The organism is Streptomyces sp. NPDC050564, assembly GCF_044457265.1.
Classification (GTDB): Bacteria; Actinomycetota; Actinomycetes; order Streptomycetales; family Streptomycetaceae; genus Streptomyces.
Genome location: NZ_JBITGS010000044.1, coordinates 1 through 56,738 on the forward strand (window position 1 = coordinate 1; position 56,738 = coordinate 56,738).

A 56,738-nucleotide genomic window follows, 5' to 3' on the forward strand; every position below is an offset into this window, starting at 1 on the left:
CAACGGTTCCAGCTTCGGGCCCCGACGAGGAACTGACGCACCAGCAGCAGAAGTCACACAACTACTAACGATCAACTACTGGCGCAGGACACTAGTACTACAGCGTCAGATCTTGTGACTGCTGATCGGTGATGTCGTTGTCTGGTCATGCTTGTCGATGTGGCGCCGGAGCACGTGGAGGGGTGGGCGGAGGAACTGGCCTCGCTCACCGCAGGGTTCGGGCGCTTGTTCGCGCGGCCGGAGTCGTGGGAGGTGTTCGCGGACCTGATTGAGGGTCTGCTGTCGGACTTGGGCCGTCGAGCCGCTGATCCCTGAAGCCATGGAGCCGGCCGCGGTCTCCGGCGACTTCCCTGGTCCGACACGGAGGTGGTCGGCGGCTGGTGGCACCGCCGGTTCTCGCCCGAGATCGATCTCGTCGGTGCAGACCGTGGCCCCGTAGCCGGGACGAGCCACTTCGCCGGATCGGTGAAGTGGCTCGGTACACCCTTCGACCGGCACGACCTGACCGCTCTCGCTCAAGGGGCCGCCAAGGTGCCGAGCTTCACGCCCGGCACCAGCGGTCTGGCGGTTGTGTCCCTGTCCGGTACGCCCCTGCCCGAGGGCGAGATCGAGCTGGTGTGGGGGCCGCGGGACGTCGTCGCAGCCTGGCGGCCCTGAGACCTCGCTCATGGTCGGTCTCAGAGCCGTCGGCCGTCCGGTCGGTTGAGGCCGCTACCGGTGAGGGTGGCTCAGGTCGTAGTACCAGCCAGGGCGCGGGTGCCAAGGGCCGCCCCCGCCACCGCCGCCACCCCGGGGAGTCACGGTGAAGCACTCGCCGCTGCCGTCCGCCGACGTCGGGGCGTAGCTAGGGTTGCCCGAGTACTCGGCGCGGAAGCAATAGGTCCCGGTGACGGTCGGCGTGAACGGCCCGGACGTGGCCGTGGCGCTGGTCGCCGATGTGGCCGTCAGAGGTCGCGGACCGTCCACCGGGGTGCCGCCACTGTTGCAGCTCGACGCCGGCGGCCCGCAGACGAAGAAGCTCACCGTCGCACCGGAGTCCGCCGGATTGCCGGACTGGGCGTTCCCTGTCACCGTCGCACGGTCGATGACCGGGGTGCCCACCCGGACCGTGGTCCTGTTGGGGGTCGTGACCAGGGTCGGCACCGGCGTCACGGGCGTGAAGCTGATGGTCACCTGCGGCGTGGTGTTGGGGTTGGCGACCGTGGAGACGTTGGTCGCGCTCGCGGCGGCGAAGCTGGAACCGCCGCCCCCGCCCGCACCGGTGTTGTTCCCCGTGCCACCACCGCCACCGCCCCAGAAGCCGGCGCCGCCTCCGCCGCCACCGGACGGGGATCCGAAGTTGCCGCCGTTGCCCCCGAGACCCGGTGATCCGTTCGTGCCGACGGTTCCACCGCCGCTGCTTCCGCCGCCCGTCCCGCCGGAGGTGCACGTTCCGCCGGTGCCCTGTCCGGCGCCGCTGACGCCCGTGCCGTCAGACCCGGGATTGCAGTAGGCGGGCCCCACACCACCGGGGCCGCCGGGCCTTGGGTCGTGGGTGCCGCCGCCCCCTCCGCCACCGCCGGCGCCCACCAGCAGGCGCGGGTCCGACGATGGAACACCGGTCAGCGCGCAGGAGGACGCCTGGCAATTGCGGAAGTCGGACTCGCCGCCGCCCGCCCCGCCATTGGCGCTGCCGCCTGCGCCTCCGCCCACCCCGACGTCGACATACCAGGTGCTGCCGGGCGTGACCGTCAGGTCCGCGGTCACCCGCGCGCCAGCGCCTCCGGGGCTGACCGTGGCGCCGAAGCCGCCTGCGGCGCCGTCGACGACCACGTGAATGCTGGTCACCCCGGCGGGAACGGTGAACGTGTCCTCCCCGGTCGTGGTGTACGTACAGGTGGAACCGCTGAAGGTCCCGTTCGTGCCGCACGGACCTTGTGCGTACGCTTCCTGGGCCGACATCCCCACGACGCCGAGCGCCAGGCTCGCGACGAGCGCCGCGGCGCTTGACCACCGACGTCTTGCGAACGACGGCCGGCCTGACAAGCCGAACATCCCTCCCCCTGCACCAGACTCCCGACGCATCGAACCTCCCGGTATCGCGGCATCCCTCAGCCGCAGTAGTTGACGTACCGTCAGTTAAGGCAAAAGAGGCGCCGCCACTCTCCAGACGCTCCACGCGCGGGTGTCGACTGTGCACGAAGACCACCCGACCGGCGGTGCGCAGCCCGAAGGGCCCGGAACCGCGCAGCCGGTTCCGGGCCCTTCGTACACCTGGGAGGAGTGCGACACCAAGCGCCAGGAACTAGTGCGGCGCGACCGCCAGGGCATCCCGACGCCCACCCGCTCCGCCAAGCTCTCCGAGTGGCTCCCGTACTGGCTGGAGCACTGCATCGAGCCACGCCGCAAGCTCAGCACGTACGACAAGTACGAGGCGCATGTGCGGCTCTACCTGGTCCCGATCCTGGGCTCCAAGCGGCTGGAATCGCTGAGCGTTGCCGACGTACGCCGCTTCATCACTCGGGTGCAAGGCGCCCACACGGCCGCGACCGCGAAGGAAGCACACCGGGTGCTCCGCACTGCGCTCACGGCAGCCGTCCGAGAGGAACTGATCACGCGGAATGTTGCGGCGCTGGTAGAGCCGCCGCGCGTCAAGCAGCGGGAGATCCGCCCATGGACGCTGGAGGAGACGCTGTCGTTCCTGGAGGCTGCACGCAGTGATCCGCTCTACGCCGCGTTCGTGCTCGCTGTCGCCATGGGGCTGCGGCGCGGTGAACTGGTGGGCCTGCGCTGGTCGGACCTGGACTTGGACAACCGGGTGCTGCACGTCCGTCAGCAGACCCAGCGCCGCCGGGGCACTCTCTACGACGACGACCCCAAGAGCCGTCGCAGTCGGGTGGTCCCGATGCCCGCTCTGTGCCTCGCACCGCTGCGGTGGCACCGGCTCCGGCAGCGGGAGGCGTTCGCGCGTACCGGCGTGGCCTGGTCCGAGAACGGCCACGTCTTCGCGACGAAGAACGGCCGGCCGGTGGAGCCGCGGAACGTCTACCGGTCCTTCACGCGGGTCGCCGCCGACGCCGGACTGCGGGTGGTCCGGCTGCACGATGCACGGCACGGCTGCGCGACCATGCTGACTGCGGCCGGCGTCGCCCCGCGGGTCATCATGGAGATCCTCGGACACAGTGGACCGCCTGCTCAAGCGCCGTCTACCTGCTACCTGAGAGGCGACTGCCGTCAAATGCTGCCGTCAAAGGCCCCGGACCATGATCGGTCCGAGGCCTTTGCCCTTGTGCCCCCGGCAGGATTCGAACCTGCGACACCCGCTTTAGGAGAGCGGTGCTCTATCCCCTGAGCTACGAAGGCGTGCGGAACCCGGTGGGATCCGGTGGCTAGCCTAGCGGATGGCGGGCGGCGGCTGGGAGGGTTCCGGTTTGCGCAGGTGGGGGAGGGGAGGCGAGGGTCAGGGAGGGGGGAGGACGCGGGTTCGGAGGCCGTCGAGGACTCTGGCCAAGCCATGGGCGAAGGTGGCCTCGCGGGTGGTGCGGGGGTCCTTGTTGCGTTTGTCGGCGTAGGTCTCGCGAAGGTGGGGGTGGGCTGGGCCGCCTGTTCGGCGGTGGGCCAGAGGGCGGTGACCCAGTCCTGCCGCGCGGAGTCCGCCGCAACGGCCCGGAAGCAATAGCCGGGAGCATCGGCCCGGAAGCAACAGCCGGAAGCAACAGCCAGGAGCCACAGTCCGGGAGCAACAGCCCGGACCTGCCCCGGACTTGGCCCCTGAGATCCAGGTCGGCGGCGAGGCCGGACGCCCCGCCTTGGCCTGGGACTCCGGCCCGCTTGGCGCTTGGGCGTGCCGTCAGCTGACGGGTACGCGCCTGAAGCGGCCCGCGACCCGCAGGTCCGCCTCGATGCGGCCGGCCGTGGCACGGAGTTCGGGCAGCACGTCGCGGACGCACTCCTCGGGGGTGCGGCGGCTGCTGTGCATGGCGACGTTCACCGCGGCGACGACGCGCCCGTGGCGCTCGCGCACCGGTACGGCGACGGACCGCAGTCCCTCTTCCAACTCCTCGTCGACCAGGGCATATCCGGTTTCCCGTACGCGGTTCAGTTCGGCCCTGAGCCGCTCCGGGTCGGTGAGGGTGCGGGTGGTCCGCGGGAGCAGTTCGGGCAGCCGGGCCTCCGGCAGGCCGGCCAGCAGCACACGGCCCAGGGAGGTCGCGTACGCGGGCAGCCGGGTGCCGACGGCGATGTTGACGCTCATGATGCGGCTGGTGGAGACACGGGCCGTGTACTGGATCTCGTCGCCGGCCAGGATCGCGAGCGACACCGAGTCGTGCAGCCGCTGCGAGAGTTCGGTGAGGTGCGGGGCCGCGATGTCGGAGAGCGAGGTCCGTGACAGCGGAGGGAAGCCGAGGCCCAGGACGCGCGGCGTGAGCCGGAAGACGCGGTCGTGCGCGGTGACGTATCCGAGGTGTTCCAGGGTGATCAGGGCGCGGCGGGCTGTCGCGCGGGCGAGCCCCGTGGCCTGGGCGACCTCCGTCAGGGTCAGTTCGGCGCGGCCCTCGCCGAAGGCGGTGACGACGGTGAGTCCGCGGGCCAGCGACTCGACGAACTCCCGCCCCAGCTCCTGCTTGGAGGCACCGGTCCAGGTGGCGAGCCCGGACGCGGCCCCCGGTTCGGCGGGCGGCGCCTGTCGCAACTCCCGCTCCATCGCCGCCACGGCCGTCCGCAGCCGTGGCAGCAGGGTGTCCCGCAGGTCGGCCGCGGTGTGCCGGCTGGTGTGACTCACCACGCTCACCACACACGCGACCCGCCCCGCCTCCCGGACGGGCATGGCCACGGCGACGAGCCCCGGCTCGATCAACTGGTCGTCCAGCGCCCACCCGGCCTCCCGGGCCTCGGCCGCACGCTGCTCGAAGCCGTCCCCGACGATGGGGAGGCGGGCGAGTGCGGACGCCGCGGAGTCCGCCGCGTCCTCGGCTTCGTAGGGTCGGCTGCGAGCCGGTACGGCGGGGAAACCGCGGTCCTCCGGATCGGCCGCCCGGCGTTCGCGCCAGCGCGTCCACTCCTCCTCGCCCCACTCGGCGGCGAACAGCGGTCCCGGCGCGGTGCGTTCGGCGGGCAGCAGGTCGCCTATGCGGAAGCTCAGGGACATGGCGCGGCGCCGGGTCGCCTGGTGGATGAAGCGGATCCCGTCCCGGTCGCCGACGGCCAGGGACACCGACTCGTCCAGTTCGTCGGCGAGCGCGTCGGCGTGCGCGTCCAGAAGGTGGGGGAGCCGCAGGGCCGCCAGGTAGGCGTTGCCGAGTTCCATCAGACGGGGGGCCAGTACGGCGTCCCGGCCGTCGAGGCGTACGTACCCCATGCGCGCGAGTGTCGCGGTGATCCGGTCGACGGTGGAACGTGCGAGCCCGGTGGCCCGTTCGAGCCCGCTCAGGCTGGACGCCCCGTCGGCCTCGGTCAGCCGCCGCAGCACGGCGATACCGCGGATGAGGGGAGTGACGGCCTCGGCGGGCACCGCGGTCCCGGGTCCGGGCCCAGCCCCGGGGGCCGGCACGACATTCGATGGCATGGGCTCTCCGTTGCGGCTCTCAGGAGAGACACCGTGGTGCGGATCTCGGAAGAGACACCGTGGTGCGGCTCTCGGAAGAGACACCGTAATGCTTGCCCGGCACACGTGCCCGGCCACTCCAGCAGGTCAGCGGGGGTCGGCAGCGGTAGGTGGCGGTCGGTGGACGCAGTCGCGGGCCTCAGCGCCGCGTCACGGTCACCCGGTAGTTGCCCGCGGCGTCCACTCCGGTGACATGGACCGTGACGCCCGTCTTGGGGTCCTTGAAGGTCTCGTCAGGCTCGAAGGGCGCGTCGGAGAGTTCCGCGTGCACGTTGGGGGAGCGGGTGCAGCCGCCGCTGTCCTTCTGGGAGTCGTACACGGTGATGGGCCCGTTCCCGGTGTCGACGTCCGCGTCGACCCGGTAGATGAGGATGCCGGGGCGGCAGACCGCCGCGTCGTTGCCCTCCCGGGTGCGCAGTTCGAGGGCGTACCCGGTCTTGGTGCTGGTGGGCACGAAGACGAGCTTGATGCCGCCGGGGCGGGCCAGCGGGGTGATCGTGTACTCGGTGGTGCCGGGGGCGGCAGCGCAGCGGACCTGGGAGTCGTCGAGCCAGCCGAGCTTCCACTTGTGCCAGCCGAGCAGATCGTTGTCGGCTCCCCAGTCCTCGCTCATGATGTCCCAGTGGCCGACCGCGCCCCCGCCGTCCTGGGTGTAGAGGTCGGGCAGGCCGAAGGTGTGGCTGTTCTCGTGCGGGAGCACCCGGTAGCCGGTGTCGGCGTAGGAGCCGGAGCCGTCGTCCTGGCGGCTGTAGACGAAGGACGCGTTGGAGACCGGGACGCCGTCGGCGACCGGTGCCTCCGTATTGCCGGCGAAGGTCACGGACAGCACGGTGTCCAGTGCGGAGGGCCCGGCGTTCGGCGTCACCAGGATGTTCAGGATGTCGTACGAGTCGAAGTCCACGGTGGGGTCGGCCGCGGCCACGATGTCCTGGACCAGCTCCCGGTACCCGGGGTCGAAGGGTGCGCCGCGCTCTATGCCGTACGCCTTGAAGGGCTTGGGCATCCGCAGCCAGTGCTTGATGGGCGTCGAGGGGCGGTAGTCGAGGCGGGCGTACGACGCGGTGCGAAACCATCGCTGGGTCTGCGGGAAGAACTCGCCGTAGCGGTCGAGCGCGCTGCCCTTTCCGGGCGCGTCGGAGAAGTCGACCATCAGCGTGAGGGCACGGACGATGCCGGTGGAACGGGCGTAGGCGGGCGAGGTGGGGATGCCTTCCCCCATCTGTACGCCCATGGAGCCATTGATCATGCAAGGACCGAGCGCCGTGGAATGGGCCAGCGCGATGGAGCCCGCCGCCGTGGAGCCGGCCGTGAGGTGCCCGGTGCCGGCGGAGGTGCTGACCGTCAGCGTCAGGAGGGTCACCGTGGCCAGCGCTGCCACGCGGCGTCGGCGTATCCGACGGCGGCTGGTCGGCTGCATGCGGGGGCCCTTCGCTCCACGGCAGCCACCGATCTCCGGCTGCACCCTTGCGATCACCCTGTGTCGACGACGGGGCGGGCGCGCGCTGGAGGAGCCCGATCGTGGGTTTCTCCCCCGAAAGGCCCGCGGGAGGCCCTCCGGAGGCCTCCGGCGGTCAAGACGGGCGTGTGACGCGGGTCACAGAAAAGAATCCGGCGGGCGGGAAATAACCGGGGATCGTTTCCCCGTTTAGCCATACGTCCGCGCGAAGCGGGGAGCGAATCCCCGGATCGCATCACAGCCTTCGAGCACCGGCCTCACCGCCGTCACGCATCGCAAGGAAGAGGAGGAGTACGCCGTGGAAACCGCCACCCCCGTGCAGCGTCGAGTGGTCCGGCCGCGCGCCGATGCCCTGCGCAACCGGGAGCGGATCGTCGCCGCGGCCCGCGAGATGTTCGTCGAGTTCGGCCCCGAGGTGCCGTTCGACGAGATCGCCCGCCGGGCCGGGGTCGGCAATGCCACGGTGTACCGCAACTTCCCCGACCGCGACGCGTTGGCGCGGGACGTCGTCTGCTCGGTCATGGACCGCACGTCGGAGTGGGTCGAGGAGGCGATCGCCGGGGGTGGCGACGCCTTCGAGGCGCTGAGCGGCTTCGTGCACTTCGCCGCCGACGAGCGGATCGGCGCCCTGTGCCCCATGCTCTCCGAGGCCTTCGACCAGAACCACCCCGATCTGGTGGCCGCGCGCGACCGGATCACCGACCTGATCGAGCAGCTGATGGCCCGCGCCCGCGAGGCCGGACAGCTGCGCCCCGACGTCGAGTTCGGCGACCTGATGATCGCCGTCAGCCAGCTCACCCGGCCGCTGCCCGGCACCGCATGCCAGGGCATCGACCGCTTCGTACACCGTCATCTGCAGCTGTTCCTGGACGGTTTGCGGGCTCCGGCCCGTTCCGAACTGCCCGGAGTGGCCGCCACCGTGGAGGACATGCGACGAGCGTGACCGACACGTCCTCCACCTGACCGATTAGTTCAGCGCGCAGCACCAGTCAGAACTGGCACAACGCTTCCGGCCGTCACCGGCGACGAGCCGTCCCTTTTCCTGATCCTTTTCGCTACGAAGTACCGAAGTGGGTACCCCCATGTCTGAAACGTCCAAGGCCACCGCGAAAGCGGCAGAGGCCGACGCCCATTCCAACCGCTGGAAAGCGCTCACCTTCATCGCGCTCGCCCAGCTGATGGTCGTCCTCGACGCGACCATCGTGAACATCGCGCTCCCCTCCGCCCAGCAGGACCTGGGGATCTCGGACGGCAACCGCCAGTGGGTCGTCACGGCCTACGCCCTGGCCTTCGGTGGTCTGCTGCTCTTCGGCGGCCGGATCGCCGACCTGTGGGGCCGCAAGCGCACCTTCGTCGCCGGTCTGATCGGCTTCGCCGGTGCGTCCGCGATCGGCGGCGCGGCCACGAACGAGGCGATGATGTTCGGCGCCCGCGCGCTTCAGGGCGCGTTCGGCGCGCTGCTCGCGCCCGCCGCGCTCTCGCTGCTCGCCGTGATGTTCACGGAGCCCAAGGAGCGCGCCAAGGCGTTCGGCATCTATGGCGCGATCGCGGGTGGCGGCGGCGCCGTGGGCTTCATCCTCGGCGGTGTCCTCACCGAGTACCTCGACTGGCGCTGGACGTTCTTCGTGAACATCCCGTTCGCGATCATCGCGGCCGCGGGCGCGTACTTCGTCATCCGTGAGCCGGCCGGCGGCCGCAACCGCTCGCCGCTCGACATCCCGGGCGTCGTCCTGTCCACCCTCGGTCTGGTCTCTCTCGTCTACGGCTTCACCCGCGCCGAGTCCGACGGCTGGGGCGACTCCGTGACGGTCGGCCTGTTCGTCGCCTCGGCCGTGCTGCTCGCGGCGTTCATCCTCACCGAGTCCAGGGTCAAGGCCCCGCTGCTGCCGCTGCGCGTCATCACCGAGCGCAACCGCGGAGGCGTCTACCTCTCCCTCGGCCTCGCGATCATCGCGATGTTCGGCCTGTTCCTCTTCCTGACCTACTACCTGCAGATCGTGAAGGGCTACTCGCCGGTCAAGACGGGCTTCGCCTTCCTGCCGATGATCGGCGGCATGATGGTGGGCTCCACGCAGATCGGCACCCGCCTGATGACCCGGGTCGCTCCGCGCCTGCTGATGGCTCCGGGCTTCGTGGTCGCCGCGGTCGGCATGCTGCTCCTCACCCAGCTGGAGATCGGCTCCTCGTACGCCGGTGTGATCCTGCCGTCGATGGTGCTGCTCGGCCTCGGTATGGGTACGGCGTTCATGCCCGCCATGTCGCTGGCCACGCTGGGCGTCGAGCCGCGTGACGCGGGTGTCGCCTCCGCGATGGTGAACACCTCGCAGCAGGTGGGCGGTGCGATCGGCACGGCCCTGCTGAACACGATCGCCGCCTCGGCGACCACCTCGTACATCAAGGACCACATCGCCGGTGCCGCCTCCAAGCCCCAGCAGCAGCTGGTCCAGCTGGAAGGCCAGGTGCACGGCTACACCAACGCGATCTGGTTCGCCGTGGGCATCCTCGTGGTCGCCGCGACGGTCGCCGCGACCTTCATCAACACCGGCCGCCCGGACGTCACCTCGCCCTCCGGCGCGGGTGCGGGCGACGGTATCGAGGACGACGTGAAGGTGCCGGTGATCGCCCACTGATCACCCGTACCGCCGACACTTCGGGCACTTCGCGTACGGACGCGGGGTGGGGACGCCTCGTCCGTACGAATCCCAGGGTCCGCCCCGGCTCCGAACTTCACGGAGCCGGGGCGGACCCGTGTCCGGACTCCCGAGTGCCAGGCGTGCCGGAGCTCCCCACGAGTGAGCTCTCGACGACAGGGCCTAGCGCAGCCAGGGCAGGTCGGCGCCCGCGTCCTTCGGCTGGAGCCCCTCGGCGATGACGCGCATGGCCTCGCCGAAGGCCTTCTGCTGGTCCGCGCTGAGCCGGTCGAACAGGACCTGGCGTACGGCGGCCACATGGCCCGGCGCGGCACGGCTCAGCACCTCGTAGCCGTCGTCGGTGAGGATCGCGAACTGTCCCCGCTTGTCGGAGGGACAATCCTCGCGCCGCACCCAGCCGTTCTTCTCCAGACGCGCGATCGCGTGGGAGAGCCGGGACCGGGTGATCTTCGCGTTCATGGCCAGCTCGGTCATCCGCAGCCGTCTGCGCGGTGCTTCGGCGAGCTGGACGAGCAGGCCGTAGTAGATGTGCGGCATGCCCGCGTCACGCTGGAGCTGGCGGTCGAGGTGGTCCTCAAGGAGGGTGGTGGCGTGCATGTACGCACGCCAGATGCGCTGTTCCTCGTCGGTGAGCCAGCGCGGCTCTTCAGCGGGTGCCGTGTTCATGTACTCCACTGTACGAGCCCCTTCTTGAATGTTAAACAAAAGCGCGCTAAGCTCATCGTAGAGCTTTAAAGTTCAAATATAAGCGCCAGGTGATTGAACCCACCGGAGGGAGCCGTCATGTCCGCCGCCATCGAGGAGCGTGCCTCGCGGGAGCGCATGCCCGCCCTCTACCTGAGCCATGGTGCCCCGCCGCTCGCCGACGACCCGATCTGGCCCGGCCAGCTCGCCGCCTGGTCCGCGGATCTGCCGCGCCCCAAGGCGATCCTCATGGTCTCCGCGCACTGGGAAGAGGCCCCGCTCGCCCTCGGCGCGGTGGAGACCGTGCCGCTCGTGTACGACTTCTGGGGCTTCCCCGAGCACTACTACCGGGTGCGGTACGCGGCCCCCGGCGCCCCCGAACTCGCGGAGTCCGTACGGAAGTTGCTGCGTGCGCCCGGTACGCCGGTGCAGGACATCCCGGACCGCGGGCTCGACCACGGCGCCTACGTCCCGCTGGTGGAGATGTTCCCCGAGGCCGACATCCCGGTCCTGCAGATCTCCATGCCGACCCTCGACCCGGTCCGCCTCTTCGAGATCGGACGCAAGCTGGCGCCGCTGCGCGACGAGGGCGTGCTGATCGTCGGCTCCGGTTTCTTCACCCACAATCTCGCGGCCCTGCGGCACACCGGCGGGGGAGTGCCGTCCTGGTCGAGCGAGTTCGACGACTGGGGCCACCGCGCCCTGGACGCCGGTGACGTGGATGCGCTGCTCGACTTCGAGCGCAAATCCCCGGCGGGCCGTCTCGCCCACCCGCGCACCGAGCACTTCGCCCCCCTCTTCGTGACCATGGGCGCGGCGGACGCGGCCGATGGGCCGGCCGGGCAGAAGTCCGTGATCGACGGATTCTGGATGGGGATGGCGAAGCGGTCGGTGCAGTTCGGCTGACCCGCGCCCGACGGGGGCTACGAGAGTTCCTTCTCGTACCAGGCCACATCCCAGTAGCGGCCGAACTTGCGGCCCACCTCGCGGTACGTGCCCACGTGCCGGAACCCGAAGCGTTCGTGCAGCCGCACGGACGCCTCGTTCCTCTCGGGCTGGGCGATGCCGGCGTAGGCGCGGTGCAGGTCCTCGTCGGCGAGGGCTTCGAAGAGGGCCTTGTAGAGGCGGGTGCCGACGCCGCGGCCGCCGGCATCCGGGGCGAGATAGATGGTGACCTCCACGGAGGTGTCGTACGCGGGCTTCACCCGGAAGGCGCTGGATGTGGCGTACCCCAGAATCCCCTGTGAGTCCGCGTCCGTGGCAACCATCAGACGGTGCGGTCCGTCTTCAGGGTGGGAGAGCAGCCACGAGCGACGCTCTTCCGGCGTGAAGACGCCGGTATCGAACGTGATGGGCGTCTCGCGTACGTAGTGGTTGTAGATGTCCGTGAGGGCGTCGAGATCGCTCTCGACTCCTGGCCTGACCTGCACCTCTGTACGTTCCGACGGCATCCGTCCTCCTCTGTGGCCGGACAGGGTACTGCATGATCAGAAAAATCGAGGGGCGGCTTGGGAATTCTGTCCGGATTCCAGTCGTTGTTTCCTTCGGATGCCGGGCACCCGGGAGGGTGAGCCCGAAGTCCAGGACCACCCGCAAGCCACCATCGCAAGGGAGCACGCATGGCAACCCGTGCCGTCGCCCGTCGTAAGTCCGCCACCGGCGAGACCACCGACGCGGCACGCAGTGTTCGCGCCGTAGGCGGCGAGATCGCCGACCGCGACCTGGTCGGCATGTACCTCGACGAGATCGCGCGTACGCCACTGCTCGACGCCGCCAAGGAAGTCGAGCTGTCCCAGATGATCGAGGCGGGTGTTTTCGCGCGGCAGATCCTCGACGGTGAGGAAGAGGCCCGGGCGGACGCGTCCCGCGAGGAGCTCGAGGCGCTGGTCGCCGAGAGCGAGCGTGCGAAGGACATCTTCATCCGCTCGAACCTCCGGCTGGTCGTCGCCGTCGCCCGCCGCTATCCGCGCAGCGGCCTGCCGCTGCTCGACCTCATCCAGGAGGGCAACGCGGGCCTGGTCCGCGCGGTCGAGAAGTTCGACTACCGCAAGGGCTTCAAGTTCTCGACGTACGCGACGTGGTGGATCCGTCAGGCCATCACCCGCTCCATCGCCGACCAGTCGCGCACGATCCGCCTCCCCGTCCACCTGGTCGAGGAACTGGGCCGGATCCGGCGCGTGCAGCGCGAGTTCAACCGTGAGCACGGGCGTGAGCCTGAGCACGCGGAGATCGCCGCCGAGCTCGGTTCGACGCCGGAGCGCGTGGGTGACGTCCTGGACTGGGCCCGCGACCCGGTCTCGCTGAACATGGCGGTGGACGACGAGGGCGAGACCCAGTTCGGCGACCTGCTGGAGGACACCTCCGCGGTATCGCCCGAGCAGTCCGTCATGACCCTGCTGCGCAGCGAGGAATTGGACGACCTGATCGGCCGCCTCGACCAGCGCACGGCCTCCATCATCAAGATGCGGTACGGCATCGAGGACGGCCGGGAGCGCACGCTCACAGAGGTCGGCAAGGAGCACGGTCTCACCCGCGAGCGGATCCGTCAGATCGAGAAGCACGCGCTTCTGGAGCTGAAGAAGCTGGCCCGCGACACGGGGTTCGACGCGGCCGCGTAAGGCTCGTACCGGTCCGCCCCGCGCGGACTGTACGGACCCGCGGGACGCGTTGGCCACAAGTCGACCAGACATGGCCATGTAAAGCCGCTTCAACCTGCTGGGCTCTGGGCACAAGACTTCAGGGCCCAGGGTTCAGGGTTCCATCCGGGGCGTATCCACCCGCCCCGCCCAAAATCGAGTCCCGACGCACTCCCCCCCCCGCGCCGGGACTCCCCCGAGCCGAGCCTCGGCGCCTTCCCCCCCTGGCGCCGGGGCTCGGCTCCACTTTGCTTCGGGGGGCAGGGTTCTGCTCGCGGGCAAGTCGCGGCCCGCGGCCCTGTTTCAGGGCAGGTCGTGGCCGGGCCACCCCGAACCTGAACCCCGGGGTGACCCGGATGGCAGATTCTGCCACAGAGGCATAACCTGCCGTCCGTGACCGGTACCGAACGCGTGGTGCGCACCTCCACCGGCCGAGCGGCCTCCGTCTCCGCCCCTGCGTCCGCCTCTGCTCCCGCCGGCCGACCGGTCCCGGCTTCAGCCTCCGCTCCGGCTTCAGCCGCTGCCGCCTTTTCCGGCTCTGCCCCTGCCACTGTCTCTGCCGGCTCTGCGGTCGGCGCCGGTCTTTCGCTGACCGAGCGGCGCAAGGCGGCCACCCGGATGGAGATCGCCCGGGCCGCGGCGGGGCTCTTCATGCGCAACGGTCTGCGGGCCACCCGCGCCGAGGACATCGCCCGAGCGGCCGGGGTCGCGCCGCGCACCTTCTACCGGTACTTCGCGAGCAAGGAGGAGTCCCTCGGCCCCCTCTTCGACGCCGGCGCCCAGAAATGGGCCGAGGCGGTCCGTGACGCCCCGGCCCAGCTGCCGGTACCCGAGGCCCTCCACCACGCCGTCGTCTCCACCTTGACCCCGGGCATCGGTGTCCGGCTCGAGTCCCTGGACTGGGTCCGCTCCCTCCTCCGACTGGCCGAGGGGAACCCGGCTCTGCTGCGAGTGTGGGGCGAGGCGTGCCAGACGGCGGAGCGGACGCTGGTGGGGGTGCTGGCGGGGAGGGTTTCCGTTGGTGCCGGCGGGGGCGGGGGCGGGGGTGCTGGTGGTGTCGGAGGTGCGGGTGGTGCTGGGGGTGCTGGCGGGGGCGGGGGAGCTGGTGGTGCCGGGAGTGCCGGTGGGGCCGGTGGTGCTGAGAGTGCGAGTGGTGCCGAGGGTGCTGGTAGTGCCGAGAGTGCTGGTGGTGTCGGAGGTGCCGGTGGTGCCGACGGCCACGGGAGTGTGGGTGGGAGCGAGGGTGCCGGGAGTGCCAGTGGTGCTGGTGGTGCCGGAAGTGCTGGTGGTGCCCTGAGGGCCGGTGGTGCCGGGGAGTTGGCCGGCGGGCGGCCGGTGGTCGAGGCTTCGCCCGAACTCTGCCTCGGCGCCGCCGTGGCCGGCGCGGCCGTCCGGGTCGCGGTGGAGGCCTGGGCCGCCGGCGACGACGCCGCCGACGGACCCAACGGTCCCGTCGCCCTCGCGGTGCGCAACCTCGCCGCCCTCCGCGGCTTTCCCTGGAGCGCCGCATGACCCGACACCGGGCTGAGTGGTCCCGCGGCCCGTCAGGGGCGCGGGGAACTGCGCGACCAGCCCTCACCCACCGGCAGCCGAAAGACAACCCAGGGGGTCTGGGGGCGCAGCCCCCAGGTACGGGACGGGTAGGGGCGGAGGGGGCGAGAAACCCGCTCCCCGGCTCCGGTCGTGGGAGCGTCACCCGGCGTCGGAATACGTGCGTCACCCGGCGCCGGAATACGTGGGCGTCACGGCGCGACGAGGCCCCGTTCCTGCTCCGGGCCGCCCGCCGCTCGCGTCAGACGCCCACCCAACTCCCGCAGACAGCCCACCAGTTCCGGCGGCTCCCGTACCTCGAACTCGCAGTCGACCATCGCCATCCGCACCGCCAGCCACTCGACGGAGTCGCCCGCGGAGGAGCGCAACCGACAGCTGTGGTCGTCGATCGGCTCGGGCGCACCGAGCCAGGCGGGCAGGCGCGCCGCGACGAACTCGGCGGGTGCGGCGAAGGTGACGTCGAACGCGTACGTCTGCTGCCGGCGGAACATCGACTGCCGCAGATACTCCGCCGCGCTCCCCGTAGGCAGCTCGCGCGGTGTGAACCGCGACCCCGTCGCGAAGGGCTCGGTGACCCGGTCGACGCGGAACGTACGCCAGTCCTCGCGATCGAGGTCGTATGCGACGAGGTACCAGCGACGGCCGGTGGAGACGAGCCGATAGGGCTCGGTCAGCCGTTGCGACGGCGTCCCGTCCCCTGAGCGATACGCGAACCGCAGGCGCTCCCGACCGGCGACGCACGACGCCATCACGGTCAGTGTCTCGGGCGCGATGCTCGCCCCGTCTCCGCTGGTCAGCGGCGTGGTCGCGGCCTGGAGTGTGGCGACGCGGTGGCGCAGCCGGGACGGCAGCACCTGTTCGAGTTTGGCCAGCGCCCGCACCGACGCCTCGTCCACGCCCTCGACGGCGTGCCCGGCGCCGGCCCGCAGCCCTACCGCGATGGCCACCGCCTCCTCGTCGTCGAGCACGAGCGGCGGCATCGCCTTCCCCGCGACCAGCCGGTACCCGCCGTCGGCCCCCTTGGTCGCCTGCACCGGATACCCCAGTTCCCGGAGCCGGTCGATGTCCCGCCGGACGGTACGACGGGACACCCCGAGCCGCTCGGAGAGCTCGCCGCCGGGCCACTCGCGAGGCGTCTGGAGGAGGGAGAGGAGCTGGAGCAGCCGGGCCGGTGTGTCCGTTGTCATGAGTTCGAGGATGCCGCACAACTAGGACACGATCTGACCTATTGGGGCCATAGCTTTTGAGACATGACCTCCACCGAGACCACTCTCAGCAGCCCGGCCGACGCGGCCGACCGACGGCGCTGGCTCGCCCTCGCCATCGTGATGACCGCGGCCTTCATGGACCTGGTCGACGTCACGATCGTCAACATCGCGATCCCCTCGATCCAGAAGGACGCGGGCGCCTCGTTCAGCCAGATCCAGTGGATCACGGCGGGCTACGCGCTCGCCTTCGCCGCCGGGCTCATCACCGGAGGGCGGCTCGGCGACATCCACGGCCGCAAGCGGCTCTTCCTCCTCGGCATAGGCGGCTTCACGATCGCCTCGGCCCTGTGCGGCTTCGCCGCGAACCCGGAGATGCTCGTCGCCTCCCGCATCCTGCAGGGCGCAATGGCCGCGATGATGGTGCCGCAGGTCCTGTCGATCGTGCACGCCACCTTCCCGGCGCACGAGCGGGGCAAGGTCTTCGGCCTCTTCGGCGCGATCGTGGGACTGGGGGCCGTGTCCGGTCCGCTGCTCGGCGCGCTGCTCACCGAGTGGAATCTGTTCGGTCTGGAGTGGCGGCCGATCTTCCTCATCAACCTGCCGGTGGGGGTGGCCGCGCTGATCCTGGGCCGCCGGTTCATCAGCGAGTCCAAGGCCCCGCAGGCGCTGAAGCTCGACCTCGTCGGCGTCGCCCTGGTCACCCTCGGAATGCTGATGCTGATCTACCCGCTGACCCGGGGCCGTGAGTTGGGCTGGCCGCTGTGGGGGTACGTGTCGATGGCCGGCGCCCTCGTCGTCTTCGCAGCGCTGGTGGGGTACGAGAAGCGGAAGACGCGGATCGACGGTTCCCCTCTCGTCGAGCTCTCGCTGTTCAAGGTGAAGAGCTTCGCGGCGGGCATCGCTGTACAGACCGTCTTCGGAGTCGCGCTCGGCATCTTCTTCCTGGTCTGGACGCTGTACATGCAGAGAGGCCTGGGATGGAGCCCGCTGCGGGCCGGTCTGACCGGGGTGCCGTTCTCGATCGCCGTGTCGGCGGCGGCGGGCATGTCGGTGCAGCTGCTGGTGCCGCGCTTCGGGCGCAAGGTACTGCAGGCGGGCGCCCTGATCATGGCGGTCGGCGTGCTGCTCTACATCTGGGAGTCCGACCGCTACGGGATGTCCATCGCCTCCTGGCAGATGGCGCTTCCGCTGGTGGTCATGGGCGCGGGCATGGGCTTCATCGTGGCCCCGCTGACGGACGCGGTGCTGTCGGAGGTCCCGCGGGAGCACTCCGGATCCGCCTCCGGCCTCATCAACACCGTGCAGCAGATGGGCAACGCGCTGGGGCTCGGGCTGGTGTCGGTCCTCTTCTTCGGCGAGATCAGCGACCGGCTGACCCGGGTGCAGGTGGGCCCCGCCTTCGTGCACGCCTTCCAGTACGCGCTGGGCTGGGTCGCGGCGGTGATGGCGGTCATCTTCCTGCTGATGTTCGCCCTGCCGAAGAAGCCGGCGCAGCACGTGGAGGGCGCGGCGGCCGAGCCCGATTCGGTCGAGGACAAGAAGGAGCCGGTGCTCGTCCCGTGAGCCACGGGCGACGTACTGTGCGCCCTCGCTGAAGGGCCCGGCACCTCAGGTGCCGGGCCCTTCTCTTGCGTTGCCCGGCACAGCCCGTTTTTGCGGCCAGACACCAACACAAGTCCGTTCATGCCCGAATCGCGCCCGAACCTGTTTACTTTTCGGAAATCCGGGCGTAGCCTCCGAGTGAAACCACAGGTTCGGGCATCAGGTGGAGGCGAACGGACATGTACGCACCGGAGCGGCAGCAGGAGATCCTCCGGCTCGCCCGTGACGGCGGCAGGGTGGACGTGCTGTCCCTGGCGGAGGAGTTCCAGGTCACAGCGGAGACCATCCGCCGGGATCTGAAGACCCTGGACCGCGCGGGTCTCGTACGCCGTGTGCACGGTGGAGCGATACCGGCCGGGCGCCTGGACTTCGAACCCGACCTCGCCGAGCGCGAGTCCACCGCGGCCGACCAGAAGGACCGCATCGCCGAGGCCGCGGTCGCCGAGCTGCCGGCCGACGGCACGGTGATCCTGGACGCGGGCTCGACGATCGCCCGCCTCGCCGGGGCGCTGCCCCTGGAGGCGACTCTCACCGTCGTCACCCATAGCCTGCCCATCGCGGCCCGCCTCGCGGACCACCCCGGCATCCAGCTCCATCTCGTCGGGGGGCGCGTACGGCACCGTACGCGCGCCGCCGTGGACGCCTGGGCGCTGCGGGCATACGGCGAGATCCGCGCCGATGTGCTGTTCATCGCCGCCAACGGCTTCTCCGCCGACTACGGACTGACCACCCCCGACCTCGCCGAGGCCGCCGTCAAGCGCGCGACCATGCGCGCCGCGCGCCGCGTGGTGCTGCTCGCCGACTCCTCCAAGAGCGGCCAGGAGCACTTCGCCCGCTTCGGCGACCTGAGCGATGTGGACCTGCTGATCACCGACCGGGGGCTGAGCCCCGAAGACGCCGCCACCATCGAACGCGGTGGCACCGAAGTGCTGTGTGTATAGAGCGGCAAGCGGCGCGAAAGCGCCGCGTTGTCCAAGCGGCACGAACGTGCCGTGTGTTGAGAAACGAGTGCGCATGATCCTCACCGTCACCCCCAACCCGTCCCTCGACCGTACGTACGAGGTCCCGTCGCTCGACCGCGGCGAGGTCATCCGGGCCACCGGCGAACGCATGGACCCGGGCGGCAAGGGCGTGAACGTCTCGCGCGCGGTCGCGGCCGCCGGACAGCGCACGGTCGCCGTACTGCCCCTGGGCGGAGCGCCCGGCGCACTCGTCGCCGACCTGCTCGACGCGCAGGGCATCGAGGTCGCCCCGGTCCCGGTCGCCGGGGCCACCCGCTCGAACATCTCGGTCGCCGAACCCGACGGCACCCTGACGAAGATCAACGCCCCCGGCCCCGAACTCTCCGCCACCGAGGCCGAACTCCTCCTGGAGACCGTCCGGCAGCAGTACCGCGCCGGCGACACCGACTGGATCACCTGCTGCGGCAGCCTGCCCCGCGGGCTCGCCCCGTCCTGGTACGCCGACCTCGTCGCCCGCGCGCACGCGGCGGGAGCCCGGATCGCGCTGGACACCTCGGGCCCGGCGCTGCTCGCGGCGCTGCGCGAGCGGCCCGACGTGGTGAAGCCCAACGCCGAGGAGCTCGCGGAAGCCGTCGGGCGCCCCCTAGCCACGGTGGGCGACGCGGTGAAGGCGGCCGAGGAATTGCGCGAGCTGGGCGCGCACGCCGTGCTCGCGAGCCTCGGCGCGGACGGGCAGTTGCTCGTGGACGCGACGGGTGCCTGGTTCGGCAGCGCGCGCGTCGATGTCGTGCGCAGCAACGTGGGCGCCGGCGACTCCTCGCTGGCCGGCTTCCTGATCGCCGGCGGCAACGGCCCCGAGGCCCTCGCCTCCGCTGTCGCCCACGGCGCCGCGGCCGTCCGACTCCCCGGCAGCGTGATGCCGGGTCCGGCCGACCTCGACCCCTCCGCCGTGACCGTCACGTCGGAGGTCCCGGTGGACCTCGCACTCACGGAGCCCGTGTCATGAACACCGGATCGCTTTGCTGCGGCGCGCGCGGATCGCTTCCCCACGGCGAGTACGGCCGGCCGGGCTACGTCGAGTACGGCTCACCTCGCGCCGGCGAGTACGGCTCACCTCGCTACGGTGCGTGCGGATCGCTTCCTCGCGATGTGCGCGGGTCGCTTCCCAACGGCGTGCGTGGATCACTCTTCCTCCGTGCGCGCAGATCGACTCCGCCCGGCGTGCGCGCCCCGCACCCCGGATCGCGTACCGGGCTGGTGAGCCCGGCGGCACGCCCCTCCCGTACGCCTCCTGAACCGGCCCTGAAGCGGCGGGGGCTCCCCTTCCCCGCCGCAACCATCCGGAAGTGGGGTCCCCCCGGCCCCGCGACCGGCGAGAGGCGGGGTTTCCCCGGCCCCGCCTCTTCCACTCACCGCACCACTCCTCTCACCCCCCTCGCCGGTCTCACCCGGCCTTCCCCTGTCACCTCTGTCCCCGCTGAGCGCAACACCCCCGTCCCCACCCCCGCCCACACCTCCCCCCGGGCGATACGCGTGCGAAGGAGCCCGCGATGAGCGAGATGATCACCGCGGACCTGGTCGACCTCGACCTGTCCGCCGATACGAAGGAAGCGGCGGCGCGCGCCCTCGCCGAGCGCATGGTCGCCAAGGGTCGGGTCACCGACCTCGACGGCTTCCTCGCCGACGTGGCCGCTCGTGAGGCCCAGATGCCGACCGGCCTGGACGGCGGCATCGGCATCCCGCACTGCCGGAGCGAACACGTCACCGAGCCGACGCTCGCCTTCGGACGCAGCGCGGCCGGGATCGACTTCGGCGCGCCGGACGGGCCCGCCGACCTGATCTTCCTGATCGCCGCCCCGGCCGGAGCGGACGACGCCCACCTCACGATCCTGTCGTCCCTCGCCCGCCAGCTGATGAACGCCGAGTTCACCTCCGAGCTGCGGGCCGTGGACGACGCGGCAGCCGCGGCAGCGCTCATCCGCGGGGACGAGCCCCCGGCGGCCGCGACCGCGGCCGCCTCCGAGGACTCCGCGACGGTGTCGAATGCGGCGGCCTCCGCCGGCACCGTCACGGACGGCAAGGCCCCGGTGCCGGGTGCGACCGTCGACGACGGAACCGCCCCGGCGCCGGGCGCCACCGACACGGAGGGCGCGCAGCCGTTCCGTATCGTCGCCGTCACTTCCTGCCCCACCGGCATCGCGCACACCTACATGGCGGCCGAGTCGCTGGAGAACGCGGGCCGCGAGGCGGGCGTCGAAGTGGCCGTCGAGACGCAGGGCTCGGCCGGCTTCACCCGGCTCGACCCGGCGGTGATCGCCGCCGCCGACGGCGTGATCTTCGCGCACGACGTACCGGTTCGGGACAAGGACCGCTTCGCCGGCAAGCCGACGGTCGACGTCGGTGTGAAGGCGGGCATCAACAAGCCCGCCGAACTGATCTCCGAGGTGCGGGACAAGGCCGCACGCGGTGAGGTGACCGCGGGCTCCGCCCCCGGCACACCCGTGGAGCGCGCCGGTGAGTCCGGCGAGGGCTACGGCACCAAGCTCCGCAAGTGGCTGATGTCCGGCGTGAGTTACATGGTCCCGTTCGTCGCGGCGGGCGGTCTGCTGATCGCCCTCGGCTTCGCGATCGGCGGCTACAAGATCAACAAGGCGCCGTCGGTCATGGACCACTTCCTGTGGACCCAGGCGGACAGCTGGGGCGCGCTGTTCTTCCAGATCGGCGTCGTCTCCTTCGGCTTCCTCGTCCCGGTCCTGGCCGGCTACATCGCCTACGGCATGGCGGACCGGCCAGGCCTCGTGCCCGGCTTCGTCGGTGGCGCGATCTCCCTCACCATCAACGCGGGCTTCCTCGGCGGCCTGGCCGCCGGTCTCATCGCCGGTGGTGTGGTGATCGGGATCCAGAAGGTCAAGATCCCGGCGGCGTTGCGCGGCATCATGCCGGTGGTGGTGATCCCACTGATCTCCGCGGCGATCGTCGGATTCCTGATGTTCGTGGTGATCGGCAAGCCAATCGCCTCCGCCCAGAAGGGCATGACCGACTGGCTGAACAGCCTCACCGGCACCAACGCCATCCTGCTCGGCATGCTGCTCGGCCTGATGATGTGCTTCGACCTCGGCGGCCCGGTCAACAAGGTCGCGTACACCTTCGCCACCGCCGGTATCGCGGTCGCGAGCCCCAGCGACTCGGCCATGAAGATCATGGCCGCGGTGATGGCGGCCGGTATGGTCCCGCCGCTCGCCATGGCGCTGGCGACGACCGTGCGCGGCAAGCTCTTCACCCAGACCGAGCGCGAGAACGGCAAGGCGGCCTGGGTCCTCGGCGCCTCCTTCATCTCGGAGGGCGCGATCCCGTTCGCGGCCGCCGACCCGCTGCGCGTCATTCCCGCCTCCATGGTGGGCGGCGCGGTCACCGGCGCCCTGTCGATGGCCTTCGGCGCCACGCTGCGCGCCCCGCACGGCGGCATCTTCGTGGTCCCGCTGATCGGCAACCCGTTCCTCTATCTGATCGCCATCGCGGCCGGTGTCTGTGTCACCACCGCCCTGGTGGTCGTCCTGAAGGGCATGCGGAAGCAGGCCCCGGCGGGTGCCGCCACGGAGGTCGCGGACACCGCGATATCTGCCAAGGCCAACTCGAAGGAGCCGGTCGCGGCCTGAACCGCCGAACCGCCTGCCCCTTTAGGGCGCCTGTGAGGTGTTCACCGCATCTGCGAGATGCATCACGGTCCGGGATCAAAGTCCCGGACCGTGGTGTCTACTGGGGCGTATGCCTGAGCACGTGTCGATGTTCCAGTTGGTGGGCCTGCCCGTCCTCGCCCTGGTGACCGCCATCTGCGTCGTCGGCCTGGGACGCCTCCGGCGTCGGCACCGCTTCGAGGCCTCCGCCCGGCGCCACCATGAAACACTCCGGGCCATGCCCGAACAGCGCCGGTCCGGCCCCGCCACGGAGTCCGTGGAACTCACCCCGGAGGAGCGCGCCGCCTTCGCGGGTCTGGTACGCCGGTTCAGCGACAGTCGCCGCCCGTAGTGGACGATGCGGGGGCACCGGGCGCTCCGTGAGCGGCATGCGGGGCGCAGGGCTCCGCGCCGCGATGTCTGGGGCGCACGGCGGTGCGGGGGTGCGCGGCGGTGCGGGCGTGCGCGGCAGCGTCAGCCGAGCCGTGCCGCGCGCCGTTCCATCGCGTCCCGCGCCGCTTCCTCCGTCGCGTACACCTCGCACATATGACGCCGATCCGGCGTCGCCGTGTGCTCGACCTCCCACAGGGAGATCTCCCGCCCGTCGCGCAGCAGGAACGCGTGCTCGTAGAGCGAGAAGCACAGCCCCGCCTGGCCCGCGCGGCACGGGCGCCCGAAGGCCTGGGTGATCTGATGGGCGGACGCCTCGCGCAGCAGGAGCGACGTGATGTCGGCTCCCGGCCGGTCCGGGTTCTCCGCCCGTCGCAGCAGCCGGCGCGCATGGTCGGCCGAGTCGTCGGGCACGTACGCGTGACGCGGCTCGGGGATCGTCGGCAGCTGCACCAGCACGGGCAGTTCGAAGTCCGGGGCGTCCGGCGGCAGCGGGAGCCGGGCCGTGGCGGCGCGCAGCTCCTCCTCGTCGACGTACACCTCATGCTGCGGCTCGCTGCCCGGCGCCGTGTTGTGCACGAGCTCCCACAGCGTGACCGCCGAGCCGTCGGCGAGCAGCCAGGTGTGCCGGTACGTCTCCCGGTGCAGCCCCGCGCTGTGGTGCGCGGAGTGCAGCGAACTGTCGTGCGCCAGCGCGCAGTCGAGCCGCCTTATCGTCTCGTCGGGCAGCTCGAAGGAGTTCAGGGCGCGACCGAGGAGTCGCGCGAGATGCTCCTCCGGAGACTCGGGCGACTCGGGTGGTTCGTACGCTGCTGTCTCGTACGGAACGCTCAAGGTTTCTCCCGGCGTTGCTGCATGTCACCTTGTGGGTGCATACCGTAGCCCCTCGGTCGGACATCATGTCCGCGAACCGAGAAAACGTACGGACGGAAAACGGGCGGGCCGCGCGGCAAGTTCCCACGCGGCCCGCCCGGGCGTCAAAAGGCCCTCGTCAGACGGCACTTCCGGCGGTCCACGCGCTCCATGACATGTTCCAGCCGTTGAGCCCGTTCTCCGGCGCGACCGTCTTGTCGGGCGAATTCTTGACCGTCACGACGTCCCCGATGAGGGAGTTGTCGTAGAACCACTTGGCGGTCGTGTCCCCCTGAGCGCCCTGCGCATCGGCGAGGCCCACACAGCCGTGGCTGGTGCCCTGCCGACCGAAGGGAGGATTGCCCTTGTTGTACCAGTAGTTGCCGTGGATGAAGGTCCCCGACGACGTCAGTCGCATCGCGTGCGGCACGTCCGGGATGTCGTACTCGCCGCCGTAGCCGACCGTCGAGCCGTTCATCCGCGTCTGGACGAACTTCTCCGAGATCACCATCTGCCCGTTGTACGTGGTGTGCTGCGGGCTGCCCGCCGAGATCGGAACCGACTTGAGGGTCTTGCCGTCGCGCACCACCGTCATGGTCTGCGTGTTCACGTCGACCGTGGAGACCTGGGAGCGCCCGATGGTGAAGGTGACCGTCTTCTTCTGCACCCCGTAGACGCCGTTCGCGCCCTCGACCCCGTCCAGGTCGATCTTCATCGTGACCTTGGACCCGGCCTTCCAGTACTCCTGGGGCCGGAAGTCGAGCCGATCCGTCCCGAACCAGTGCCCCACCACCTGCTGTCCGCTGCTGGAGCTGATCGTGATGTGCGACTGCACGGCCTTCTTGTCGCTGATCGCCTTGTCGAAGTTGAAGGAGACCGGCATGCCGACACCGACCGTGGCGCCGTTGTCGGGTGTGTACGTACCGATGAAGCTGTTGCTCGAAGAGACCGTCGTGAAGATGGAGTTGGCGGCGGAGGTCCGCCCGTTCGCGTCCTTCGCGGTCACCGAGATCTGATACTTCGTCCCCCGCTCCAGCTGCTCCTTCGGCTTCCATGAGCTGCCGTTCGCGGAAATCGCCCCCGGTACGGCCGTCCCGGTCCCGGCCACCGCCATCTTCACGTCGGTCAGCCTGCCGTCGCTGACCTTCACCCCGGTCGCGTTGATCGACGCGCCTGTCGAACCGTCCTTGGCCGAGATGGCGATCTTCGCCGTGGACGTCTTGGCCGTGTTCTGGCCGTCCTTGCCGCTCTTGCTGTCGGCGTTGGCGTTGCCGCCGCAGGCGGTGAGGGTGAGGGCGCCGACCATCAGGGCGGCACAGGCCCCCAGTGCGCGCCGCGCTGTTATGTCCGGCGTTGTCACGGGCTGCTCCCAGTTCTCGTGATGTGCGTGATCCGCTCCAGTGCGTGGAGAAAGAGCGAGCCGAAGCGGGAGGGGTTCCCTCGGCCCGCTCCGCACGCCATCACGTGACAGAACCGGGACAATCACTCCTTGGCGAACCACGCCTGCCTGCGCAGACGCGGGATCAAGGCGGTCATCCCGGAGAAGGCCGATCAGGCCGCGAACCGTAAGAAGCGCGGCAGGGACGGTCGACCAGTGGCCCATGACGCCGAGCAGTACAGGGAGCACAACACGGTGGAACGCTGCATCAACAAGATCCGGGCATGGCGGGGCCCGGCCACGCGCTACGACAAGACGCCCGCGAGCTACATGGCGGGGCTCCAACTACGCGGATCCATCATCTGGATACGCAGCCTCAACCCGGGGCCGCGGTCGCGGCGCCCGGCTGGCAAGCCGGACGCCGCGACCGCTTGGGTCAGGCCGACGCGGTAACCGCTCCGCCGAGGTGCCGGGCGAAGAACCGGACCGCGCTGTCGACCTCGAACCGAGGCAGCTCCTTGTGCTTGCCCGAGTTCACGTGCAACGACTTCTCCTTCGAGGCGAAGGCGTCGAACAACGCGAGACCCTCCTCGCGCGAGATGTGCTCGTCGTCCCACTGCATGTCGAACTCGATCGGGATGGTGATCAGCTTCGCCTTCTCGGCCAGGACATCGGGCCAGTGCTGACCGAAGACCGCGGCCGTGACCCTGGGTTCGACCGCCACGAACGGTACGCCGATCGCGGTGCCCATGTTGATGCCCCAGAAGCCGACCAGCCCGTCGGTGCCGATCTCCGGGAGTTCCTGGAGGGCATCCAGGGTCGCCTGGTACTCGGGCACGGCGAGCCCCGCCAGATAGTCGTTGTAGCGCACGACGATCGGGCCTTCCGGCTCACCCGCCGCCCTCGCCCGGAACAGCTCGGCGATCTCCGCCTCGTCGTGCTCCGTACGCGGCCGGTCGCCGTGACCGGGCGCGTCGATGACGGCGACGTGGAAGCCGCACCCGGTCACGAGGCGCTGGGCGCGGCCGGACATCGCCGGGTGCTTCTTGTGGTTGCCGCCGCCGTGGGCCATCAGGACCAGGGGTGCGCGATCGGCCGCATTGGAGGCCGACGACCAGAGGACGCCGGGGATGCCGCCCACGGTGAAGTCGCGTTCGAGCATGCCGTTCGACGACGACTCGGCGGTGAACTGCAGAGAGTGCATGGGTATTGCCTTTCGGGAGTGCCTTGTTGTCGAGGCGCTCCCGGCGAGACCTACGTCAATCGCCGGCCGTGACGGCAAGGGGGAGCACCCACATGGATACAGCGTTCATGGGTCTCACCTCCTCGGGCGGTGTCACGGTCGACTGGAAGATATCGCAACGATCATCATCCCTCCAACCCTTTTCCCGCGCGTGATCCCAACTCCAGACAGGCCCTAGACGCCCCCGTAGAGCTCCCCGTACGACGGCCACAACCCGCCCGGCCCGTCCACCGACTCCGCCGCCCGCACCGCCCGGACGATCGCGCGCGTCACCAGGTCCGCGCCCGCCGCGAGGACCTCGTTGAGCGCGAGGGGGTTCTCGACGGCGAGCGGCCGGGCGCCCGTGGCCAGTGCGAACACCGTGTCCCCGTCGTTCAGGAGATGCACCGGCCGCACGGCGCGCGCGATCCCGTCGTGTGCCGTGCCCGCAAGCTTTTGCGCCTGCGCGCGGGTCAGATCGGCGTCGGTGGCGACGACGGCGAGCGTGGTGTTCAGCGGGGGAGGAGCGTTCCTCGCGGCCGCCTCGGCAAGCCGCCGCCGGGCCGCCTCGTGCATTTCGACCGACGGGAGCGATGTGCGCCCCTGCAGCAACTCCCCGTACAGTGCCCCCGTTTCCGGTTCCATCGCCGAACCCGCCGCGTTGGCCACCACCAGCGCCGCCACCGTGATCCCGGACTCGAGCACGGCGCTCGCCGTCCCGATCCCGCCCTTGATCAGCCCGATCGCCGCCCCCGTGCCGGCGCCCACGCACCCTTCGCGCACTGGCGCGCCCGGCTCACTCGCGTCCGCCGCCTCGACCGCGCCCCGCCCCGTGGACGCGTCCGGCCTGGCCCGGAAGTCGCCGCCGCGGCCCAGATCGAAGACACAGGCGGCGGGCACGACCGGCACGACGTGCGCCGGGTCGGGGCCCACCCGCACCCCGCGCCCCCGCTCCTCCAGCCAGGCCATCACGCCGGACGCCGAGTCCAGCCCGTACGCGCTGCCGCCGGTCAGCACGACCGCCTCGACCTTCTGCACGAGGTTGCGTGGATCCAGCGCGTCCGTCTCCTTGGTGCCGGGACCACCGCCGCGTACGTCCACGGCCGCGATCGCACCGCCCTCAGGGGCGAGCACCACCGTGGTGCCGGTGAGCCAACCGTCACCGATGCGCGTCGCGTGCCCCACCCGCAGGCCCGCCACATCCGTCAGAGCGTCAACTGTCATGCCGCCAGTGTTCCTCGGCCGCACGGCTCAGTGGCGGCATGTGCTGCACGGCCCCGGCGGGGACACGGGCCGCACGGCTCCGCGGCGGCCCGGCCGCGGGGGAGCGCGGCTCACCCTCCCTAAGCGGCCCTCGTCCCTTCCCGCACGACCATCCGCGCCGTCAGCGTCACCCCGACCGCCACCGCCAGCGCCGATACGATGCCCGCCGCGAGCACCGCCCAGTCGCCCAGGAACGTGCAGAGGATGACCAGCAACGCGGTGGTCGGCAGCACGAGCTGCTGCGCGATGCCCACCTTGAAGTAACGGGAGTGCAGCACCCAGACCGTGAGCAGGTACAGCGCCGCCGGCAGCGTCACCGCGGCGGACGCCGCGAGCGTCGAGATGTGTGCCGTGCCGACCGCCTGCTCGACCGCGACCTCCAGCCCCGCGCCGATCGCGGCGGCCGACGCGAAGATCAGGTAGTGCCCGTACCCCCACAGGAACGCCTGTGCGTTGGATCGCAGATGCCCATGGATCGGCACCACGAAGTAGATCCACCAAGCGGAGAAGACAATCAGCAGCCCACCCGCGGCGATCGGCAACAGCTCCCCCAGCGCGTCGTGCTCGTCCACGCCTGCCTTCACGGCGACCGTGGCCGCGGCGATCGTCTCGCCGAGCACGATGATGGTGAACAGGCCGTACCGCTCGGAGATGTGATGCGCATGCCAGGACGTGGTGAAGTCCTTCTCCGCGTACACCGGGACGCACAGTTCGGCGGTCGCCATCACCAGGAACACCCAGGGGCGGCCGGACTCGGGCAGGATCAGCAGCCCCAGCCAGCCGATCAGGCACAGCAGCACGCCGCCCGCGTACCGCAGCGCCATGGTTCTCTCGGCCCCTTCGGCGGACCGCGCCACCCGCAGCCACTGCGCGATCATCGCGAACCGCATGATCGCGTATCCGAGCCAGACGAGCAGGAACTGGTGGTTCTCGAACGCTTGCGACACTCCGGCCGCGAGCACGAGGACGCCGGCGATCTGCACCAGCGTGACGACCCGGTAGAGCGCGTCGTCGTTGTCGTATGCCGAGGCGAACCAGGTGAAGTTCATCCAGGCCCACCAGATCGAGAAGAAGATCATCGCGTAGTTGAGGATGCCCTCGCCGGCGTGGCCCGCGGCCACGGCGTGCACCAGCTGGGCGCCCGCCTGGGCAATGGCCACGACGAAGCACAGGTCGAAGAAGAGCTCCAGCGGCGACGCCACCCGATGGGCCTCGTCCCGCTCCCGGGCGGTCATTCTGCGCAGCGGCCCTCGCGGGGCCGGCCGGGGCGGGGGAGCGGAATCGGGTGCGGTACTGGACGTCATACGGCCAAGCACAGCAGAAAACTCCCGGGAACTCCTGCTGTGGCAGTTCACCAGCTCCTGCACCGCCTGTCGTGCCGTCTGCCCCGTCTGCCCCGTCTGTCCCGCCTGCCCTGCGACCTTCGGTGCCCGTCCCGCCGTCCGGGCAGCCGGCCCTGCCGTCCGCCTGCGGCGTCGCGCCCGCCCGGGTGCCGGGGCCCCGGCCGGGCCGGACTGGGCCGGGACCGGGACCCCCTCGGCGTACTCTTGACGCATGAGTACCGCCCCTGCCCCCGAACCGCGCGATCCGAAACCGGCGCTGGTCTTCGACGACCCGCTGAGCCAGCAGTCCTCGGACGACACGGACCGTGGGTGGGGCGAGCGGGCCGACAGCGGCGGCGACAGTGCGGCGGACCTGAAGCGCTTCCTCGACGAGAAGCCGCCCCACCACATCTGAGCCCAGCTCTTGGGAATCCGAGTCCGAGCCCAGCTCTTGGGAATCCCAGTCCGAGCCCGTCCCGTCGAGTTCTGTGCCCCTCCCGCGAGATTCTCGGCCCAGGCCCGGATCCTCGCCGTCAGTCCCGGGTGTGTCCCGAACCGCGCTGTGCCACCAGGGTGTCGCGGATCTCCTTCAGTACCTCCAGCTCGGTCACCTCGAGGACCTCGTGCGTGCCCTCCTTCGCCTTTCGGCGGGCCTCCACCCGTGCCAGGTACTTGGCCATCGGCAGGACCATCAGGAAATAGACGACGGCGGCGGTGATCACGAAGCTGAGTGTTGCGCCCAGCACCGAGCCCCACAGGATCCGGATGCCTGTCGCGTGGTCCCCGCTGCCGGTGCACGGGCTCTTGAGGCAGGAGCTGTAGCTGTCGAGGTTCTTCGTGCCGATCGCACCGACCAGTGGGTTGATGACGCCCTTCACGACCGAGTTGACGATGTTGGTGAAGGCCGCGCCGATGACCACCGCGACGGCCAGATCGACGACGTTGCCGCGCATCAGAAAGGCCTTGAAGCCGTCCCAGACACCGGGTTGCTTCTTCTCGCTCACAAAGAGCCCCCTCCGCACAAGTTGTGGAACAAACAGCTCCGCAACCTACGTCAGGGCCCGCCGGACCTGTCTAATTCGCCAGCTCGAGGGAGCGACTTGACACCGATTCGTCACTCAGCACAGCGTCACCGCCAGCCGTGCGGTGGCACTCGCGCCGGCCAGCCGCGCCGCCGTCGACCGAGGGACGGAGAGGACGATCAGCGCCCCGGTCTCGGTGGCGCCGACGTCCGGCACCTCGGTCACCCGCGCCCCGGCCGCGACCACTCGGGCCTGGCCGCCGCTGTCCGCCGCGACGACATCGACCCGGTCGCCCGGCCGCAACAGCCGCACTGTGGCACCGTCGGAGATCCGCACCGGCGCCGTCACGGTCTCGACCGTGTGCCGCTCGCGTACGGGAGGGGGCGCGGTGGTGGAGGCGGCGGCCGGATGCCCTCGCGTCCGCTCGGCGTCACGAGGGCCGGCCGCGACCAGGGCCGCCGCGGTGACAGCGAGCCCCGCGGCCACGGCGCGCCGCTTGTGCCGTGCGAGGCGCCGCAGCTGATACCGCCCGCCGCGTACGCGTACGGGAGCGAAGTGGGGCACCTCGCAGGTCGGAGGTGCGTCCGTGCCGGGCGGGCGTACGAGCGCTTCCGTGCCGGGCGGGCTTACGAGAGGGGAGAGCTGTGCCATGGTGACCACCACCTGCGACGAGAGATCGGCTTGCGATCCCACGATGAGGCCTCGCGGCGAAGCCCGTCGGCGCCCGTGCACCACCGACGGGTTGTGGACAACTCCCTCACTCGAACGGGAAGTTCCGTACCCCTGTGAGCGGCGCTAGGGCAGCGTGAACCCCGGATCCATCCCTCCCAGCGCCGTCGTGCACAGACAGTCCCGCGTCTCGTTCGCCGGCAGCCCCGCGACCGCGTCGAAGAGCACCCCCCGCAGCCGGTCCACATTGGCCGCGAACACCTTCAGTACCTCGTCGTGCGAGACGCCCTCACCGGTCTCGGCGCCCGCGTCGAGGTCGGTGACGAGGGTCAACGACGTGTAGCAGAGCTCCAGTTCGCGGGCGAGCGCGGCCTCGGGGTGGCCCGTCATCCCCACCACCGACCAGCCCTGCGCCTGGTGCCAGAGCGATTCGGCGCGGGTGGAGAACCGGGGCCCCTCGATCACCACGAGCGTGCCGCTGTCCACCGGCTCCCAGTTCTGCCCGCGCGCCGCTTCGAGGGCGACCTTGCGCCCGACGGGGCAGTACGGGTCGGCCAGCGACACATGCACCACGTTCGGCACGGTGCCGTCCGGCAGCGGCATCCCGTCGAAGTATGTCTGCGTCCGCGACTTCGTACGGTCCACCACCTGGTCCGGCACGAGCAGCGTCCCGGGCCCGTACTCCGGTCGCAGTCCGCCCACCGCGCAGGGCCCGAGGATCTGGCGTGCGCCGACGGAGCGCAGCGCCCACAGGTTGGCCCGGTAGTTGATGCGGTGCGGCGGCAGATGGTGGCCGCGGCCGTGGCGGGGGAGGAAGGCGACCCGTCGCCCGGCGATCTCGCCGAGGAGCAGGGAGTCGCTGGGTGGTCCGTAGGGGGTGTCGACCTGTATCTCGGTGACGTCGTCCAGGAAGGAGTAGAAGCCCGAGCCGCCGATGACACCGATCTCGGCCCGGGCCGTCGCCTGCTCCCCGCCCGGGCTCTGTGCGTTCTCCGTGTTCGCCATGGTCCGCACCCTAACCGGGTCGGGGAACGCCGAAGACCCTGCCGCCGGACGACGACAGGGTCCTGTAAGAACTGGCCCCGCGAAAGCCGGGGGCAGGCCTTACGAAGTGTTACGCGGCGGAGCTGCTGGACGAGCCGGTTCCCGACGACTTCGAGTCCGAGGACGACGAGGACGACGAGGTCGTCGACGACGAGGACGAAGAAGAGGTCGACGGCTTCGCCGACGCGGGCGAGCTGCTCGACGAGGAGCCGCGGCTGTCGTTGCGGTAGAAGCCGGAGCCCTTGAAGACAATGCCGACGGCCGAGAACACCTTCTTCAGGCGGCCACCGCAGTTGGGGCACTCGGTCAGGGCATCGTCGGTGAACTTCTGCACCGCCTCAAGGCCCTCGCCGCACTCGGTGCACTGGTACTGGTAGGTCGGCACTTGTCTTCCTCCTGGCACTCTCACTCAATGAGTGCTAACGACGGTCCATAGTGACGTATTCCGCGAGATCAGTCCACTGTCACCGGCACTCGGTGACCGACGCCACGTGCGACGGTGCGACTCGGGGCCCGGGTCGTCAGCCGTGACCGCAGGGCCAGCAGCGTGACCAGAGCCAGTCCCGTACCGGCCATCGGCACCAGGAAACCGGCACCGTCCCAGAGGCGGTCCTCCAGTTGTCCGGCGACCGTGACGGCCGCCGCCTGCCCGAGCGCGACCGCGCCGGTCAGCCAGGTGAAGGCCTCGGTGCGGGCGGCCTGCGGGACCAGGCCCTCGACCAGGGTGTAGCCGGTGATCAGGGCCGGAGCGATGCATATGCCGACCAGGAGGCCGATCCCGGCGAGCACGATCACGGAGTGGGCGGCCCACAGCCCGGAGGCGGTGAGCGCCAGGGCCGCGTACCCGAGGACGAGGCGTCGCTGCGGGGCCACCTTCCAGGCGATGGCGCCGCAGACGATGCCGGAGAGCATGTTGCCCGCGGCGAAGATGCCGTACAGGACGCCGTTCAGACCCGGCTCGCCGATCGACTCGCTGAACGCGGTGAGGGAGACCTGCATGCCGCCGAAGACGGAGCCGATGCCCAGGAAGGTGACGATCAGAACGCGCACTCCGGGGACCCGCAGCGCGGAATCGTGCTGCACGCGCGTGTGCCCGGCGGGAGCGACAGTGGGCTGGGTGCTCTTCTGCGCGGCGAAGAGGAGACCGCCGATCAGGGTCAGCGCGGCCTCGGTGAGCAGACCCGCGGACGGGTCCACGGCCGTGCACAGCGCCGTGGCGAGCAGCGGGCCGAACACGAAGGTCAGCTCGTCCGTGACGGACTCGAAGGCCGCCGCGGTGGTCATCAGGGGCGAGCCCTGCAGCTTCACGCCCCAGCGGGCACGCACCATGGGGCCGATCTGCGGCACCGAGGCGCCGGTCGGCACGGCGGCGACGAAAAGCGCCCACAAGGGGGCGTCGGTCAGCGCGAGCGCCGTCAGGGAGAGGCCCGACAGGGCGTGCACCAGGACGCCGGGCAGCAGGACCGCCCGCTGCCCGTGGCGGTCGGCGAGACGTCCCGTGAAGGGCGCGAACAGCGCCATGGAGACACCGGTGACGGCGGCGACGGCGCCGGCAGCTCCGTACGAGCCGGTGGTGTGCTGCACGAGCAGCACGATGGAGATGGTCAGCATCGCGAACGGCTGGCGTGCGGCGAAGCCGGGAAGCAGGAACGTCCAGGCGCCGCGTGTGCGCAGCAGCTGTCCGTACCCAGGGCGGGAGGTGACCGTGGATGCCACGGCCCGTGCCTTTCTGCCGCCTGGTAGCGCGCCCGTGCGGGGGCGCCGAGAGCTGTCCTCTTGCGCGGAACTGCGGTAGATACCGGGTCGCCCACTGCGAGGGCACCGCGGCCGCCATACGGTCGCGCCAGCTCTGCGTCAGGCAGAGTTGGTTCGATCAAGGTGCGCCTTCATCGTACAGGGACGGAGGTGTCCGGTGCCTGTGAAAACGAGCACCACGGCAGCATTCGCCTGTGAATGCCATCGCTCCTTAATGTCCCGTTTGCCGTTCCGCTCCGTTGCCCGGTGTTCCCAGCCAGCCGGCCAGCTTGCCGCCCTGGGCCACGGCGCGCAGCCGCTTCTCGGCCGCGTCCCGGACCGGATCGGTGGCCACCACGAGTAGCTCGTCGCCGTACCGCAGCACGGTCGTGGGCAGCGGCACGAAGGACTTCCCGTCCCGCACGACGAGCGTGACGGCAGCGCCCGCGGGCAGCCGTAGCTCGTTCACCTCGACGCCGTGCATCCGCGACCCCCCGGGGATCGCGACGGACAGCAGATGACCGCGCAGCCGTTCCAGGGGCGCCGATTCGATGCCGAGGTCGGCGGCCTCGGCGGCCTCGCCCAGGCGCAGCTTCCGGGCCAGCCAGGGCAGTGTGGGCCCCTGGATGAGGGTGTAGGCGACGACCAGAACGAAGACGATGTTGAAGATCCGGCGGCTCTCCGCGACACCGTTCACCATCGGGATCGTCGCCAGGATGATGGGGACGGCGCCGCGCAGCCCCGCCCAGGACATCAGCGTCTGTTCCTGCCACGGAACACGGAACGGCAGCAGGCTCACGACGACGCTCAGCGGCCGCGCCACCATGGTCAGCACCAGGCCGATGACGAGGGCGGGCCAGATGTCGTCGCCCATCTCGTGCGGCGTGACCAATAGACCGAGCAGGACGAACATACCGATCTGGGCGATCCACCCGAGTCCTTCGGCGAAGCCGCGCGTGGCGGGCCAGTGCGGCAGTTTGGCGTTGCCGAGCAGCATCGAGGCCAGATACACGGCGAGGAAGCCGCTGCCGTGGGCGAGTGCGCCGGCGGCGTAGGCGACGACCGCGATCGCCATCACGGCGATCGGGTAGAGGCCGGAGGCGGGCAGTGCCACATGGCGCAGCCCGTAGGAGCCGAGCCAGCCCACCGCGATGCCGATGGCCGCGCCGATGGCGAGCTCCAGAGCTATCTCGCCCAGCAGCGTGTACCAGTGCTCCACGGGGCCGGCCATGGAGAACGCGACGACGAGGATGACCACCGGAGCGTCGTTGAAGCCCGACTCGGCCTCCAGCACGCCCGTCACGCGCGCGGGGAGGGGGATTTTCCGCAGCACCGAGAAGACCGCCGCTGCGTCCGTCGAGGACACCACCGCACCGATGATGAGCGCCTGCCGCCACTCGAGCCCGATGAGGTAGTGCGCGCCCGTGGCCGTGATGCCGACGCTCACGGCGACGCCGACCAGCGCCAGGCAGGAGGCGGCCGGAAGCACCGGCTCGATCTCCTTCCACTTCGTGCCGAGGCCGCCCTCGGCCAGGATCACGACCAGGGCCGCGTACCCGATGACCTGGGTCAGCTCGGCATTGTTGAAGTGGATGTCGCCGATTCCGTCCTGGCCCATCGCGATGCCGATGCCCAGGTATACGAGCAGGCTGGGGAGCCCGCTGCGCGAAGAGATCCGAACCGCTGCCACCGCGACGAGCAGGACGAGCGAGCACACGAGCAGGAGCTGGTTGAGGTGGTGGACAGTCAGCGGCTGTTCCCTTCTCGCCGATCCGGGCACGGGATCAGAACAGGCCGATCCGAACGCCGGACGTTGGTACGTCAGTCCAAGTACTTCATTACCTTACCTAATTCTTGACGCTTTCTTGACACTCCAGTGGGCAAGATCGAACTCCCGTGCGCCCGGGTACCCGACTCCGCGTCAAGGCGCTGTGAGCCCTGCGCCTATGGTTGCTCCAGCACTCCAGGACCGCCTGCCGCTCGCGTTAGGACAGCAAGGACAGCGATGCCCCCCAACACCACCGCCTCTTCCGGCCAAAAGCCCGGCAAGTCCGGCAGGAAGAAGGGGCGCAAAGCCCGACTGTTCTTGATTGTCCTGGTCCTGGCCATCATCGGAGGCGTCGCCTTCGGCGCGTACTGGAGCATCAGCACCGTGCGCGCCTCCTTCCCGCAGACCAAGGGCTCCCTCACGCTGGACGGCCTGTCGGGACCCGTCGACGTGAAGCGCGACGGCAACGGCATCCCGCAGATCTACGCCTCCTCCGACGAGGACCTGTTCATGGCGCAGGGCTTCGTCCAGGCGCAGGACCGGTTCTACGAGATGGACGTGCGCCGCCACATGACCTCGGGCCGGCTCTCCGAGATGTTCGGCAAGGGCCAGGTCAAGAACGACGAGTTCCTGCGCACCCTGGGCTGGGACCGGGTGGCGAAGAAGGAGTACGACACCAAGCTGTCGGCCTCCACGAAGAAGTACCTCCAGGCGTACGCCAAGGGGGTCAACGCCTACCTGAAGGGCAAGGACGGCAAGGACATCTCCCTGGAGTACGCGGCCCTTGGTTTCACCAACGACTACAAGCCCCAGGAGTGGACCCCGGTCGACTCGGTGGCCTGGCTCAAGGCGATGGCCTGGGACCTGCGCGGCAACATGCAGGAAGAGATCGACCGCTCCCTGATGACGAGCCGCCTCGGTCCGAAGCAGATCGCCGACCTGTACCCGGACTACCCGTACAGCCGGAACAAGACGATCGTCCAGGACGGCGCGTACGACAGCATCACCAAGTCGTACGTCCAGGCCGGCTCAGGTACGGCCTCCTCGACCTCCACGGCGGGCACCGGGCTGACGAACAACGCCACGGCACCCTCCGGCTCCGGCCTGCAGAGCCAGCTGTCGGGGCTCTACAACGTCCTCGACGACCTGCCCACGGCCGTCGGCGTGAACGGCAACGGCATCGGTTCGAACTCCTGGGTCGTCGGCGGCAAGCACACCATCACCGGCAAGCCCCTGCTGGCCAACGACCCGCACCTGTCGGCCTCGCTGCCGTCGGTCTGGTACCAGATGGGCCTGCACTGCACGAGCGTCTCCAGCAAGTGCCAGTACGACGTCTCCGGCTACACCTTCGCGGGCATGCCCGGTGTGGTCATCGGCCACAACCAGGACATCGCCTGGGGCATGACCAACTCCGGGGTCGACGTCACCGACCTCTACCTGGAGAAGCTCACCGGCGACGGCTACCAGTACGGCGGCAAGGTGCTGCCCTTCACGACCCGCAAGGAGACGATCAAGGTCGCGGGTGCCGCGTCCAAGAAGATCGTCGTCCGGGAGACCAACAACGGGCCCCTGCTGTCCGACCGCGACGACGAACTCGTCAAGGTCGGCAAGAAGGCCACCGTCGACCCCGCTGCGCCCGACCGCGGCGACGGCTACGGCATTTCGCTGCGGTGGACCGCGCTGGACCCGGGCAACTCCATGGATGCCGTCTTCGAGATGGACAAGGCGTCGGACTGGCCCGAGTTCCGCAAGGCGTCCGCGTCCTTCGACGTGCCCTCGCAGAACCTGGTCTACGCCGACACCAAGGGCCACATCGGCTACCAGCTGCCGGGCAGGATCCCGATACGAGGCGAGGGCAACGGCTCGCTCCCGTCGCCGGGCTGGGACCCCGAGTACAACTGGACCGGATACATCAAGCAGGCCGAGCTGCCCTACGAGTACGACCCGAAGCGCGGCTACATCGTGACCGCCAACCAGGCCGTCGTCGACCCGGACAAGTACCCCTACACGCTCACCACGGACTGGGGCTACGGCACGCGCAGCCAGCGGATCACCGATCTGATCAAGACGAAGATCGACGGCGGCGGCAAGATCTCGACCGACGACATGCGCCAGATGCAGCTCGACAACAGCAGCGAGATCGCCAAGCTGATCGTGCCCAAGCTGCTCAAGATCGACGTCGCCGACAAGAACGTACGCGAGGCGCAGAAGCTTCTGGAGGGCTGGGACTACACCCAGGACGCCGACTCCGCGGCGGCCGCGTACTTCAACGCGACCTGGCGCAACATCCTCAAGCTCGCCTTCGGCAACAAGCTGCCCAAGGAGCTGCGGGTCAAGGGCCAGTGCCTGTGGGTCGACCCCGTCGACACCACCGGTCCCGCGGACGAGGACCAGTCGGTCCGCGAGTGCGGTCAGCGCGACGCCGACCAGGCGCAGCCGGACGGCGGCGACCGCTGGTTCGAGGTGGTCCGCAAGACCATAGACGACGAGAACAACGACTGGTGGAAGTCGCCCAAGACGCGCCTGGACAAGGCGACCGACACCCGTGACGAGCTGTTCGCGCGGGCGATGAAGGACGCTCGCTGGGAGTTGACCGCGAAGCTCGGCAAGGACATCGACACCTGGAGCTGGGGCCGGCTGCACCGCCTGTTCCTGAAGAACCAGACGCTGGGCACCGACGGTCCCGCGTTCCTGAAGTACATGCTCAACCGCGGCCCCTGGAAGCTCAGCGGCGGCGAGGCGACGGTCAACGCGACCGGCTGGAACGCGGCGGGCGGCTACGGAGTTGTCTGGGTGCCGTCGATGCGGATGGTCGTCAACCTCGGGGACCTCGACAAATCCAAGTGGATCAACCTCTCCGGCGCCTCCGGGCACGCCTACAGCGCCCACTACACCGACCAGACGGACAAGTGGGCCAAGGGTGAACTGCTGCCCTGGGCCTTCTCGGAGAAGGCCGTCGACAAGAAGACGAGCGACACTCTGGTCCTGAAGCCCTGAGAGTCGGTACGGAATCGAAGTGGCCCTCTACGCGCGCGTGGAGGGCCACTTCACGTATGCGGGGGCGTCAGCGGAAGCGGCGCACGCCGGAGGGGGTCACCACCGCGTGGACGGGACGGTCGTGCGGCTCCTCGGGCACTCGCTCGACGACCTCGGCGTCGTACAGGAGCACCACCAGCGCGGGATCGGCCCCCGCACGCTCCAGACGGGCCAGGACACGGTCGTAGGAGCCCCCGCCGCGTCCCAGACGCATGCCGCGCGCGTCGACGGCGAGACCGGGCAGCAGGACGACGTCGGCGCCCTGGACGGCCTCCGGACCCAGCCGCTCGCCGGCGGGCTCCAAGAGCGCCATCTTTCCGCCGTGTTGGACCCGTACGAGGGACTTCTCCCCGGCGTACGCCCCCCAGTCCAGGTCGTTGTCCGTCATCAGGACCGGCAGCAGCACGCGCACGCCCCGCGCGTGCAGCGCGTCCAGGAGTGCGAGGGTGCCGGGCTCGCTCCCCACGGAGACGTACGCCGCCACCGTGCGCGCGTGCGCCAGTTCGGGCAGCTCCAGGGCGCGGGCGGCCAGGGCCTCGGCCGTTTTCCGCACGTCATCGGCCGTCAACCCTTTTCTCACCAAGAGGAATCCTCGCCGCAACATTCGCTTGCCAGACTCAGGTTCACGTCCGAGGTGACTCACAGGTTGCTCCCGTACCCTTCCTAATGCGCTCATATGAGAGCGAATTAACCGGAGCCTCAGATTCCGCACATAGCCACCGGTTATGGTTGCGGGCATGACTGAGTCACACCCCAGGATCAGCAAGGCTGTCATTCCCGCAGCAGGCCTCGGCACCCGGTTCCTGCCGGCCACCAAAGCCACTCCCAAGGAGATGCTGCCGGTCGTCGACAAGCCGGCGATCCAGTACGTGGTCGAAGAGGCCGTGGCGGCGGGTCTTGACGACGTCCTGATGATCACGGGTCGCAACAAGCGCCCCCTCGAGGACCACTTCGACCGCAACTACGAGCTCGAATCGGCGCTCCAGAAGAAGGGCGACGCCGACCGGCTCGCCAAGGTCCAGGAGTCCAGCGACCTCGCCACCATGCACTACGTGCGCCAGGGCGACCCCAAGGGTCTCGGTCACGCCGTTCTGTGTGCCGCCCCGCACGTCGGCCACGAGCCCTTCGCCGTGCTCCTCGGTGACGACCTGATCGACCCGCGCGACCCCCTGCTCGCCCGCATGGTCGAAGTCCAGGAGCAGCGCGGCGGCAGCGTCATCGCGCTCATGGAGGTCGCGCCCGAACAGATCCACCTCTACGGATGTGCCGCCGTCGAGGCCACCGACGAGGGCGACCTGGTCAAGGTGACGGGCCTGGTCGAGAAGCCGGACGCGGCGGACGCGCCCAGCAACTACGCGATCATCGGGCGGTACGTCCTCGATCCGCACATCTTCGACATACTGCGCAAGACCGAGCCGGGTCGCGGCGGTGAGATCCAGCTCACCGACGCTCTCCAGCAGCTCGCCGACGAGGAGAAGATCGGTGGCCCCGTGCACGGCGTCGTCTTCAAGGGCCGCCGCTATGACACCGGGGACCGTGGCGACTACCTGCGTGCCATTGTCAGACTCGCGTGCGAACGTGAAGACCTGGGCCCGGACTTCCGGACCTGGCTTCGCAGTTACGTAGCCGAGGAGATGTAGGGACTTTGAGCAGCGCCGCGACCCGCACCACCGGCCAGGATCACCTCTGGTCCGTGGACGATCACCTGGAGGACATCCTCGCGACCGTCCGCCCCCTCGAACCCATCGAGCTGCAACTCCTCGACGCCCAGGGCTGCGTCCTGGTCGAGGACGTGATGGTGCCGGTCTCCCTGCCGCCGTTCGACAACAGCTCAATGGACGGGTACGCGGTCCGGGTCGCCGATGTCGCGGGGGCGAGCGAGGAGTACCCGGCCGTCCTGGGGGTCGTCGGTGACGTCGCGGCCGGCCAGGCCAAGCCCCCCTATGTGGGCCCCGGCCAGGCCGCCCGCATCATGACCGGCGCCCCGCTGCCGCCCGGCGCCGAGGCCGTCGTCCCCGTGGAGTGGACCGACGGCGGCCTGGGTGAGGGCCCGGTCTCCGGGATGCGCGCCCGCAGCGCGGCCCCCGAGGCCGCTTCCGGTCAGGTGCAGGTCCACCGCCCGGCCGAGGCGCGCGCGCATGTGCGCGCGAAGGGCAGCGATGTGAAGGCCGGTGACCGTGCCCTCGAAGCCGGCACCGTCCTCGGCCCGCCGCAGATCGGCCTGCTCGCCGCGATCGGCCGCGGCACCGTACGCGTGCGCCCGCGCCCGCGCGTGGTCGTCCTGTCCACGGGCAGCGAACTGGTCCAGCCCGACGAGGAGTTGGGCGCCGGCCAGATCTACGACTCGAACAGCTTCGCCCTCTGCGCCGCCGCCCGCGACGCCGGGGCCATCGCCTACCGGGTGGGCGCGGTCGCCGACGACGCCGAGACGCTTCGCGCCACCATCGAGGACCAGCTCATCCGCGCGGACATGCTGGTCACGACGGGCGGCGTGAGCGTCGGCGCGTACGACGTCGTCAAGGAGGCGCTGTCCTCCGTGGGCGACGAGGACGAAGCGGGCAGCGGCATCGACTTCCGCAAGCTCGCCATGCAGCCCGGCAAGCCCCAGGGCTTCGGCACCATCGGACCCGACCACACCCCGCTGCTCGCACTCCCGGGCAACCCCGTGTCGTCGTACGTCTCCTTCGAGCTGTTCGTACGCCCCGCGATCCGCACCCTGATGGGGCTGAAGGACGTCCACCGGCCCACGACCAGGGCGACGCTGAAGGCGGACAAGGCGCTGACCTCGCCCGCGGGCCGTCGGCAGTTCCTACGGGGGACGTACGCGGAGGGCGAGGTGACGCCCGTCGGCGGCGTCGGATCACACCTGGTCGCGGCGCTCGCGCAGGCCGACGCGCTGATCGTCGTCCCCGAGGACGACACGTCGGTCGAGCCCGGCGCGGAGGTCGAGGTGGTCCTGCTCGGCTGAGCACCCCGCGTTGGCGGTAGCGTGTCGCGCACAACAGGCCCACGCGCCGCACCGCGACAGGCCCGGACCGGGAGCGCCCACGCACATGACTGTTCCATCCCGGGGGGAGACCCCCGGACCCCCTGTGCAGGACCGACTGACGCACATCGACGAGGCCGGCGCCGCCCGCATGGTCGACGTATCCGGGAAGGACGTGACCGCGCGCACCGCCCGCGCCAGCGGACGCGTCCTGGTCTCACCCCGTGTCGTCGAGCTGCTGCGTGGCAAGGGGGTCCCCAAGGGTGACGCCCTTGCCACCGCGCGCATCGCGGGCATCATGGGGGCCAAGCGCACGCCGGACCTGATCCCGCTGTGCCACCCGTTGTCGGTGTCGGGTGTCAAGATTGATCTGTCGGTCGCGGACGACGCCGTCGAGATCCTCGCCACCGTGAAGACCACCGACCGTACGGGCGTCGAGATGGAAGCCCTCACCGCGGTCAGCGTGGCGGCCCTCACCGTGATCGACATGGTCAAGGCGGTCGACAAGGGGGCGGTCATCACGGACGTGAGGGTGGAAGAGAAGACGGGCGGGAAGTCGGGCGACTGGAGCCGGGCATGACGGCATCGTCGTATCGAGCCCTGGTGGTCACGGCCTCCAATCGCGCCGCAGCCGGGGTCTACGAGGACAAGGGCGGTCCCCTGATCGCCGAGGGGCTCGCGAAGTTCGGCTTCGCGGTGGACGGCCCGCAGGTCGTCCCCGACGGCGACCCGGTCGAGGCCGCCCTGCGCGCGGGCACCGACGCCGGGTACGACGTCATCGTGACCACCGGTGGTACGGGGATCTCGCCGACCGACCGGACGCCCGAGGCGACGCGGCGGGTGCTCGACCATGAGGTGCCGGGCATTCCCGAGGCCATCAGGGCGTTCGGAAGAGAGAAGGTCCCGACGGCGGCGCTGTCCCGGGGGCTCGCCGGAGTCGCCGGACGGACGCTGATCGTCAACCTGCCGGGCTCCACCGGCGGGGTGCGGGACGGCCTCGCTGTCCTGGAGCCCCTTTTGATCCACGCCGTCGACCAGATCCGCGGCGGCGACCACCCCAGACCTCATGGCAGTGGGGGTGCGAGCTGAACAGCCCATCCTGGCCCGTCGAGCTGGTGGACGGCGATGTCGTCCTTCGGCCCATAAAGCTGCGCGACCAGCGGGTCTGGCGCGAGGTGAACCGGCGCAACCGGGACTGGCTGCGGCCTTGGGAGGCGACCATCCCGCCGCCCACCCCCAGCGGCCCGATCGCGCACCGGCCGACCTACCGCCAGATGGTCCGGCATCTGCGCGCCGAGGCCAACGCGGGCCGGATGCTGCCCTTCGTGATCGAGTACCAGGGCCGGCTCGTCGGGCAGCTGACGGTCGCCGGAATCACCTGGGGATCGATGTGCTCCGGGCACATCGGCTACTGGGTGGACCAGGGGGTCGCGGGCCGCGGGGTGATGCCGACGGCCGTGGCGCTGGTGACCGACCACTGCTTCCGCGCCGTCGGACTGCACCGCATCGAAGTCTGTATTCGCCCCGAGAACAGGCCGAGCCGCCGGGTCGTGGAGAAACTCGGATTCCGTGAGGAAGGGCTTCGTCCACGTTATCTGCACATCGACGGGGCCTGGCGCGACCATCTCGTGTACGCGCTCACCGCCGAAGAGGTGCCCGATGGGCTGCTCGGACGCTGGCGCCGGACGCGCTCGGCGCAGACCCGCTCGGAGCAGGTGGGATCGGAGCAGGCGGGCTCGCAGAACCAGAGCAAGCCGGGGAACGCCGGCTAATTGAATGGATGTTCGAAATTGACCGATCGGCGATCGCCTTGAGTCCGTCTCCGGTCATTGAATTCACGGTCCCGGCGGCCTGCTGATCGCATCGGTCGCAAAAAAAGCTCGAAATATCAGCCAGATCGTGCGACACACCGGCGCAATTGGCAGATGGCCTCACGCAAACCCCTCTACCGTGTGAGACGTGAGCAGCAGCGGCCTCATCTACGCAGTCATCGTCGGGGCCTGGGCCGCCTACTTGGTGCCGATGTGGCTCCGTAGGCAGGACGAGCTGAACGAAGCCCGTCCGACGGAACGCTTCAGCACCGCCATCCGGCTGCTGTCCGGACGGGCGGGTATGGAGCGTCGGTACGCCAAGGACCTGCGGGCGCGCTCCGCCGAGGAGGGGGAGCTCAGCGCCGACCCGGACGGCGTCACCGATTCGGTGGACGTCCGGGCCTTCGCCATGCCTCCGACCCGGCCGCAGGCGCAGGTCCAGCACCGGCCGCAGGTGCAGGAGCGGGTTCAGCCGTCGTCCCCGGCGCACTCGGAGACGGCGCCTCCGGCCGCCGCCCGGCAGGGGGCCGCGCGCGAGGCCCCGGGCGCCGCCAGACCCGTACCCCAGCAGGCGGCCAAGTCCGTACCGCAGCAGTCGCCCATGTCCGCGCCGAAGCCGTCGGCCAAGTCCGCGTCCCGGCGTGTGCCGGGCGCGCGGCGTGGTTCTTCGGCGGAGGCCGCAGCGCGTGCCCGGCGCTCGAAGGTGCTCGCGCGCCGACGGCGTACGACGGTGATGCTCTTCCTCGCCTTCACGCTCGGCGCGATCGTGGCGGCTGTGGGCGGGCTCGCCTTCCTGTGGGCGCCCGGCGTGCCCGCGGTGATGCTGAGCGCGTACATCGTGTATCTGCGGGCCCAGGAGAAGCGCCGCTTCACCTACACGATGGACCGGCGCAGGGCCGAGGCCGCGGCGCAGCGGCTGCGGGAGCGGCAGCCGCGCCGGCGGCCGACCGTCGACCCCGGAGCCGACGAGCCGGACGAGGGATCGGAGCCGGAGACCGACTCCGGCCTCTCCGCGCTCGCGGCCGACCGCCGCGCGCTCGTCGAGCAGACCGACCACGCGGAGTGGGTCGACCAGCAGCGCGAGCGCCAGCGCGGTCCCGGCCAGGGCGACAGCTGGGACCCCGTGCCGGTTCCGTTGCCGACGTACGTGACCGCGCCGGTCGCGCCCCGGGCCACGCCCAGCGTCGACCTGGGGGCGCCGGACGCGTGGAGCTCCGCGCGCTCCAGCGCCGTGGAACCGTCCGCGCGGGAGGCCGAGCCGGCCGCCGAGGAGCCGTCCGACGAGGCGGAGGCCGTCGACGACGGCCGCAGTGACGCGCGTCGCGCCGCGTCCGCCCGGCGCGCCCGCGAGCGCGGTCGTACACCGCTCTTCGACCAGTACGAGGACGGGGGACGGCCGCGTGCGGCCAACGAGTGACGGGTGTGACGACGGGGGTTCGGGAGTCCCTGGCTGACCAGCCAGGAACGGATTTCCGGGCACCTCGATGGGGATGCTAGAGTTTCACTCGTTGCAAGGGCCTGTGGCGCAGTCCGGTAGCGCACCTCGTTCGCATCGAGGGGGCCAGGGGTTCAAATCCCCTCAGGTCCACGCAGCAGCTGTTCTTGAGGTAACTCGGGGACAGTTGACGAGATCCCGTCCGATCTGATTGATCGGGCGGGATCTTTGTTTTCCCGGGCTGCCACAACTCGTGCCCGACCTGCGGGCGTTGCCGTAGGGTGCTCGCTGCGCCGAGCACGGGGGAGAGCATGCACACCGCAGCGGACTTGTCGACCACCCCTACGGCGCCCCTGAGGATCCCGGCCTTCCGGCGATTCGTGCTGGCCAACCTGATCTCCGTCACCGGGTCCGCGATGGCGCCTCTCGCGCTCGCCTATTCCGTGATCGAGCAGGGCGGCGGAGCCGGGGCCCTCGGCCTTGTGCTCGCCATGAACACCGTTCCGACCGTGGTCTTCCTCCTCGCGGGCGGAGTCCTCGCGGACCGTCTGTCACGGAGCCGGATTCTCTTCCTCGGCAATCTGCTGGCGGCCGCGGCCCAAGGGACGCTGGCCGCGACCGTCGCCACCGGCCACGCGACGACAACCTCCATCGCCGTCTGCGGGTTCGCCTCGGGAACCGCCGTGGCCTTCACGATGCCCGCCGCCCAGGGCGCCGTGGGCCAGATCGTTTTCCGGGAGCATCTGCAGCAGGCCAATGCCCTGCTCAGGCTCCCGAGCAACGCGGTCAAGGTACTCGGCCCCGTCATCGGTGGACTCGTCGTCGCGGCCGCCGGTCCGTCCTGGGCTCTGGCCTGGGACGCGCTCACCTTCGCCGCCGCGGCCCTGCTGCTGCTCGGCCTGCGCCTGGACGCTCCGCTCACCGCGGGCAGCGCGCTCGGCGATCTGCGAGCGGGGTGGACCGGTTTCTGGTCACGCACCTGGCTGTGGACCTACACGGCCGCCGGAACCGTCCTCGTCGCCGCGTGGTTGGCCGGCTTCCAGCTCCTCGGGCCGGTCGTCGCCGCGGAGCAGTACGCGGGCGCACGGGACTGGGGGCTGGTCCAGGCTGCCTTCGCGTCGGGGCTGCTGGCCGGGACACTGGTGTGCTTGCGCTGGCGCCCGCACCGGTTGCTGGCCGTGGCCGTCGCGACCAGTTCCGCCCTCGCGCTGCCCCTGGTCGCCATGGGATGGGGGCTGCCGCTGCCTTGTGTGCTGCTCGCCGCCCTGCTCGCCGGGGTCGGGCTCGATGTCGCGATCGTCGCGTGGACCACGGCCTTCCAGCAACACGTACCCCAAGCCGAGTTGGGACGCATGAGCGCGTTCAACAGCGTGGGGGAACTCCTCGCCATTCCCTTCGGCTATCTGATCACCGCTCTCGCCGTCCATGCCTGGGACGACCGGACGGTGCTCATGGCGTGCGCCGGCCTCATCCTTGCCGCCGCCGTCCTCAACCTGTGCATCCCGGACGTGTACCGCATCAATCGCCTTCCGGTAGAGGACCAGGGGGCGCGGAACGGGTCAATCCCCTTGGCCGACGCCGGTCATGGCGAGGTCCGGGAGGACGGCGAGGGTCAGGTCGCGGGGTAGCGCTTGGGGGCCGGAGCCCCTCGGTTCGGGCTTGGCCGAGGGCCGCCCCCATGCGGTCGCGGCCACGATCGGAGCTCTACAGCGCCTTGGCGTAGCAGAGGCTCAGTTCGTGGAAGCGGTAATGGCCGAACTTGGCGCAGGGCTCGTAGTCGCTCGACGCGTAGAGGGCGACCGCCTCAGGCTGCTTGGAGCCGGTTTCCAGGACCATGCGGGTGCGGCCGGCCGCACGGGCGTCGGACTCGAGGGCGGCCAGGATGCGGCGGGCGAGGCCGAAACCGCGGGCCTCGGGAATCACGTACATGCGCTTGAGCTCGGCGTCGCCGTTCGAGTAGCCCTCGTCGTTCTCGTCCTGGGCGCGCCAGCCGCCCGTGGCGACCGGGCGGTCCCGCTCGTCGTACGCGATCAGGTAGAGCCCGAGCGGTGGGGCGAACATCGACGGGTCGAGGTGGGTGGCGTCACCCTCGTCTCCGTAGCGCTCGGCGTATTCGGCCTGCACCTGGTCGTTGAGCTTGACGGCGTCGGGGTGGTCGAAGGCGACTGGGCGGATATCCATGCAGCTTACCGTACATCTATGCAATCGGTGAGGGGTACCGATCGGGTTCGGATCGGCGGTACCGATTAAGTATCGTGCCCGGGTGCCGGCGGTGACCTCGGACAGGGTGTCCCGTTGATCGCGCCGGCAATGAGGCCGAGGAGAGTGCTTTGCTGACGGTGACCTCTGTGAATGTGAACGGACTTCGGGCCGCTGCGAAGAAGGGCTTCGTGGAGTGGCTCGCGGGGACCTCCGCGGACGTGCTGTGCCTTCAGGAGGTGCGGGCCGAGCCCCAGCAGCTGCCGCGGGAGGTTCTCGAGCCGGCCGGATGGCATGTCGTGCACGCTCCCGCCGCCGCCAAGGGGCGCGCGGGTGTGTCCCTTTACACACGCCGTGAGCCGGATCGTGTGCGGATCGGGTTCGGGTCCGAGGAGTTCGACTCCAGTGGACGCTACGTCGAGGCCGACCTGCCCGGTGTCACCGTCGCCAGCCTCTATCTGCCCTCCGGTGAGGTCGGGACCGAGCGGCAGGACGAGAAGGTCCGGTTCATGGGGGAGTTCCTCGAGTATCTGAAGGCGCTGCGGGTGCGGGCCGCCGCTGATGGGCGCGAGGTGCTCGTGTGCGGTGACTGGAACATCGCCCACCGCGAGGCCGACCTCAAGAACTGGAAGGCGAACAGGAAGAACTCCGGATTCCTGCCCGAGGAGCGGGAGTGGCTGGGGCGGGTCTTCGCCGATGAGGACGGCGGGTACGTCGACGTCGTGCGGGCGCTGCATCCCGATGTCGAAGGGCCGTATACGTGGTGGTCGTATCGAGGGCGGGCGTTCGACAACGACGCAGGTTGGAGGATCGACCTGGCCGTTGCCACGGCAGGGCTCGCGGGGCGCGCGGTCAAGGGGCTCGTGGAGCGGGCCGCCAGTCATGAGCAGCGGTGGTCGGACCATGCCCCCGTGACAGTGGTCTTCGAGTCCTGACGAGTGCTGGGTGTGCCGTCTGGATCGGCCCACCCAGCACTCGGGTCTCGGCCCACCCCCTGTGCGGCAGGGGATTCCTCAATGGCGAAGGTCAGGCGTGAGATGTCCGGTCCGGCCGGTCGGAGTGCATGCCTGCCGGCGCGGAGCGCACTTCACCTCGGGCAGTAGCGCGACCCATGTAGTCGCCGTACGGATAGCCAGCAGGGCCGTTGTCGTCCCCCGCTTGCGGCGCGTGCCGTTGGAACGCGCCAGGAGGACGTCTTGCGGAGCCTGGAACTCGTCCTCGGCGAGCGGGTGTTCAAGACCCTTGCCGTCGGCTGAGTCGCCGGTCCAGCGCCATGGACAGCTCCGCTTCCACCACGCTCTTCGCCAGCGGGCGCAGGCGCTGGAGGTCCTCGGTCGTGCGGTCCTCGGTGAGGACGAGGGTGGTGAAGAGCTGGGCGAGCGCGTCGGCGTGATCGCGCACACGCCGGGCGGCCGTCAGGACGTCCGCGAGCGGGATGCCCTCGCGGACCAGGGCCGCCGAGACGTCGAGCAGGCGGCGGCTGATGTGGACGATCTCGCCGCCGTCGGTGCCGAGGTAGCCGAGGTCGAGCGCCGCGGCGAGGTTCTCCGGGGTCGCCTGGCCCGCGAAGGCGTCGGCCAGTTCCTCGGGAGAGAGGCGGACGGGGGTCTCCTCGGTGGGCTCGCCGAGGCCCAGCAGCTCGCCCACGTCGCGGCCGTGGTCGAAGGCCTCGGCCAGCTCGGCGATGCCGCTCAGGGTGTGGCCGCGTTCGAGCAGCGCCGAGATCGTGCGCAGGCGGGCCAGGTGTGTGTCGTCGTACCAGGCGATACGGCCTTCGCGGCGGGGCGGCGGTATGAGCTTGCGCTCTCGGTAGAAGCGCAGGGTGCGCACGGTGATGCCGGCCTCCTTGGCCAGCTCCTCCATCCGGTACTCACGCTTCTCCGCCACGTGCGCACCCTACGTCGTACCCCCGGTAACTTTCCCGGTCGCGACCCCTACCCATCAGTACGCGGCTGCTCTACTCTCCCCATTGCGCCAGTGTTCACTGGCAGGGTCGTGCGGCTAGGGAGGCGTCGGGATGACCGAGCACGAACATGTCCGAGTGGCGGTGATCGGGTCCGGGTTCGGCGGTCTGGGAGCGGCCGTACGGCTGCGCCGCGAAGGGGTCACCGACTTCGTCGTCCTGGAGCGCGCCGACAGCGTGGGCGGCACCTGGCGGGACAACAGTTATCCCGGGTGTGCCTGCGACGTACCCTCCCACCTGTACTCGTTCTCCTTCGCGCCCAACCCCGACTGGCCGCGCACCTTCTCCGGGCAGGAGCACATCCGCGCGTACCTGGAGCATGTGGCGGACGTCTTCCGGCTGCGGTCGCATCTGCGCTTCGACACCGAAGTGAAGATGATGACCTGGGACGCGGAGAAGCTGCGCTGGGGGATCGAGACCAGCAGCGGGTTCCTCACGGCGGATGTCGTCGTCTCCGCCACCGGGCCGCTCTCCGACCCCAAGATCCCGGACGTCCCGGGGATCGACACCTTCCCCGGCAAGGTCTTCCACTCGGCCCGCTGGGACCACGACTACGACCTGCGCGGCAAGCGCGTCGCCATGATCGGCACGGGGGCGTCGGCCATCCAGATCGTGCCGTCCATCCAGCCGAAGGTCGCCGGGCTCACCCTCTTCCAGCGCACTCCGCCCTGGGTGATGCCGCGTGTGGACCGGGCCATCAGTGGCGCCGAACGCTGGATCCATCGCCAACTGCCCTTCACCACGCAGGCCCGGCGCGGACTCCTGTGGGGCATCCGGGAGTTGCAGGTCCAGGCGTTCACCAAGCGGCCGAACGAGCTCGGCATGGTGGAGCAGCTGGCCAAGCGGAACATCGCCCGCGCCGTCAAGGACCCGGAGCTTCGCAGGAAGCTGACTCCCGACTACCGGATCGGCTGCAAGCGGATCCTGCTGTCCAACACGTACTACCCGGCGCTCACGCAGCCGAATGTGGACGTGGTTGCCTCCGGGCTCGCCGAGATCGACGGCTCCACGCTCATCGCCGCCGACGGCAGCACCACCGAGGCCGACGCGATCGTCTTCGGCACGGGCTTCCACGTCACCGACATGCCGATCGCGGAGCGGGTCGTCGGGGCGGAGGGCAAGACGCTCGCCGAGGTGTGGCGGACCGGTATGAAGTCGCTGCGCGGGGCCACCGCGGCCGGCTTCCCCAACTGGATGACGATCATCGGGCCCAACACCGGCCTCGGGAACTCGTCGATGATCCTGATGATCGAGTCCCAGCTGAACTACATGGCCGACTTCGTACGGCAGTTGGACGTGCTCGGCGGGCGTGCGGCCCTCGACGCGCGCCCCGGCGCCGTGGACGCCTGGAACCACAAGGTGCAGGAGCGCATGAAGCGCACGGTGTGGAACACCGGTGGCTGCACCAGCTGGTACCTCGACGCCAACGGCGTGAACACCACCATCTGGCCCGGCACGACGAGCGAGTTCCGCACGGCCACCCGGCGCGTGGACCTGGGGGAGTACGAGGTCGTTCGGGCTCCGAAGGCACCGGCCGCCGGCGCCTCCTCCGCCCAGTCCCCGGCCAAGTCCCGTTCCAAGAAGAAGGTGGAGGCCGAAGCGTGAGCCGACTGATGCATGTGGCGCACGGGGCGTACGCGCCGCCCGCGCCCGCGCGCGAGCTGACCGCCGTCTCCGCCGACGGCGCGCGACTGCACGTAGAGGTGCACGGGCCCGAGGGCGCGCCCGCGGTCGTTCTCGCGCACGGCTGGACCTGCTCGACCGCCTTCTGGGCGGCGCAGATACGGGACCTCGCCGCCGACCACCGGGTCATCGCGTACGACCAGCGCGGTCACGGGCGCAGCCCCGCGAGCGCCACGTGCGGCACGGATGCGCTCGCCGACGACCTGGAGGCCGTGCTCGCGGCCACGCTCGCGCCCGGCGAGAAGGCCGTGCTCGTGGGGCACTCCATGGGCGGGATGACGCTCATGGCCGCCTCGGCCCGGGCGCGCTTCCGGGAGCACACGGTGGCCGCGCTGCTGTGCAGTACGGGGAGCTCGCGGTTGGTCGCGGAGGCCCGGGTGGTGCCCATGCGCGCCGGGCGGCTACGGACGCGTATCACCCGGTCCGTCCTCGGATCGCGCGCTCCGCTCGGGCCGGTCACGCCGCTCGCCAGGCGGATCCTCAAGTACGCGACGATGGGCCCCGGTTCGTCACCCGGCATGGTCGAGGCGTGCGCGCGGATCGTGCACGCCTGTCCGCGCAAGGTGCGGTACGCATGGTCGGTCGTCCTCGAACTGCTCGATGTCGACCACGGCGTACGGGAGCTGCGGGTGCCGACGGCGGTCGTCGTCGGGACGGCGGACCGAATGACGCCGGTCGTGCACGCGCGCGCTCTGGTGGCCGCACTGCCGAACTGCGTCGGGATCACCGAGTTGCCGGGGCTCGGACACATGACACCGGTGGAGGCGCCCGAGCTGGTGACCGCGCGCATCCGCGAACTCGTCACCACATACGCCTCAGGGGCACCGGAAGCCGTAGAGATGAAGGAGGGCGCATGAGCAGGGTGAGCCTGGAAGGACAGGTCGCGGTCGTCACGGGCGCGGCGCGGGGCGTCGGTGAACTCCTCGCCCGCAAACTCTCCGCGCGCGGCGCCAAGGTCGCGCTCGTGGGCTTGGAGGCGGACGCGCTCAAGCAGGTCTCGGAACGGCTGCACAGCGACAGCGACCACTGGTACGCCGACGTCACCGACCACGAGGCGATGGCGCGGGTCGCCGAAGAGGTCAAGCAGCGGTTCGGGAAGGTCGACATCGTCGTCGCCAATGCGGGGGTGGCCAGTGGCGGGCCCTTCGTGGACTCCGATCCGGTCGCCTGGCGGCGCGTCATCGAGGTCAATCTGATCGGGTCGGCGGTCACGGCGCGGGCGTTCCTGCCCGTGCTGATGGAGAGCCGGGGGTATCTGCTGCAGATCGCCTCGCTCGCCGCCATCACTCCGGCGCCGATGATGACCGCGTACTGCGCGTCCAAGTCGGGCGTGGAGGCGTACGCGCACAGCCTGCGTGCCGAGGTCGGTCACAAGGGCGTCCGCGTCGGGGTCGGGTATCTCTCGTGGACCGACACGGACATGGTGCGGGGCGCCGACCAGGACGAGGTGATACGCGAACTGCGGCAGCGGCTGCCGTGGCCGTCCAACAAGACGTATCCGCTGGGTCCCGCGGTGGACCGGATCGTCGCCGGGATCGAGCGGCGGTCGAGTCATGTGTACGCGCAGTGGTGGCTGCGCGGGATGCAGGGCGTGCGCGGGTATCTGCCCGGGATCATCGGGGCGGTCGGGCAGCGCGAGATGCGGCGGTTCGAGCCACGGCTCGCGGGCGTGGCTACGGGGCTGGTCGGGGCCGGTGGTGCCGCCGACGAGCAGCAGCGGCAGGGCACTTCACCTTGAGTCATACGGTGTGGCTCACCGTGAGTAACTGATCGAAATGCGCGCTATGTTCCCCCGTGTAAGTCTGGTCGAGGCCCAATCCCCTCACCCACTATGGGAGTGAAACCTCATGGGCATGAAGGACCAGTTCCAGGACAAGGCCGAGCAGATGAAGCAGCAGGCCAAGAAGAAGATGGGCGACCCCAAGGAAGAGACGCGGGAGCGTTCCTCGCAGAAGCAGGGCTCGCAGAACCAGCGTTCGCAGAACCTGCGTGAGGACGAGCGCATGCAGCAGGAGGCCCAGGAGCGCTTCGACCAGGACTACGACGTCTGATCGTTGCGCCTGGCTGCGCCGGCTTTACCCGGGACGGGGTGCCCTCTTGACGGAGGGCACCCCGTTCTTGCGTTGGCTGCTGCTGGGCGGATCCACATCGCCCTGCGGGACGCGCATCGCCCTGCGGGACGATTGAGCACAGTGCGCGCGACGATTGCGCACAGCGGCACAGCGGCACAGCGGCACAGCGGCACAGCGGTGGCGGTTCGGCTACCACCTACCTACCTGGCGGTCGCCAACGGCTAGTTCGTGGGCCTCGGCGGGAGTTTCGGTCTCGTGCCGTCCGGGACCTGTGAGTAGTCCGGTGGGGATGCCGCGGGGTTGGACTTCAGTAGGTCGAGGGCCAGTTGGATCGCGTCGTCGAGTTGGGCGTGGCGGCCCTCGGCCCAGTCGAGGGGGGTGCGGAGGATCTCCAAGTCCGGGATGACACCCCGGTTTTCGATGGACCAGCCGTACGCGTCGAACCAGGCCGCGTTCATCGGAACCGTGATCACCGTGCCGTCGCCGAGACGGTGGCGGCCGGTCATGCCGACGACGCCGCCCCAGGTGCGCTGGCCGATCACCGGGCCCAGCTTCAGCAGCTTGAACGCCGCCGTGATCATGTCGCCGTCCGACGAGGTCGCCTCGTCCGCCAGGGCGACCACCGGTCCCCGCGGCGCGTTCGACGCGTACGACACCGGCTGGGCGTTGCGCGTCAGGTCCCAGCCCAGGATCTTGCGTGTCAGCTTCTCCACGACGAGCTCGCTGATGTGGCCGCCCGCGTTGCCGCGTACGTCCACGATCAGCGCGGGCCGGGACAGCTCCATGCGCAGATCGCGGTTGAACTGGGCCCAGCCCGAGCCGCCCATGTCGGGGATGTGCAGATACCCGCACATGCCGTGGCTCAACTCCCGTACTACTTCACGCCGTTTGGCCACCCAGTCCTGGTAGCGAAGGGGCCGTTCGTCGATCAGGGGCACCACGGCGACCCGGCGCGAGCGGCCCTCACCCTCCGCCGGGGTGAACGTCAGCTCCACCGTCGTACCGCCCGCGCCGGCCAGGAGGGGATACGGGCCCGTCACCGGGTTCACGGGACGGCCGTCGACGTGGGTGAGCACCGCACCCTCGCGAATACCCGTACCGGCGAGAGGGGAGCGGGCCTTGGAGTCGGACGAGTCGCCGGGGAGAATCCGCTTGATCATCCAGCTGCCGTCGCGACGGACGAAGTTGGCGCCCAGCAGGCCCTGCCAGCGCTGGTAGTGGGGCGGGCCCTCGTTGCGGCGGGCGGCGGAGACGTACGCGTGGGACGTGCCCAGTTCGCCCAGCACCTCGCGCAGCAGGTCGGCGAACTCGTCCGGTGACGCGACCCGTTCGACCAGGGGACGGTACTGCGCGAGCACCGCGTCCCAGTCGATGCCGCACATGTGAGGTTCCCAGAAGTAGTCCCGGATGATGCGGCCCGCCTCCGCGTACGCCTGACGCCATTCGGCGGGCGGGTTCACGGTGTGCAGGATACGGCGCAGATCGATCCAGACCGTCGTGTCGCTGTCGCCGGCCTCGGTGGAGGGGACGGCGCGCAGGTCGCCCTCGTCCACGACGACCAGCCGGGTGCCGTCGCCGCTCACCGAGAACCAGTCCAGATGCTCGACGAGTTCGGACTTCTTCGCCTTGCCGAGATTGAAGTACTCGAGGGTCGGGCGGCCCGACAGGTCGGCCGGGTTCACGAAGGTCTCGCCCAGCGCGCCCGAGATCGGCCAGCGCAGCCAGACGAGGCCGCAGCCCGCGACCGGTTGCAGCGCCGAGTACTTGGAAGCGGTGACCGGGAAGGGGGTCACCCGGCTCTCCAGGCCTTCGATTTCGACGGTCGCCATGCCGCTGTCGCCCGCCTCGTCCTCGATCGGGTCCAGGCCCCCGGCGACCGGACGCCCCTCGGGGTTCAGCGCGAAGGGGGAGGGGGTCGCGGAGGACAGCGGCACCAGATAGGGCCTGCAGCCGAGCGGGAAGGAAAGGTCCCCGGTGTGCACGTCGTACACCGGGTCGAAGCCGCGCCAGGACAGGAAGGCCAGATAGCGGCCGTCCCGGGTGAACACCGGGTTCTCGTCCTCGAAGCGACCGTTGGTGACGTCGACGATCAGGCGGTCCTTTATCCGCGCCATCTTGATCTGGCGCAGGGAGCGGCCGATGCCCGGGTGCGACCACGCCAGCCACGCCCCGTCCGGCGAGAAGGCCAGATCCCTCACCGGCCCGTTGATGGACCGAATGAGTTCGGTGACCTCGCCTCCCCCGGACTCCTCGCTCGCGTCGAGCAGCAGCAGCCGCCCGTCGTTCGAGGCGATCGCGAGGCGCTCGCCCTGCGGGTCCGACACCAGCTCCTGTACGCGGCCCAGCTCCCCGGAGGCGAGCCGGCGCGGCTCGCGGTCGCCGCTGGCGCGCGGGAGGAACGCGATCTCGACGGCGTCCTCGCCCTCCGCGTCCGTGACGTAGGCGACCTGACCGCCCGAGCCGAGCATCTCGGGGAGCCGGACCCGTACCCCTGGGGTGTCCGTGATCGTGCGGGCGGGGCCTTCGCGGTGGGTGAGCCAGTACAGGCTGCCGCGTACGACGACGGCGCTCGCGCGGCCCGTCTCGTCCACGGAGATGCTGTCGATGTTCTGGGTGGCCGGCACCTGGTAGGTACGGCGTCCCGCGCGCGGTCCGCCCAGACGGACGTCGAGGCGGCGCGGGATCGACTCGGCGGACAGGTCGTCGACGATCCACAGGTCGCCGGCGCACTGGTAGACGACCCGGGTGCCGTCGCTGGAGGCGTGCCGGGCGTAGAAGGCGTCGTGGTCGGTGTGCCGGCGCAGGTCGGAGCCGTCGTACGCGCACGAGTAGAGGTTCCCGATGCCCTCGTGGTCGGAGAGGAAGGCGATGCGGTCGCGGACGAACATGGGGCAGGCGAGATGGCCCTCGAGGTCGGCGAGCAGCTGCTGACCGTGCATCCAGAGCCGGCCCATCGCTCCGCCCCGGTACCGCTTCCAGGAGGCCGGCTCGTGCGGCGGGGTGCCGGTGAGCAGTAGGGTCTTGCGCTCGCCGTCGATGTCGGCGGTGGCGATGTGCGAGACCGGGCCCCAGGGCATCTTGCCGCCCGGGTCGCCGTTGGTGGGGACCTTGTAGGCCCAGGTGAAGTACGAGAAGGGCTCGCCGTGCGAGGCCACGGCGAGGATGTCGCCGTCGGGGGTCCAGCCGCAGACCTGGGTGTCCGCGCTGCCCCAGTAGGTGAGCCGCCTGGCGGGACCGCCGGCCACCGGCACCAGATGGATCTCCGGGACGAAGCTGCGCCAGCTCGTGTACGCGATGTGGCGGCCGTCGGGGGAGAAGCGGGGATGGCCGACCTTGGTGCGGTCCACGGTGACCCGCCAGGCGCGGCCCGGCCCGACGAGGGGGGCCAGCCACAGGTCGTCCTCGGCCGCGAAGCACAACAGGTCGCCGCTGAGGTGCGGGAAGCGCAGGTATCCGGGTGCGTGGTCCGCGCCGGTCGCGTTCTCGTCGGTGATCGCCTGCTCGTCGGTGATCACGTGCTCGTCGATCGTCGCCTGCTCGTGCTCGTCGCTCACCTACCCATGCTTTTCCGCTGGGCGGGCCCCGGCAACTCGTAGCTTTGCCGGCGGGCCCTGGCAACTCGTGGCTTTTCCGTTCGAAGGGCCTCGGCAACCAGTGAAAACGGACCGGTGACCCAGAACACGTACGAAACGGTTTCGTTTCGTTGGCTCTCAGGGTATCTTCGGAGACGTACGCAAGAGACGTACGAAACCGTGTCGTTCGGAGCCCTGCCGCTCCGGGCGCGGAGCAGGAGAAGGTGAGTGCGATGACTGAGACCGCGACGGCGCGACGCAGTCGGATCACGCCGGAGCGCGAGGCCGAGCTGTACGCGGCCGTGCTCGACCTGCTCCGGGAGGTCGGCTACGACGCGCTGACCATGGATGCCGTCGCCGCGCGCACCAAGTCCAGCAAAGCCACCCTCTACCGCCAGTGGGGCAGCAAGGCCGAACTGGTCGTCAGGGCGATGCGGCACAGCAAGCCGGTCAACATCGCCGATATCGACACGGGGTCCCTGCGGGGCGACTTCCTCGCGCTGCTGGCGCGCGAGGACGACTGCGTCATGGAGCGGAACTCCGCGCTGATGCGGGCCCTGGCCATGGCGGTGCACTCCAACCCCGATCTCCTCAAGGCCTTCCGTGAACTGCTCATCGAGCCGGAGATCGTGGAGATGCGCAAGGTGCTCCAGCGCGCCGTCGACCGGGGTGAGATCCGTCCGGACAACCCCGCGATGGACTACGTGCTGCACATGGTGATCGGCGGCTTCGCCGCCCGCACGTTCATCGACGAGCTGCCACCGACGCAGGAGTTCCTCCGCAAGTACTTCGAAGCCGTGGTCTTCCCCGCCCTCGGTGTCTGAACCTCCGCCAACTCACCTGTAATACCCACCTGTTGCACCTGACGCGCGACCGCTCACGTCGTCGGGCTGATCCCCCCTGCCCCCACTCGGGTGATCACACCAGCCCCTGCCATCCCACGACCTGACCGGGAGAACGCCCTCGTGGCCACGTTCCTCTACAAACTCGGCCGACTCGCCTTCAGGCGACGGCACTTCGTCGCCCTGATCTGGGTGGCACTGCTGACGCTCGCGGGCGTCGGCGCCGCCTCCGCGCCCACCGCGGGAGCGTCCTCCTTCTCGATTCCCGGCACCGAGGCGCAGAAGGCCTTCGACCTGCTGGAGAGCCGTTTCCCCGGCATGAGCGCCGACGGAGCGACCGCGCGGGTGGTCTTCAAGGCGCCCAGCGGCGAGAAGATGTCGGACAAGGACAACAAGGCCACCGTCAAGAAGACCGTCAAGGCGCTCGGCGACGGCTCCGAAGTCACCTCCGTCACCGACCCTTTCAA

At 70.2% G+C, this 56,738-nt stretch carries 48 protein-coding genes, 2 tRNA genes and 2 pseudogenes (1 of these 52 running past the window's edge); 30 read left to right on the top strand and 22 right to left on the bottom strand.

Annotated features, from left to right (window positions below; translation table 11 throughout):
- Window positions 1–366: 366 nt before the first annotated feature.
- The gene (locus ACIBK0_RS43450) at window positions 367–657 is read left to right on the top strand and encodes a hypothetical protein (RefSeq protein ID WP_399093216.1); all 291 of its coding nucleotides are present in this window, start codon (window positions 367–369) and stop codon (window positions 655–657) included.
- Between the two features lie 54 nt (window positions 658–711).
- Here the strand turns inward: ACIBK0_RS43450 and ACIBK0_RS43455 are convergent, their stop codons facing one another.
- A complete protein-coding gene (locus ACIBK0_RS43455) occupies window positions 712–1,941 on the bottom strand; it encodes a hypothetical protein (RefSeq protein ID WP_399093219.1) in 1,230 nt (409 codons plus the stop codon).
- A 310-nt stretch (window positions 1,942–2,251) separates the two neighbouring features.
- Here ACIBK0_RS43455 and ACIBK0_RS43460 point away from each other — a divergent pair.
- Window positions 2,252–3,163, top strand: a pseudogene (locus tag ACIBK0_RS43460) (tyrosine-type recombinase/integrase); the annotation flags it as partial.
- Between the two features lie 106 nt (window positions 3,164–3,269).
- On the opposite strand, the gene ACIBK0_RS43465 reads toward ACIBK0_RS43460, so the two are convergent.
- The 3 genes from ACIBK0_RS43465 to ACIBK0_RS43475 form a co-directional block, all read right to left on the bottom strand.
- A tRNA-Arg gene (locus tag ACIBK0_RS43465) sits at window positions 3,270–3,342 on the bottom strand.
- Window positions 3,343–3,829: 487 nt separating this feature from the next.
- The gene (locus tag ACIBK0_RS43470) at window positions 3,830–5,545 is read right to left on the bottom strand and encodes an IclR family transcriptional regulator C-terminal domain-containing protein (RefSeq protein WP_399093222.1); all 1,716 of its coding nucleotides are present in this window, start codon (window positions 5,543–5,545) and stop codon (window positions 3,830–3,832) included.
- 178 nt (window positions 5,546–5,723) lie between these two features.
- The gene (locus tag ACIBK0_RS43475; RefSeq protein ID WP_399093225.1) at window positions 5,724–7,001 is read right to left on the bottom strand and encodes a M6 family metalloprotease domain-containing protein; all 1,278 of its coding nucleotides are present in this window, start codon (window positions 6,999–7,001) and stop codon (window positions 5,724–5,726) included.
- 337 nt (window positions 7,002–7,338) lie between these two features.
- On the opposite strand from ACIBK0_RS43475, the gene ACIBK0_RS43480 reads away from it, so the two are divergent.
- Both ACIBK0_RS43480 and ACIBK0_RS43485 read left to right on the top strand, forming a co-directional pair.
- The gene (locus ACIBK0_RS43480; protein ID WP_399093228.1) at window positions 7,339–7,983 is read left to right on the top strand and encodes a TetR/AcrR family transcriptional regulator; all 645 of its coding nucleotides are present in this window, start codon (window positions 7,339–7,341) and stop codon (window positions 7,981–7,983) included.
- Between the two features lie 139 nt (window positions 7,984–8,122).
- Window positions 8,123–9,670 carry an MFS transporter gene (locus ACIBK0_RS43485; protein ID WP_399093231.1) on the top strand — a complete coding sequence of 516 codons (1,548 nt, stop codon included), beginning with the start codon at window positions 8,123–8,125 and terminating at the stop codon, window positions 9,668–9,670.
- A 183-nt stretch (window positions 9,671–9,853) separates the two neighbouring features.
- Here the strand turns inward: ACIBK0_RS43485 and ACIBK0_RS43490 are convergent, their stop codons facing one another.
- Window positions 9,854–10,366 carry a MarR family winged helix-turn-helix transcriptional regulator gene (locus ACIBK0_RS43490; protein ID WP_399093234.1) on the bottom strand — a complete coding sequence of 171 codons (513 nt, stop codon included), beginning with the start codon at window positions 10,364–10,366 and terminating at the stop codon, window positions 9,854–9,856.
- Between the two features lie 108 nt (window positions 10,367–10,474).
- On the opposite strand from ACIBK0_RS43490, the gene ACIBK0_RS43495 reads away from it, so the two are divergent.
- Window positions 10,475–11,281 carry a dioxygenase gene (locus tag ACIBK0_RS43495; protein WP_399093237.1) on the top strand — a complete coding sequence of 269 codons (807 nt, stop codon included), beginning with the start codon at window positions 10,475–10,477 and terminating at the stop codon, window positions 11,279–11,281.
- Between the two features lie 17 nt (window positions 11,282–11,298).
- Here the strand turns inward: ACIBK0_RS43495 and ACIBK0_RS43500 are convergent, their stop codons facing one another.
- Complete coding sequence (locus tag ACIBK0_RS43500) at window positions 11,299–11,826, bottom strand: GNAT family N-acetyltransferase (protein WP_399093240.1); 528 nt, start codon at window positions 11,824–11,826, stop codon at window positions 11,299–11,301.
- A gap of 168 nt (window positions 11,827–11,994) precedes the next feature.
- Between ACIBK0_RS43500 and ACIBK0_RS43505 the strand changes: the two genes are divergently transcribed.
- Together ACIBK0_RS43505 and ACIBK0_RS43510 are read left to right on the top strand one after the other, a co-directional pair.
- Complete coding sequence (locus tag ACIBK0_RS43505) at window positions 11,995–12,993, top strand: RNA polymerase sigma factor RpoD/SigA (protein ID WP_399093243.1); 999 nt, start codon at window positions 11,995–11,997, stop codon at window positions 12,991–12,993.
- A 636-nt stretch (window positions 12,994–13,629) separates the two neighbouring features.
- Entirely contained in the window at window positions 13,630–14,523 is an 894-nt protein-coding gene (locus ACIBK0_RS43510) for a TetR family transcriptional regulator (RefSeq protein WP_399093246.1), read from the top strand.
- A gap of 230 nt (window positions 14,524–14,753) precedes the next feature.
- Here ACIBK0_RS43510 and ACIBK0_RS43515 read toward each other — a convergent pair whose 3' ends face one another.
- Window positions 14,754–15,749 carry a helix-turn-helix transcriptional regulator gene (locus ACIBK0_RS43515; protein WP_399093249.1) on the bottom strand — a complete coding sequence of 332 codons (996 nt, stop codon included), beginning with the start codon at window positions 15,747–15,749 and terminating at the stop codon, window positions 14,754–14,756.
- 63 nt (window positions 15,750–15,812) lie between these two features.
- On the opposite strand from ACIBK0_RS43515, the gene ACIBK0_RS43520 reads away from it, so the two are divergent.
- From ACIBK0_RS43520 to ACIBK0_RS43540, 5 genes are all read left to right on the top strand, one after another.
- Window positions 15,813–17,333 (top strand): MFS transporter, encoded by a 1,521-nt coding sequence (locus ACIBK0_RS43520; RefSeq protein WP_399093252.1) that lies wholly within the window; start codon window positions 15,813–15,815, stop codon window positions 17,331–17,333.
- A gap of 218 nt (window positions 17,334–17,551) precedes the next feature.
- Entirely contained in the window at window positions 17,552–18,313 is a 762-nt protein-coding gene (locus tag ACIBK0_RS43525; RefSeq protein WP_399093255.1) for a DeoR/GlpR family DNA-binding transcription regulator, read from the top strand.
- 73 nt (window positions 18,314–18,386) lie between these two features.
- Window positions 18,387–19,340 carry a 1-phosphofructokinase gene (pfkB, locus tag ACIBK0_RS43530; RefSeq protein ID WP_399093258.1) on the top strand — a complete coding sequence of 318 codons (954 nt, stop codon included), beginning with the start codon at window positions 18,387–18,389 and terminating at the stop codon, window positions 19,338–19,340.
- A gap of 544 nt (window positions 19,341–19,884) precedes the next feature.
- Window positions 19,885–21,990: a fructose-specific PTS transporter subunit EIIC gene (locus ACIBK0_RS43535; protein WP_399093261.1), complete on the top strand. Its 2,106-nt coding sequence runs from the start codon at window positions 19,885–19,887 to the stop codon at window positions 21,988–21,990.
- A 109-nt stretch (window positions 21,991–22,099) separates the two neighbouring features.
- The gene (locus tag ACIBK0_RS43540; RefSeq protein WP_399093264.1) at window positions 22,100–22,360 is read left to right on the top strand and encodes a hypothetical protein; all 261 of its coding nucleotides are present in this window, start codon (window positions 22,100–22,102) and stop codon (window positions 22,358–22,360) included.
- A 122-nt stretch (window positions 22,361–22,482) separates the two neighbouring features.
- Here ACIBK0_RS43540 and ACIBK0_RS43545 read toward each other — a convergent pair whose 3' ends face one another.
- Together ACIBK0_RS43545 and ACIBK0_RS43550 are read right to left on the bottom strand one after the other, a co-directional pair.
- Entirely contained in the window at window positions 22,483–23,232 is a 750-nt protein-coding gene (locus ACIBK0_RS43545; RefSeq protein ID WP_399093267.1) for a DUF6227 family protein, read from the bottom strand.
- 157 nt (window positions 23,233–23,389) lie between these two features.
- A complete protein-coding gene (locus tag ACIBK0_RS43550) occupies window positions 23,390–24,610 on the bottom strand; it encodes an Ig-like domain-containing protein (protein ID WP_399093270.1) in 1,221 nt (406 codons plus the stop codon).
- A 141-nt stretch (window positions 24,611–24,751) separates the two neighbouring features.
- Here ACIBK0_RS43550 and ACIBK0_RS43555 point away from each other — a divergent pair.
- Window positions 24,752–25,006 (top strand): annotated as a pseudogene (locus ACIBK0_RS43555) (IS5/IS1182 family transposase); the annotation flags it as partial.
- A 58-nt stretch (window positions 25,007–25,064) separates the two neighbouring features.
- On the opposite strand, the gene ACIBK0_RS43560 reads toward ACIBK0_RS43555, so the two are convergent.
- From ACIBK0_RS43560 to ACIBK0_RS43570, 3 genes are all read right to left on the bottom strand, one after another.
- Window positions 25,065–25,832 carry an alpha/beta hydrolase gene (locus tag ACIBK0_RS43560; protein ID WP_399093273.1) on the bottom strand — a complete coding sequence of 256 codons (768 nt, stop codon included), beginning with the start codon at window positions 25,830–25,832 and terminating at the stop codon, window positions 25,065–25,067.
- A 213-nt stretch (window positions 25,833–26,045) separates the two neighbouring features.
- Window positions 26,046–27,074: a P1 family peptidase gene (locus ACIBK0_RS43565; RefSeq protein ID WP_399093276.1), complete on the bottom strand. Its 1,029-nt coding sequence runs from the start codon at window positions 27,072–27,074 to the stop codon at window positions 26,046–26,048.
- Window positions 27,075–27,193: 119 nt separating this feature from the next.
- Window positions 27,194–28,417 (bottom strand): low temperature requirement protein A, encoded by a 1,224-nt coding sequence (locus ACIBK0_RS43570; RefSeq protein WP_399093279.1) that lies wholly within the window; start codon window positions 28,415–28,417, stop codon window positions 27,194–27,196.
- 250 nt (window positions 28,418–28,667) lie between these two features.
- Between ACIBK0_RS43570 and ACIBK0_RS43575 the strand changes: the two genes are divergently transcribed.
- Window positions 28,668–28,850: a hypothetical protein gene (locus tag ACIBK0_RS43575; protein ID WP_399093282.1), complete on the top strand. Its 183-nt coding sequence runs from the start codon at window positions 28,668–28,670 to the stop codon at window positions 28,848–28,850.
- A gap of 118 nt (window positions 28,851–28,968) precedes the next feature.
- On the opposite strand, the gene mscL is transcribed toward ACIBK0_RS43575, so the two are convergent.
- The 6 genes from mscL to ACIBK0_RS43605 all read right to left on the bottom strand — a co-directional run bounded on the left by mscL (window position 28,969) and on the right by ACIBK0_RS43605 (window position 34,684).
- Complete coding sequence (gene mscL, locus ACIBK0_RS43580) at window positions 28,969–29,439, bottom strand: large conductance mechanosensitive channel protein MscL (protein WP_399093285.1); 471 nt, start codon at window positions 29,437–29,439, stop codon at window positions 28,969–28,971.
- A 114-nt stretch (window positions 29,440–29,553) separates the two neighbouring features.
- Window positions 29,554–30,108, bottom strand: coding sequence for a hypothetical protein (locus ACIBK0_RS43585; protein WP_399093288.1), 555 nt, complete (start codon window positions 30,106–30,108; stop codon window positions 29,554–29,556).
- Window positions 30,109–30,252: 144 nt separating this feature from the next.
- Window positions 30,253–31,131 (bottom strand): S-methyl-5'-thioadenosine phosphorylase, encoded by an 879-nt coding sequence (locus tag ACIBK0_RS43590; RefSeq protein ID WP_399093291.1) that lies wholly within the window; start codon window positions 31,129–31,131, stop codon window positions 30,253–30,255.
- A 109-nt stretch (window positions 31,132–31,240) separates the two neighbouring features.
- Entirely contained in the window at window positions 31,241–31,555 is a 315-nt protein-coding gene (locus ACIBK0_RS43595) for an FmdB family zinc ribbon protein (RefSeq protein WP_399093294.1), read from the bottom strand.
- A gap of 68 nt (window positions 31,556–31,623) precedes the next feature.
- Window positions 31,624–32,886 (bottom strand): MFS transporter, encoded by a 1,263-nt coding sequence (locus ACIBK0_RS43600; RefSeq protein WP_399093297.1) that lies wholly within the window; start codon window positions 32,884–32,886, stop codon window positions 31,624–31,626.
- A 250-nt stretch (window positions 32,887–33,136) separates the two neighbouring features.
- A complete protein-coding gene (locus tag ACIBK0_RS43605; RefSeq protein ID WP_399093300.1) occupies window positions 33,137–34,684 on the bottom strand; it encodes a potassium/proton antiporter in 1,548 nt (515 codons plus the stop codon).
- Window positions 34,685–34,909: 225 nt separating this feature from the next.
- Here ACIBK0_RS43605 and ACIBK0_RS43610 point away from each other — a divergent pair, with 225 nt between their 5' ends.
- On the top strand, window positions 34,910–37,669 hold the full coding sequence (locus ACIBK0_RS43610) for a penicillin acylase family protein (RefSeq protein ID WP_399093303.1): 2,760 nt from the start codon (window positions 34,910–34,912) through the stop codon (window positions 37,667–37,669).
- 67 nt (window positions 37,670–37,736) lie between these two features.
- Here the strand turns inward: ACIBK0_RS43610 and ACIBK0_RS43615 are convergent, their stop codons facing one another.
- Window positions 37,737–38,312, bottom strand: coding sequence for a 5-formyltetrahydrofolate cyclo-ligase (locus tag ACIBK0_RS43615; protein ID WP_399093306.1), 576 nt, complete (start codon window positions 38,310–38,312; stop codon window positions 37,737–37,739).
- A gap of 133 nt (window positions 38,313–38,445) precedes the next feature.
- Here ACIBK0_RS43615 and galU point away from each other — a divergent pair, with 133 nt between their 5' ends.
- The 8 genes from galU (at window position 38,446) to ACIBK0_RS43655 (ending at window position 45,568) form a co-directional block, all read left to right on the top strand.
- The gene (gene galU, locus ACIBK0_RS43620; RefSeq protein WP_399093309.1) at window positions 38,446–39,348 is read left to right on the top strand and encodes a UTP--glucose-1-phosphate uridylyltransferase GalU; all 903 of its coding nucleotides are present in this window, start codon (window positions 38,446–38,448) and stop codon (window positions 39,346–39,348) included.
- Window positions 39,349–39,353: 5 nt separating this feature from the next.
- Window positions 39,354–40,676, top strand: a complete 1,323-nt coding sequence (gene glp / locus ACIBK0_RS43625) for a gephyrin-like molybdotransferase Glp (RefSeq protein ID WP_399093311.1) — start codon at window positions 39,354–39,356, stop codon at window positions 40,674–40,676.
- 85 nt (window positions 40,677–40,761) lie between these two features.
- Complete coding sequence (gene moaC, locus ACIBK0_RS43630) at window positions 40,762–41,274, top strand: cyclic pyranopterin monophosphate synthase MoaC (RefSeq protein WP_399093314.1); 513 nt, start codon at window positions 40,762–40,764, stop codon at window positions 41,272–41,274.
- Entirely contained in the window at window positions 41,271–41,783 is a 513-nt protein-coding gene (locus ACIBK0_RS43635) for a molybdenum cofactor biosynthesis protein B (protein WP_399093317.1), read from the top strand. The genes moaC and ACIBK0_RS43635 overlap by 4 nt, the downstream gene beginning before the upstream one ends.
- A 26-nt stretch (window positions 41,784–41,809) precedes the next feature.
- Window positions 41,810–42,466: a GNAT family N-acetyltransferase gene (locus ACIBK0_RS43640; RefSeq protein ID WP_399093320.1), complete on the top strand. Its 657-nt coding sequence runs from the start codon at window positions 41,810–41,812 to the stop codon at window positions 42,464–42,466.
- Between the two features lie 187 nt (window positions 42,467–42,653).
- Window positions 42,654–43,922, top strand: coding sequence for a gephyrin-like molybdotransferase receptor GlpR (gene glpR, locus ACIBK0_RS43645; RefSeq protein WP_399093323.1), 1,269 nt, complete (start codon window positions 42,654–42,656; stop codon window positions 43,920–43,922).
- A gap of 97 nt (window positions 43,923–44,019) precedes the next feature.
- Window positions 44,020–44,093, top strand: a tRNA-Ala gene (locus ACIBK0_RS43650).
- A 158-nt stretch (window positions 44,094–44,251) separates the two neighbouring features.
- Complete coding sequence (locus tag ACIBK0_RS43655; protein ID WP_399093326.1) at window positions 44,252–45,568, top strand: MFS transporter; 1,317 nt, start codon at window positions 44,252–44,254, stop codon at window positions 45,566–45,568.
- A gap of 76 nt (window positions 45,569–45,644) precedes the next feature.
- Here the strand turns inward: ACIBK0_RS43655 and ACIBK0_RS43660 are convergent, their stop codons facing one another.
- Window positions 45,645–46,121 carry a GNAT family N-acetyltransferase gene (locus ACIBK0_RS43660; protein WP_399093329.1) on the bottom strand — a complete coding sequence of 159 codons (477 nt, stop codon included), beginning with the start codon at window positions 46,119–46,121 and terminating at the stop codon, window positions 45,645–45,647.
- A gap of 158 nt (window positions 46,122–46,279) precedes the next feature.
- Between ACIBK0_RS43660 and ACIBK0_RS43665 the strand changes: the two genes are divergently transcribed.
- Window positions 46,280–47,074 carry an exodeoxyribonuclease III gene (locus tag ACIBK0_RS43665; RefSeq protein ID WP_399093332.1) on the top strand — a complete coding sequence of 265 codons (795 nt, stop codon included), beginning with the start codon at window positions 46,280–46,282 and terminating at the stop codon, window positions 47,072–47,074.
- Between the two features lie 298 nt (window positions 47,075–47,372).
- Here the strand turns inward: ACIBK0_RS43665 and ACIBK0_RS43670 are convergent, their stop codons facing one another.
- Window positions 47,373–48,002 (bottom strand): MerR family transcriptional regulator, encoded by a 630-nt coding sequence (locus ACIBK0_RS43670; protein ID WP_399093389.1) that lies wholly within the window; start codon window positions 48,000–48,002, stop codon window positions 47,373–47,375.
- A gap of 154 nt (window positions 48,003–48,156) precedes the next feature.
- On the opposite strand from ACIBK0_RS43670, the gene ACIBK0_RS43675 reads away from it, so the two are divergent.
- From ACIBK0_RS43675 to ACIBK0_RS43690, 4 genes are all read left to right on the top strand, one after another.
- Window positions 48,157–49,707, top strand: a complete 1,551-nt coding sequence (locus ACIBK0_RS43675; protein WP_399093335.1) for a flavin-containing monooxygenase — start codon at window positions 48,157–48,159, stop codon at window positions 49,705–49,707.
- Entirely contained in the window at window positions 49,704–50,642 is a 939-nt protein-coding gene (locus ACIBK0_RS43680) for an alpha/beta fold hydrolase (protein ID WP_399093338.1), read from the top strand. The genes ACIBK0_RS43675 and ACIBK0_RS43680 overlap by 4 nt, the downstream gene beginning before the upstream one ends.
- Window positions 50,639–51,523, top strand: coding sequence for an SDR family oxidoreductase (locus ACIBK0_RS43685; protein ID WP_399093341.1), 885 nt, complete (start codon window positions 50,639–50,641; stop codon window positions 51,521–51,523). Before ACIBK0_RS43680 ends, ACIBK0_RS43685 begins: the two co-directional genes overlap by 4 nt.
- Before the next feature lie 115 nt (window positions 51,524–51,638).
- On the top strand, window positions 51,639–51,836 hold the full coding sequence (locus tag ACIBK0_RS43690; protein WP_399093344.1) for a hypothetical protein: 198 nt from the start codon (window positions 51,639–51,641) through the stop codon (window positions 51,834–51,836).
- A gap of 242 nt (window positions 51,837–52,078) precedes the next feature.
- On the opposite strand, the gene ACIBK0_RS43695 is transcribed toward ACIBK0_RS43690, so the two are convergent.
- The gene (locus tag ACIBK0_RS43695; protein ID WP_399093392.1) at window positions 52,079–55,351 is read right to left on the bottom strand and encodes a S41 family peptidase; all 3,273 of its coding nucleotides are present in this window, start codon (window positions 55,349–55,351) and stop codon (window positions 52,079–52,081) included.
- Window positions 55,352–55,662: 311 nt separating this feature from the next.
- Here ACIBK0_RS43695 and ACIBK0_RS43700 point away from each other — a divergent pair, with 311 nt between their 5' ends.
- Complete coding sequence (locus ACIBK0_RS43700; protein ID WP_399093347.1) at window positions 55,663–56,253, top strand: TetR/AcrR family transcriptional regulator; 591 nt, start codon at window positions 55,663–55,665, stop codon at window positions 56,251–56,253.
- A gap of 141 nt (window positions 56,254–56,394) precedes the next feature.
- Window positions 56,395–56,738: the 5' end (the start) of an MMPL family transporter gene (locus ACIBK0_RS43705; protein ID WP_399093350.1), read on the top strand. It continues 1,873 nt past the right edge of the window; only the first 344 of its 2,217 coding nucleotides appear in the window; the start codon lies at window positions 56,395–56,397; its stop codon lies beyond the right edge, outside the window.

Excerpts from the sequence above, each read along its gene's own strand:
- ACIBK0_RS43455 (WP_399093219.1), bottom strand. The coding sequence starts at position 1,941 with ATGTCGGCCCAGGAAGCGTACGCACAAGGTCCGTGCGGCACGAACGGG.
- ACIBK0_RS43470 (WP_399093222.1), bottom strand. The coding sequence starts at position 5,545 with ATGCCATCGAATGTCGTGCCGGCCCCCGGGGCTGGGCCCGGACCCGGG.
- ACIBK0_RS43475 (WP_399093225.1), bottom strand. The coding sequence starts at position 7,001 with ATGCAGCCGACCAGCCGCCGTCGGATACGCCGACGCCGCGTGGCAGCG.
- ACIBK0_RS43485 (WP_399093231.1), top strand. The coding sequence starts at position 8,123 with ATGTCTGAAACGTCCAAGGCCACCGCGAAAGCGGCAGAGGCCGACGCC.
- ACIBK0_RS43495 (WP_399093237.1), top strand. The coding sequence starts at position 10,475 with ATGTCCGCCGCCATCGAGGAGCGTGCCTCGCGGGAGCGCATGCCCGCC.
- ACIBK0_RS43500 (WP_399093240.1), bottom strand. The coding sequence starts at position 11,826 with ATGCCGTCGGAACGTACAGAGGTGCAGGTCAGGCCAGGAGTCGAGAGC.
- ACIBK0_RS43505 (WP_399093243.1), top strand. The coding sequence starts at position 11,995 with ATGGCAACCCGTGCCGTCGCCCGTCGTAAGTCCGCCACCGGCGAGACC.
- ACIBK0_RS43510 (WP_399093246.1), top strand. The coding sequence starts at position 13,630 with ATGGAGATCGCCCGGGCCGCGGCGGGGCTCTTCATGCGCAACGGTCTG.
- ACIBK0_RS43515 (WP_399093249.1), bottom strand. The coding sequence starts at position 15,749 with ATGACAACGGACACACCGGCCCGGCTGCTCCAGCTCCTCTCCCTCCTC.
- ACIBK0_RS43520 (WP_399093252.1), top strand. The coding sequence starts at position 15,813 with ATGACCTCCACCGAGACCACTCTCAGCAGCCCGGCCGACGCGGCCGAC.
- ACIBK0_RS43525 (WP_399093255.1), top strand. The coding sequence starts at position 17,552 with ATGTACGCACCGGAGCGGCAGCAGGAGATCCTCCGGCTCGCCCGTGAC.
- pfkB (WP_399093258.1), top strand. The coding sequence starts at position 18,387 with ATGATCCTCACCGTCACCCCCAACCCGTCCCTCGACCGTACGTACGAG.
- ACIBK0_RS43535 (WP_399093261.1), top strand. The coding sequence starts at position 19,885 with ATGAGCGAGATGATCACCGCGGACCTGGTCGACCTCGACCTGTCCGCC.
- ACIBK0_RS43540 (WP_399093264.1), top strand. The coding sequence starts at position 22,100 with ATGCCTGAGCACGTGTCGATGTTCCAGTTGGTGGGCCTGCCCGTCCTC.
- ACIBK0_RS43560 (WP_399093273.1), bottom strand. The coding sequence starts at position 25,832 with ATGCACTCTCTGCAGTTCACCGCCGAGTCGTCGTCGAACGGCATGCTC.
- ACIBK0_RS43565 (WP_399093276.1), bottom strand. The coding sequence starts at position 27,074 with ATGACAGTTGACGCTCTGACGGATGTGGCGGGCCTGCGGGTGGGGCAC.
- ACIBK0_RS43570 (WP_399093279.1), bottom strand. The coding sequence starts at position 28,417 with ATGACGTCCAGTACCGCACCCGATTCCGCTCCCCCGCCCCGGCCGGCC.
- ACIBK0_RS43575 (WP_399093282.1), top strand. The coding sequence starts at position 28,668 with ATGAGTACCGCCCCTGCCCCCGAACCGCGCGATCCGAAACCGGCGCTG.
- ACIBK0_RS43585 (WP_399093288.1), bottom strand. The coding sequence starts at position 30,108 with ATGGCACAGCTCTCCCCTCTCGTAAGCCCGCCCGGCACGGAAGCGCTC.
- ACIBK0_RS43590 (WP_399093291.1), bottom strand. The coding sequence starts at position 31,131 with ATGGCGAACACGGAGAACGCACAGAGCCCGGGCGGGGAGCAGGCGACG.
- ACIBK0_RS43610 (WP_399093303.1), top strand. The coding sequence starts at position 34,910 with ATGCCCCCCAACACCACCGCCTCTTCCGGCCAAAAGCCCGGCAAGTCC.
- ACIBK0_RS43615 (WP_399093306.1), bottom strand. The coding sequence starts at position 38,312 with ATGTTGCGGCGAGGATTCCTCTTGGTGAGAAAAGGGTTGACGGCCGAT.
- galU (WP_399093309.1), top strand. The coding sequence starts at position 38,446 with ATGACTGAGTCACACCCCAGGATCAGCAAGGCTGTCATTCCCGCAGCA.
- moaC (WP_399093314.1), top strand. The coding sequence starts at position 40,762 with ATGACTGTTCCATCCCGGGGGGAGACCCCCGGACCCCCTGTGCAGGAC.
- ACIBK0_RS43635 (WP_399093317.1), top strand. The coding sequence starts at position 41,271 with ATGACGGCATCGTCGTATCGAGCCCTGGTGGTCACGGCCTCCAATCGC.
- ACIBK0_RS43655 (WP_399093326.1), top strand. The coding sequence starts at position 44,252 with ATGCACACCGCAGCGGACTTGTCGACCACCCCTACGGCGCCCCTGAGG.
- ACIBK0_RS43660 (WP_399093329.1), bottom strand. The coding sequence starts at position 46,121 with ATGGATATCCGCCCAGTCGCCTTCGACCACCCCGACGCCGTCAAGCTC.
- ACIBK0_RS43670 (WP_399093389.1), bottom strand. The coding sequence starts at position 48,002 with ATGGAGGAGCTGGCCAAGGAGGCCGGCATCACCGTGCGCACCCTGCGC.
- ACIBK0_RS43675 (WP_399093335.1), top strand. The coding sequence starts at position 48,157 with ATGACCGAGCACGAACATGTCCGAGTGGCGGTGATCGGGTCCGGGTTC.
- ACIBK0_RS43685 (WP_399093341.1), top strand. The coding sequence starts at position 50,639 with ATGAGCAGGGTGAGCCTGGAAGGACAGGTCGCGGTCGTCACGGGCGCG.
- ACIBK0_RS43690 (WP_399093344.1), top strand. The coding sequence starts at position 51,639 with ATGAAGGACCAGTTCCAGGACAAGGCCGAGCAGATGAAGCAGCAGGCC.
- ACIBK0_RS43700 (WP_399093347.1), top strand. The coding sequence starts at position 55,663 with ATGACTGAGACCGCGACGGCGCGACGCAGTCGGATCACGCCGGAGCGC.